The organism is Psychromonas sp. SR45-3, assembly GCF_014163575.1.
Lineage (GTDB): Bacteria > Pseudomonadota > Gammaproteobacteria > Enterobacterales > Psychromonadaceae > Psychromonas > Psychromonas arctica.
In genome coordinates, this window is record NZ_JACJDP010000030.1 from 1 (window position 1) to 48,642 (window position 48,642).

37 protein-coding genes and 2 tRNA genes are annotated in these 48,642 nt (G+C 37.6%); 28 read left to right on the plus strand and 11 right to left on the minus strand.

The window, feature by feature from the left end; genetic code table 11:
* The 7 genes from H5084_RS14350 to H5084_RS14380 form a co-directional block, all read left to right on the plus strand.
* A partial coding sequence (locus H5084_RS14350; RefSeq protein WP_182691016.1) for an Ig-like domain-containing protein occupies positions 1-3,318 on the plus strand: 3,318 nt, incomplete at its 5' end.
* Between the two features lie 206 nt (positions 3,319-3,524).
* Positions 3,525-5,732 carry a type I secretion system permease/ATPase gene (locus H5084_RS14355; protein ID WP_259396817.1) on the plus strand — a complete coding sequence of 736 codons (2,208 nt, stop codon included), beginning with the start codon at positions 3,525-3,527 and terminating at the stop codon, positions 5,730-5,732.
* Positions 5,729-7,102 carry an HlyD family type I secretion periplasmic adaptor subunit gene (locus H5084_RS14360; RefSeq protein WP_037071947.1) on the plus strand — a complete coding sequence of 458 codons (1,374 nt, stop codon included), beginning with the start codon at positions 5,729-5,731 and terminating at the stop codon, positions 7,100-7,102. Before H5084_RS14355 ends, H5084_RS14360 begins: the two co-directional genes overlap by 4 nt.
* 19 nt (positions 7,103-7,121) lie before the next feature.
* Positions 7,122-8,522, plus strand: coding sequence for a TolC family outer membrane protein (locus tag H5084_RS14365; protein ID WP_028869518.1), 1,401 nt, complete (start codon positions 7,122-7,124; stop codon positions 8,520-8,522).
* On the plus strand, positions 8,509-9,114 hold the full coding sequence (locus H5084_RS14370; protein ID WP_182691018.1) for an OmpA family protein: 606 nt from the start codon (positions 8,509-8,511) through the stop codon (positions 9,112-9,114). The genes H5084_RS14365 and H5084_RS14370 overlap by 14 nt, the downstream gene beginning before the upstream one ends.
* Before the next feature lie 11 nt (positions 9,115-9,125).
* Positions 9,126-9,818 (plus strand): transglutaminase-like cysteine peptidase, encoded by a 693-nt coding sequence (locus H5084_RS14375; RefSeq protein ID WP_028869520.1) that lies wholly within the window; start codon positions 9,126-9,128, stop codon positions 9,816-9,818.
* A 7-nt stretch (positions 9,819-9,825) separates the two neighbouring features.
* Positions 9,826-11,766, plus strand: coding sequence for an EAL domain-containing protein (locus H5084_RS14380; RefSeq protein WP_182691020.1), 1,941 nt, complete (start codon positions 9,826-9,828; stop codon positions 11,764-11,766).
* Positions 11,767-12,233: 467 nt separating this feature from the next.
* Here the strand turns inward: H5084_RS14380 and H5084_RS14385 are convergent, their stop codons facing one another.
* Positions 12,234-12,362 carry a peptide-methionine (S)-S-oxide reductase gene (locus tag H5084_RS14385; protein WP_182691022.1) on the minus strand — a complete coding sequence of 43 codons (129 nt, stop codon included), beginning with the start codon at positions 12,360-12,362 and terminating at the stop codon, positions 12,234-12,236.
* 318 nt (positions 12,363-12,680) lie between these two features.
* Between H5084_RS14385 and nrdR the strand changes: the two genes are divergently transcribed.
* From nrdR to H5084_RS14425, 8 genes are all read left to right on the plus strand, one after another.
* Positions 12,681-13,136 (plus strand): transcriptional regulator NrdR, encoded by a 456-nt coding sequence (gene nrdR, locus H5084_RS14390; RefSeq protein WP_028869523.1) that lies wholly within the window; start codon positions 12,681-12,683, stop codon positions 13,134-13,136.
* 135 nt (positions 13,137-13,271) lie between these two features.
* Positions 13,272-14,411 (plus strand): bifunctional diaminohydroxyphosphoribosylaminopyrimidine deaminase/5-amino-6-(5-phosphoribosylamino)uracil reductase RibD, encoded by a 1,140-nt coding sequence (gene ribD, locus H5084_RS14395; RefSeq protein WP_182691024.1) that lies wholly within the window; start codon positions 13,272-13,274, stop codon positions 14,409-14,411.
* Between the two features lies 1 nt (position 14,412).
* Positions 14,413-15,075, plus strand: a complete 663-nt coding sequence (locus tag H5084_RS14400; RefSeq protein ID WP_182691026.1) for a riboflavin synthase — start codon at positions 14,413-14,415, stop codon at positions 15,073-15,075.
* Between the two features lie 23 nt (positions 15,076-15,098).
* Complete coding sequence (ribBA, locus tag H5084_RS14405) at positions 15,099-16,205, plus strand: bifunctional 3,4-dihydroxy-2-butanone-4-phosphate synthase/GTP cyclohydrolase II (RefSeq protein ID WP_182691028.1); 1,107 nt, start codon at positions 15,099-15,101, stop codon at positions 16,203-16,205.
* A gap of 63 nt (positions 16,206-16,268) precedes the next feature.
* Positions 16,269-16,736 carry a 6,7-dimethyl-8-ribityllumazine synthase gene (gene ribE / locus H5084_RS14410; protein ID WP_028869527.1) on the plus strand — a complete coding sequence of 156 codons (468 nt, stop codon included), beginning with the start codon at positions 16,269-16,271 and terminating at the stop codon, positions 16,734-16,736.
* A 5-nt stretch (positions 16,737-16,741) separates the two neighbouring features.
* Positions 16,742-17,170, plus strand: a complete 429-nt coding sequence (nusB, locus tag H5084_RS14415; protein ID WP_028869528.1) for a transcription antitermination factor NusB — start codon at positions 16,742-16,744, stop codon at positions 17,168-17,170.
* Positions 17,171-17,528: 358 nt separating this feature from the next.
* Positions 17,529-18,248: a DUF445 family protein gene (locus H5084_RS14420; protein WP_028869529.1), complete on the plus strand. Its 720-nt coding sequence runs from the start codon at positions 17,529-17,531 to the stop codon at positions 18,246-18,248.
* A gap of 162 nt (positions 18,249-18,410) precedes the next feature.
* Positions 18,411-19,307 (plus strand): DMT family transporter, encoded by an 897-nt coding sequence (locus tag H5084_RS14425; RefSeq protein ID WP_182691030.1) that lies wholly within the window; start codon positions 18,411-18,413, stop codon positions 19,305-19,307.
* A gap of 40 nt (positions 19,308-19,347) precedes the next feature.
* Here the strand turns inward: H5084_RS14425 and H5084_RS14430 are convergent, their stop codons facing one another.
* The 6 genes from H5084_RS14430 to H5084_RS14455 form a co-directional block, all read right to left on the minus strand.
* Positions 19,348-19,557, minus strand: a complete 210-nt coding sequence (locus H5084_RS14430; RefSeq protein ID WP_182691032.1) for a DUF3565 domain-containing protein — start codon at positions 19,555-19,557, stop codon at positions 19,348-19,350.
* A 398-nt stretch (positions 19,558-19,955) separates the two neighbouring features.
* The gene (locus tag H5084_RS14435; protein WP_182691034.1) at positions 19,956-20,930 is read right to left on the minus strand and encodes a substrate-binding domain-containing protein; all 975 of its coding nucleotides are present in this window, start codon (positions 20,928-20,930) and stop codon (positions 19,956-19,958) included.
* 102 nt (positions 20,931-21,032) lie between these two features.
* Complete coding sequence (locus tag H5084_RS14440) at positions 21,033-22,061, minus strand: ABC transporter permease (protein ID WP_259396820.1); 1,029 nt, start codon at positions 22,059-22,061, stop codon at positions 21,033-21,035.
* Positions 22,058-23,584, minus strand: coding sequence for a sugar ABC transporter ATP-binding protein (locus H5084_RS14445; RefSeq protein ID WP_182691036.1), 1,527 nt, complete (start codon positions 23,582-23,584; stop codon positions 22,058-22,060). Before H5084_RS14445 ends, H5084_RS14440 begins: the two co-directional genes overlap by 4 nt.
* Positions 23,577-24,737 carry a Gfo/Idh/MocA family protein gene (locus tag H5084_RS14450; RefSeq protein WP_182691038.1) on the minus strand — a complete coding sequence of 387 codons (1,161 nt, stop codon included), beginning with the start codon at positions 24,735-24,737 and terminating at the stop codon, positions 23,577-23,579. The genes H5084_RS14445 and H5084_RS14450 overlap by 8 nt, the downstream gene beginning before the upstream one ends.
* 13 nt (positions 24,738-24,750) lie before the next feature.
* A complete protein-coding gene (locus H5084_RS14455) occupies positions 24,751-25,809 on the minus strand; it encodes a sugar phosphate isomerase/epimerase (protein ID WP_182691040.1) in 1,059 nt (352 codons plus the stop codon).
* 272 nt (positions 25,810-26,081) lie between these two features.
* Between H5084_RS14455 and H5084_RS14460 the strand changes: the two genes are divergently transcribed.
* The 4 genes from H5084_RS14460 (at position 26,082) to H5084_RS14475 (ending at position 31,448) form a co-directional block, all read left to right on the plus strand.
* Positions 26,082-27,074, plus strand: a complete 993-nt coding sequence (locus H5084_RS14460) for a LacI family DNA-binding transcriptional regulator (protein ID WP_182691042.1) — start codon at positions 26,082-26,084, stop codon at positions 27,072-27,074.
* Between the two features lie 632 nt (positions 27,075-27,706).
* A complete protein-coding gene (gene xylF / locus H5084_RS14465; RefSeq protein WP_182691043.1) occupies positions 27,707-28,699 on the plus strand; it encodes a D-xylose ABC transporter substrate-binding protein in 993 nt (330 codons plus the stop codon).
* 53 nt (positions 28,700-28,752) lie between these two features.
* Positions 28,753-30,276: a xylose ABC transporter ATP-binding protein gene (locus tag H5084_RS14470; RefSeq protein ID WP_166373060.1), complete on the plus strand. Its 1,524-nt coding sequence runs from the start codon at positions 28,753-28,755 to the stop codon at positions 30,274-30,276.
* Positions 30,273-31,448 carry a sugar ABC transporter permease gene (locus tag H5084_RS14475; RefSeq protein WP_182691045.1) on the plus strand — a complete coding sequence of 392 codons (1,176 nt, stop codon included), beginning with the start codon at positions 30,273-30,275 and terminating at the stop codon, positions 31,446-31,448. Before H5084_RS14470 ends, H5084_RS14475 begins: the two co-directional genes overlap by 4 nt.
* A 658-nt stretch (positions 31,449-32,106) precedes the next feature.
* On the opposite strand, the gene xylB is transcribed toward H5084_RS14475, so the two are convergent.
* Positions 32,107-33,558 (minus strand): xylulokinase, encoded by a 1,452-nt coding sequence (gene xylB, locus H5084_RS14480; protein ID WP_182691047.1) that lies wholly within the window; start codon positions 33,556-33,558, stop codon positions 32,107-32,109.
* Between the two features lie 375 nt (positions 33,559-33,933).
* On the opposite strand from xylB, the gene H5084_RS14485 reads away from it, so the two are divergent.
* Positions 33,934-35,151 (plus strand): DNA-binding transcriptional regulator, encoded by a 1,218-nt coding sequence (locus tag H5084_RS14485; RefSeq protein ID WP_182691049.1) that lies wholly within the window; start codon positions 33,934-33,936, stop codon positions 35,149-35,151.
* Between the two features lie 223 nt (positions 35,152-35,374).
* Positions 35,375-36,694, plus strand: a complete 1,320-nt coding sequence (xylA, locus tag H5084_RS14490; protein ID WP_182691051.1) for a xylose isomerase — start codon at positions 35,375-35,377, stop codon at positions 36,692-36,694.
* A gap of 277 nt (positions 36,695-36,971) precedes the next feature.
* On the opposite strand, the gene metG is transcribed toward xylA, so the two are convergent.
* On the minus strand, positions 36,972-39,032 hold the full coding sequence (gene metG / locus H5084_RS14495; protein ID WP_182691053.1) for a methionine--tRNA ligase: 2,061 nt from the start codon (positions 39,030-39,032) through the stop codon (positions 36,972-36,974).
* A gap of 196 nt (positions 39,033-39,228) precedes the next feature.
* Between metG and apbC the strand changes: the two genes are divergently transcribed.
* The 4 genes from apbC to H5084_RS14515 all read left to right on the plus strand — a co-directional run bounded on the left by apbC (position 39,229) and on the right by H5084_RS14515 (position 42,244).
* Positions 39,229-40,314, plus strand: a complete 1,086-nt coding sequence (gene apbC / locus H5084_RS14500; RefSeq protein WP_182691055.1) for an iron-sulfur cluster carrier protein ApbC — start codon at positions 39,229-39,231, stop codon at positions 40,312-40,314.
* 46 nt (positions 40,315-40,360) lie between these two features.
* Positions 40,361-40,612 (plus strand): DUF2164 domain-containing protein, encoded by a 252-nt coding sequence (locus H5084_RS14505; protein WP_028869534.1) that lies wholly within the window; start codon positions 40,361-40,363, stop codon positions 40,610-40,612.
* A 102-nt stretch (positions 40,613-40,714) separates the two neighbouring features.
* On the plus strand, positions 40,715-41,314 hold the full coding sequence (recR, locus tag H5084_RS14510; RefSeq protein WP_028869535.1) for a recombination mediator RecR: 600 nt from the start codon (positions 40,715-40,717) through the stop codon (positions 41,312-41,314).
* Positions 41,315-41,578: 264 nt separating this feature from the next.
* Positions 41,579-42,244: a hypothetical protein gene (locus tag H5084_RS14515; RefSeq protein WP_182691056.1), complete on the plus strand. Its 666-nt coding sequence runs from the start codon at positions 41,579-41,581 to the stop codon at positions 42,242-42,244.
* A gap of 197 nt (positions 42,245-42,441) precedes the next feature.
* Here the strand turns inward: H5084_RS14515 and H5084_RS14520 are convergent, their stop codons facing one another.
* Together H5084_RS14520 and H5084_RS14525 are read right to left on the minus strand one after the other, a co-directional pair.
* Entirely contained in the window at positions 42,442-44,643 is a 2,202-nt protein-coding gene (locus H5084_RS14520; RefSeq protein WP_259396824.1) for a YgiQ family radical SAM protein, read from the minus strand.
* A gap of 252 nt (positions 44,644-44,895) precedes the next feature.
* On the minus strand, positions 44,896-46,854 hold the full coding sequence (locus tag H5084_RS14525; protein ID WP_182691058.1) for an exoribonuclease II: 1,959 nt from the start codon (positions 46,852-46,854) through the stop codon (positions 44,896-44,898).
* A 250-nt stretch (positions 46,855-47,104) separates the two neighbouring features.
* Between H5084_RS14525 and H5084_RS14530 the strand changes: the two genes are divergently transcribed.
* The 3 genes from H5084_RS14530 (at position 47,105) to H5084_RS14540 (ending at position 48,244) form a co-directional block, all read left to right on the plus strand.
* Positions 47,105-47,195: transfer RNA gene (locus H5084_RS14530), tRNA-Ser, on the plus strand.
* 368 nt (positions 47,196-47,563) lie between these two features.
* Positions 47,564-47,654, plus strand: a tRNA-Ser gene (locus H5084_RS14535).
* Positions 47,655-47,992: 338 nt separating this feature from the next.
* A complete protein-coding gene (locus H5084_RS14540; RefSeq protein ID WP_182691060.1) occupies positions 47,993-48,244 on the plus strand; it encodes a hypothetical protein in 252 nt (83 codons plus the stop codon).
* Positions 48,245-48,642: the final 398 nt, after the last annotated feature.

Genomic DNA, 48,642 nt, shown 5'->3' on the forward strand with positions numbered 1-48,642 from the left:
TTTAACACCTCTGATGAAGATGGTAATGATGTCACGGTCACGGTGGATGACATCATCAACTACCAGGTCGTGGGCAATGAGGTTCTCTTAACAGCAGCGGGCGCGGCGCTGGTTAACAGCGGAGCCGCCTTACCTGAATTTACGTTAACACCGAACGACGGCACAATTAATGGTGAAACGGATTCGGCCACTCCGGTGGTGAATACGGTTAACGATGCGCCCACGGTTGAGATCACCTCCGTGATCAACGTGACCGAAGATGCCGCAGAAACCGTGGCAGGCTTGGTGGTCGCGACGTTTGAAACGAACGATGAAGACGGTGACACCGTAACGGTGGCGTTAAGCGACGCCGATAGTGAAAACTATGCCATTGTTGATGGCACGATCGTGTTAACCGCAGCGGGAGCTGACTTAGCCAACCGTGGTGAAGAGTTACCGGCATTTACGTTAACCCCGAGTGATCAGGATGTGAGCGGCGAGTCCGTCTCAGCAGATCCAAGTGTCATTTTAACTAATGACGATGAGACTGTAGTAAATAATGATAGCGCGGTAACCGATGAAGACATGTCTGTTGTGATAGATGTGTTAGCAAATGATACAGATAGCGATGTAGATGGAATCAAATCACCAATCGTTTCCGTTTCTGAGCCGAGTAATGGAACAGTTGTGTTCAACAATGATGGAGAAGTGATTTACACGCCGAATGCTAATTTTAATGGGACAGATAGCTTTACTTATACCAATGCTGAAGGGCAGGAAGGAACGGTTAATGTAACGATAACTCCACAAGATGATCCTACTATTATTCAAGTTGCAGGCTCTAATTCAGCTGAAGGGAGAGTTTTGGAAGATGGGGGAAGTCTTCAAAGCGCACAGGGGACTTTTATATTTAGCGATCCTGATTATTCAGAGTTAGATACATATCAACCAACTTCTGAATTCACGAGTTCTACTGGCGGAAGTAATGCTATAGGCAATTTCACTTTAACTCCTACTCCAACCGCTAGTAATCCTGGTCAATTTCAATGGGAATATGTTTTAAATAATGAAGCTGCACAATATTTAGATATAGGTCAAAATATTACTGAAATTTATACGGTTTCTATTAATGGGGTCACAACGGAAGTCCCAATAACAATATTTGGGGCTGAAGATCCAACTGAAATCATTGTAAATGCAGGTGCTGGAGATAGTGCCATTGGAGAGATCACTGAAGACAATGATATTAACGGTAAATTAACGACGTCGGGTAAATTAACCTTTAGTGACGTTGATACCATTGATAGTGAAAATTTTGACCCTCAGGTTAATCTTACTAATACAACTGGAACTGCTCAACTAGGTCTTTTAACCATTAATCCAGATGGTACTTGGAATTATGAAGTTGATAATACAAACAGCGAGATTCAAGCGTTAGATTCGAATGAAACAATCACTGAGACTCATACTGTTAATTTGAATGGTACAACACAGGATATTGTTATAACTATTAATGGGGTTGATGAACCTCTTTCTGTTAATGACAATGCCTTCAAAGTAGATGATTCGGGTATAATCATAAAAGGCCTTTCTGGTGAATACTGGGGCTATAACGAGCGTGCTGAAGGTGGACAGCTTAAAAATATTGCAACTGTTAATAATTATACCGCTGAGCAAGCTGCTGAGGTAACTTTTGTTTCTACTGAAATGAACTACCGCAAATTTAGCGGAGATTTAGCCGATGATGTTGATGCATCTGGCATACCGTCTCATTTAACTAACTTCTTAGGCAGTGATAGTTCATCTATAGTCGCTGTAGATGGTGGCTCAACAGAAGGGGCAAGTGCAGGTATCATAAAATTAAGTGGTAATTTAGATGTAGAAACTGCTGGCGTTTACCAGTTTACTGTAAGGCATGATGATGGTTTTCAAGTTATAGTCGATGGTAATGAGGCAATTGCTTTTGATGGAAATACTGGACCAAGAAATACCACTCAAGAGATTACATTAGCAGCTGGATTACACTCAGTGGATATTATTTACTGGGATCAAGGTGGTGATTATGTTCTTGAATTAGACTTAAGTCAGGTTATTAGTGGTAATGGAACCAACTCCATTTTTGGAGATAATATTTGGATTTCTGAAAATCTTTCTCATGCTATAGATGAGTCAAGTACGGAAATAAACACTTCAATTACACTGGATTTGTTATCAAATGATATCGGTGAAGGTATTACTATTCACTCAGTTGGGGCAGCTACGTATGGTTTGGTAGCCATTGAAAATGGCAATGTTATATATACACCTAACACTAATTATACTGGAGCAGATTCATTCACTTATACAATTATCGACGAAAATGGAATTGTTTCCAACGAAGCGACAGCTAATGTTAGTGTTGTGCATAATCAAGCTTCAGGTTTAATCGAAGGGTTAGTTTATGAAGCAGAAGCAGTTAGCGGGCAACCAGTTACAAGTGTTCAGGCTTCTTCAGTAGCCGTTGAGCCTGCAGATGACAACCAAACTCTTATCGGTGATTGGAAACAAAATACACTTATTGGCGGCAGTGGAGATGATCATATTTCTGGCCTAAGTAATCAAGATACACTACATGGTGAAGGTGGAGATGATTTCTTATTTGGTGGATCTGGGAGGGATCAACTTTTCGGTGGAACTGGCAACGATACCTTAGAGGGTAATGATGAAAATGATCAACTCAGCGGTGGAGCTGGTAATGATGAATTACTTGGTGGAACGGGTAATGATTTATTAGAAGGTGATACTGGTCATGACATTCTAAAAGGTGGTGACAACAATGACCAATTGTACGGAGGCGATGGAGACGATGTATTGTTCGGCGGAGACAATGGGCGTGATGAGCTTTATGGCGGAGCAGGTGGCGACCTCCTCATTGGTGGTACAGGCAATGATATATTAGCCGGTGGTGATGGTAATGATACGTTTGTTTGGACTGCTAGTGATACTTACGGCACTGATACGATAACAGACTTTAATATTAATGAAGATAAACTAGACCTAAGTGATCTGCTACAGGGGGAATCAGAAAATACCCTTGGAGATTATTTAGACTTCAGTTTTGACGGAAAAGATACAACAATTACAACATATAAAGAAGGTGGAGACTCTCCTACACAGAAAATTGTATTAGAAGATACACAATTGGAAGGTATTGATACTGGTGGTCTTGATTCTCTAGGTAACGTATCCGATACAGATAAAGAAATTGTTATTAATAATCTGTTAAACGATGGTGCTTTGATTATTGGAGACACGATTGTTGAAAATACATCCTCACCATTAGATGATGAAATTGTTTAAGTGGAATATGTATAATTAATTGTTTTTAAGTGATATTTTATTTAACGTTATCTTGTTTAAATTGTTATTAGGTTTTTTAATTAACTATTTAGATAACGTTTTTAAGGTCATGTTTTTAAATAGATAAATGCTTATAAAAACGTTAATATTCTTTCATACTATGCAAATATAAATAGTCATCATAATGCTCATAAAGGAGTGTTATTTTGACCATTTATAATAAAGGGTCAACATTGAAGCAAACAAAGCCTCAGTCAGGACAGTGGGAAATAAATAGCTCAACTCGTATTGGACACGATCCATTATTAGATTGCTTAGTTCTATTAAGTGAGCATTTTTCAACGCCCTGTTCAGCAGAATCATTAGCGGCAGGTTTACCGTTAACTCACCAACATCTTACTCCTGAGCTACTTCCTCAAGCAGCGAGCCGAGCTGGGTTGAGTGCAAAAATGGATCGTAGGAGTTTATCTGCTATTCCTGATATGTTGCTGCCTTGTATTTTGATGCTCAAAAATAAACAGGCCTGTATTTTACATGAAATTGATATCACCGCTGATAAAGCGCGTGTTTCATTTCCTGAAACGGGCGGCGAAGAACTGTTAACCATTGCAGCATTAGAAGCTGAATACGTAGGTTATCTCTTCTTAATTAAACAAAAATATCATGGCGATCGTCATTTTGATGTTCATATCCACGACACTAAAAAGCATTGGCTTTGGAATAGTATCCGTGAGTCTGCACCGATTTACCGAGATGTGATTGTTGCATCTATTTTAATTAATATATTTGCACTGTTGTCACCACTATTGGTGATGAATGTGTATGACAAAGTAGTGCCTAATCTTGCTTTTGAAACGTTATGGGTATTAGCCATCGGAGCAGGTGTCGCTTATATATTTGATCTTATATTAAAGCAAATTCGAGCCTACCTCATTGACGTAGCAGGTAAAAAAGTCGATGTAGAAATATCATCGAAACTGTTTGCTAAAGCAATTGGTATCCCTCTAGAAAAAAGATCTTCAAGTGTGGGTGGCATGGCTCGTCAACTGGGTGAGTTTGATAGTATTCGTGATTTTTTATCTTCAGCAACCATTACCGCATTAGTTGATTTACCTTTTTCTATTTTCTTTATCTTTATCATTTGGTTGGTTTCTGGAGACTTGGCTATTTTCGCAGTCATTGCGACTGTATTAATTATTAGTTATAGCCTGATTGTGCAAAGTAAATTAAAAGTAGCGATTGAAGAAAGTAATAAATTTTCAGGTCTACGACATGGTCATTTAGTAGAAAGTTTGTCTTCTATGGAGTCAATCAAAGCAAATGGTGCTGAAGGTATTATTCAACATACATGGCAACAAATGGTTGGCCATACTTCAAAGTGGCAATTAAAAGTAAAAGTGATTACTAATTCGGTGGCTAATGTATCAAGTTTCATTGTTCAAATTTCCGTCGTTGCGGTGATGGTATTAGGCGTTTATCGAGTATCTGAAGGTCTGATCTCTATGGGGGCAATTATTGCGGCGGTGATGTTGTCTAGCCGAGCGATCGGGCCGATGGCTAAAATTGCTTCGTTAATGACACGTTATAATCAAACGATGAGTTCTTTACGTCAAATCAATAGTGTTATGGAGCAAGAAGGGGAGTTTGAGAATAAAGGGCACTTAGTAAGCCGCAACAAGTTACAGGGGAATATTGAATGTGAGCAGGTATCATTCCATTATCCGAATAATGAAAAAACAGCCTTGTACCCTTTTTCTTTGCACATTAAGCCCGGTGAAAAAATTGCAATTATAGGCCGTAATGGTTCTGGTAAAACCACATTAGCTAAATTAATTTTAGGTCTTTATAAACCTGTCTTAGGTAGCATTCGCTACGATGGTTTACACCAAGGGCAAATTCATCCCAGTGATTTACGCAGCAATATAGGTTACTTGCCTCAAGATATAACCCTTTTCCATGGTTCTATTAAAGACAATATTCTGTTCGGTACTCGTCAAGTTACTGAGTATCAATTATTACGTGCTGCTCAATTATCGGGCGTGACACTATTTACGGATTTTGCTTCTGAAGGTTTGGATTTACAAGTTGGTGAAGGGGGGATAACGTTATCTAGAGGTCAGCGTCAGGCTGTTGCATTAGCACGGGCTATTTTGAATGATCCTCAAATTTTGTTACTTGATGAACCTACAGCAAGTTTAGATGCTCGTGCTGAAAAACAGTTCATTAGTTCAATGAAACAAACCATAAAAAATCGTAGCTTGCTGCTGATCACTCACAAGATGCATCTATTACAGTTGGTTGATCGGATTATTGTATTAGAGAATGGAAAAATAGTCGCGAATGATGCAAAAGATATTATTTTAGAGAAACTTGCTTCAGGTAACCTTAGCAGTACTGGAGGAGTTAAATCATGAAAATTTCCAAACATGATTTAGAAATGGCCGACGATGTTTATGGTGCGATGATAACTCAAACACCGACTGCACAGCGCTTAACTGTGTGGGCTTTAGCAGCTTTATTCGTGTGCTTTTTTGTGTGGGCTTATTATGCAAAATTAGATCGAGTGACTCGCGGGGAAGGTAAGGTTGTTCCTTCTTCACAAGTACAAATAATTCAAAGTTTAGATGGTGGTATTTTACAAGATTTATACGTAAAAGAAGGAATGTTAGTCACTAAAGGTCAGCCTTTAGCACGTATTGATGACACTAGATTCCGCTCAGATATGGCACAACAAACTCAAGAAGTTGATGCACTTAGAGCTGATATTATTCGTTTAAGATCGGAATTAAGCAGCATCTTGATAGCCAATGTAAAGGATTGGAAATTACAAATAAAAATAGAACAAAAAATATTACAGTTCCCTGAAGATCTTCAAACAACAGCGGCTACGCTAGTTGAACGGCAGCAAGATGAATATATTGGACGTTTAAACAGCTTAGAAAACCAAGTTGCAATCCAAGCCCAACAAATTAAACAACGTCAACAAGAAATTAAAGAAATAGAATCTAAGGTCAGTACATTAAGAAGTAGTTTACGATTAGCAAATAGAGAAATGCGTTTAACTCGGCCTTTAGCTGAAAAAAATATTGTACCTGAAGTCGAGTACTTAAAATTACAACGTACCGTTAATGATTTAAATGGTGAAATTAATTCATTACGAGCACAAATCCCAAGACAACAATCTGCCTTAGAAGAGTCTATCTTAAAAAGACGTGAACTAGTGTTTGCATTTCGTACAGATGCTCGAGCTCAATTAAATGAAAAACAAGGATTACTTTCTAGGATCACAGAAGCACAAGTAGGTGTAAAAGATAAAGTAACTAAGGCTCTGATCACTTCTCCCGTTGTTGGTACAGTAAAAACCTTGCATATCAATACACTAGGTGGTGTAGTTAAACCTGGCCAGGTACTCTTAGAAATAGTACCAACAGAAGATAAGTTACTAGTAGAAGCTAAAATAATTCCTAAAGATATTGCATTTATTCATGTTGGCTTACCTGCTCGCGTTAAAATTACAGCCTATGATTTTACCCGATACGGTGGTCTTGAAGGTGTTGTTGAACATATCAGTGCAGATACTACACAAGATGAAGAAGGCAATAGTTTTTATATTGTTAGGATCAGAACCAATGAATCAAGTATGAATCGTAAAGATAAGGACGATATGCCGATTATTCCCGGAATGCTAACAAGCGTCGACGTAATGGTAAGCAAACGTACTGTACTTGAATATATGTTAAACCCATTATTACGAGCAAAAGAGATGGCATTACGTGAATATTAAAAACGCTCATGGAGAGAGAATGAAACCATTAAAACGTAGAATAGCAAATAAAGCGGTATTAATCGCTTTTAGTTCTCTGGCATTGTCACCTTTGTCAGTACACAGTCAATCATTAGAGCAAGCAGTTGCTCATACTTTAGATACTCATCCTGAAATTAGAGCTGCGTTTACACGATTTAAAGCGGCAGAGAAACAAGTTGATCAAGCGGAAGCAGGTTATTTGCCGACTCTTGATCTAACTGGTGGGATTGGTTACGAGTATACCGATAGTCCAAGCACCAGAAATGACGCAAATGATGATCCAGAAAACTTAACTAGACGTGAATTGGGCTTGAGTTTAAAACAAAACTTGTTTACCGGTTTTCGTACCAGCAGTGAAGTAGAACGTACAAGTTATGCAACGAGTGCAGAACAATGGCGTTTGCATTCAATTGCTGAAGATATTGCATTAGAAATAGCTAAAGTCTACTTGGCGCTTATTCAGTCTGAAGAGTTGGTTTCTTTATCAGAAAAAAACTTACAGTCGCACGTTGAAATTTATGATCAAATTAAAGAGCGTACTGAATCTGGTTTTAGTAGTAAGGCCGATTTATCTCAGATTAATGGACGCTTAGCAAAAGCACAATCAAATTTGATTGCTGCTAAAAATAATTATTTAGACAGTAAAACCAAGTTCTATCGTCTCATTGATCAAACACCAGAAAATCTTGTTATTCCTTTTCCAGACCGCAGCATGTTACCAACTACTCGTGATGAAGGCCTCAAAATGGCGTTTAAAAATCATCCATCAGTATGGGCTGCAAGTAACGATATACAATCCGCTCATGCACAATACGATAGTGCTAAATCAACTTATTACCCTGAAGTTACATTTGAAATTGACGCTAATTTTAATGATAACGTTGATGGTGTTGATGGCAATTACACTAGCGGCGACGTGGGTGGTAATAATAATGATGTCACTGCGATGCTTCGTTTTAAATATAACTTGTTCTCAGGCGGTAAAGATCTCGCTTATACAAAAGAAACGGCATACAAAATTAATGAAGCTAAAGCGTTAAATATGACCGCGCATCGTGAAGTAAAAGAAGGTTTTATTTTATCTTGGGATGCATTTGAGCAATTAAATTTACAAAAGAAATACATCAAATTACATGTTATTGCTTCCAAAGACACACAGGCAGATTATAAAGAACAGTTTAAAATAGGCCAACGTAGTTTATTAGACTTATTAGATACCGAGAATGAATTATATCAAGCGAGACGTGACTTTTTAGAAGCCGAATTTTCTGAAATAACAGCACAATATCGTGTCTTACATTCAATGGGAAAATTATTAGACTCGTTGCGAGTGACTCGCCCTGCAACTTGGCAAGGAGAAGAGCAATTTGAAGGAGGTGTATACAATGAAAATAATTAGTCTATTTGCTGCCGCTATATTAGCGAGTGGCTGTTCATCTAATATTATTGAAATGACGCCTGAACCTACGGTACAAGTTTATGATTTATCGGATCTAGAAGGAGATGGCATAATATCTGCTCGAGATAAATGCCCTGCTACAGCACTCGGAGCTGAAATTAATAACGACGGATGTAGTACAGATAACCTTGAAAAAGTACGTATAAAATTGTTGGTAAATTTTGACAATGACTCTGCATTTGTTGATGGTAAATATTATGCAGAAATTAAAGCATTAGCAGATTTAATGAAAGAATATTCTTCGATTACAGTGATGATTGAAGGGCACACAAGTATTGTTGGTACTGAGCAATATAATAAGCAACTCTCTTTAAACCGTGCTGACGCAGTTAAACAAATATTAGTTAATCAATATGCCGTTGATGAAAATAGAATTGACACTATTGGCTTCGGATTTGAGCAGCTTCTTTTTGAAGGTAATGATGAATATGTGAATGCTCAAAATAGACGTATTGTTGCTGAAGTAGATGGTGCAGCAGATATAGTAGATATGAAATGGACTATCTATACCGTTGATCACCGTGAGCAATAATTACGAACTAAATGCATAGTAAACGTGCTTTATTAAAAAAAATATCCCTTATTGGCTTGTTTGTATATATGAGTAGTGCTTATCTATATGCAAGCATTCCAATAAATATTGATACCAAAAAATTGATCTCTGTATTGCAAAAAAACTATGGAGATCGTGCGGCAAAGCGTGGTTCTGCATGGTTAAAAGTCCTTAATAAGCAATATAAAAATGAACAACAAAAATTAATTAGTACTAACCGTTTTTTTAATCAACTGCAGTTTACAACAGATCAAAGATTGTGGGGTGAAAGTAATTATTGGGCAACACCTGTAGAGTTTATAGGGGCCAATGCGGGAGATTGTGAAGATTTTGCGTTAGCAAAGTATTTTAGTTTACTGGCTGTGGGTGTTGCAGACGATAAATTACGCATAGTGATGGTTAAATCCTTAACGCTTAACCAATACCATATGGTTGTGGCTTATTATAAACACCCAACAGCGGAACCACTAATTTTAGATAACATCGATGGACGTATAAAAAAAGCAAGTGAGCGACAAGATTTAATCCCTGTGTATAGCTTTAACGGTAAACAGTTATGGTTAAACAATGAAAAAAGACAAGGCCGCGTAGCAGGGAAACCCAGTAGACTCAAACGATGGAATGATTTAAATCATCGCATGGGACTTAATCAATTAAAGCAACCTGTTACATCAATGGAGTAACTTATTTATGACACTGTTTAATCAGATAAACTCATTATTACTAGGGCTGTTCTTACTAGTAGCAACGAGTTTGGCGTATTTTCAGTTTACCCAAACAAAAACATTTATGGATAGCCAAATAGCGTCGGACTTAAATAATACAACGAATGCGCTTACATTAATGTTGAAGCCGCACCTTGAAACAGGGGATGTTGCCTCTGCAGAAACTGTGATTAATGTTATTTTTGAAGGTGGATTTTATAAAAAAGTAAGCCTGACTTGGTTAGAAACAAGTAAAACACAAGTATGGGAAAACCCAATCAAAGTAGCCGGCGTACCACAGTGGTTTTTAGACTTACATTTATTTGAGTCACAAAGTACAGAGAGTGTTATTACTAATGGTTGGATCCAACTGGCAACATTAAATTTAGAAGCAAATCCAGCAATTGGTTACAGCCAATTATGGAAAGTAATGTGCGATACTTTAATCGCATTAGCTATTATATTTTTTGTCTCTTTAATTATTTTAAATCTTCGTTTAAAACGTATTCTTGCACCATTACATCGTGTCGCGGATCAAGCTAAACTGATTGCAAAACGAGAATTTCAGTCTAATTTAGCAATCCCGGAAACAACAGAGCTTAAAGAGGTTGTATTAGCTATTAATAGTATGTCTGGTCAATTACAAGCAGTGTTTTCACAGTTAGATAAAGAAGTGGTCTCTTTAAAGAAAGGAAAACTAACCGATACTGTTTCGCAATTACCAAATCGTTTATACCTTAATTCACAACTTGCAAGCTGGATCAAAGATCCTGGCTATGGTGGTTTATTAATCGCAAGGTTAGATTGGTTAGAAACGATTTACGATCAATTTGGGTATCAAGTTAGAGATAATACTATCCAAATTTTAGCCAAAGAAATGCAACAAACTTTACCTGCAGTATGTCCAAGCTTTATTGCTCGTATCTCCAATCGAGAGTTTGTATTTTTAGTCACTAAAGCATCGCAACCGCAACTGAACGTCTATTTACAAAAGGTATCTCGACTAATTAGTGAAGCAATGCAAAATGTAAATTATGATGGTGAGGGCCAATTTGCTATTGGTGGTGCGATTCGTACTGATGATATAACGGCTTCTGAATTATTAGCTAATGCAGATAATGCACTGCAACATGCTTTGAATGAATCAAAAGTGAGTCACTGGTACGAGAGTGTGGTTAAACAAGATATGACATTGACGCAATGGCATACTCATTTAAAAGAGGCAATTGCCAATAAGTCACTAAAATTTAAATGGCATCCTTCAATTTCATTTGCAAACGATAAAATTTTGCATCATGAAATTTACAGTATTATCACCATTGATAATAAACAGATCCGTGCCGCTAAATTTATGCCTTACATCGAGCAGTTAGAGTTAGGCAGTCAGTTCGATAAATCATTAATTGAAGCCATTGTAGAAAACCCAACCATGCAATCTAGCAATAAGAAAGTAGCCATTAACATTACTCATGACAGCGTGCTTGATTTGCAATTTCATAGTTGGTTGAAAGGGTTTTTGAAAGCACAACCTGATCAAAACCGCTTTTATTTTGAGATCCAAGAAGATGCTATTTTAAATCACCCTGAACAAAGTATTCATTTTGCTAACCTAATTAAAGAAGTGGGGGCTCAACTTGGCATTGATCATTATGGAAGAGAGATGGCGTCATTATCTTACTTACAAAATATCAAACCAAATTATGTAAAACTAGACCAATCTCTATCTTGTGATTTGAGCAATGAAATGGATGTTGGCGAGTTGACACAGCGACTTGTATTAACGCGAGCAGTAATTAACACTGCGCTCGGTTCAGGTGTGGATGTGATCATTACAGGAGTTGAAGATTACGAACAGCTAGATAGAGTCAGTGAATTACAAGCAACGGGTTATCAAGGATTCATTATTGCACCCAGTGATGTTAATTAACACCTAATCAACAGTTCTTTTCAAAATAAGAAAGCAAAAAAGGGTTAAATAGCGAGTAAACTATTTAACCCTTTTTTCTTGATAAAGTTAAATATATCAGACGTTTATGTCAACATTGTTAATGTGTTTAGTCAAATTTAATGCAGAAAAATACATCAATTCAACGCAAAAATTGGGTCAAATGATTATTTTCTTTGCAAAATTTCTAACACTGAAGGGATGCATTTTAACCAGCTAGATTGATCAGCTATTAGCTGAATTAATGGTATTAGTGGCGTTGGTTATGTGATTGTTTTTTGATTCCGCATGTTGCGCTTTAAATTTTGGAAACTTAGGTGCAACCACCACAATACAATAACCTTGCTCAGGATTTTTAAATAATATCTTTGATGATAATCCTATGCCGCATAAAAATATCAAGAGGTTCAACACTTGTTAATCTATCTTTATTAAATATCTGTTGTTGATTAATATGCGGTTTCTTTTCGGCCTCCGGTATGTCCTGAAATAGTACTTGTAACACCTTTTACTTGGTTAAAAGCTGTTTCAAGATACCTGAAACATCCCCCTCCGATGATCATATTTTTTTGTGTCATTGTGCTTCCTTATTGTTTGATAACTAAACGATGTAAATTATAGAGCTCGTTAACATTCGTATGAATAACTCATATAGAGTACAGTCTAAATGAACAATTTATGAGTACCTGCCATCATGTTGATCTCTGTCAGAACATATAGATATCACTTTTTAAGATAAAATAGTCTCTATAAACTGCCATCGTAGAGCATAAATATGTTAACTTAAGCACCTATTTAAAGCCTTAATGTGAGCGCTTGCTTAATGCACTCATCTTTACAGAGATCGAAATACGTTAAGTTATCATTTCGTCGTTTATTGAACAGAGAAAAACACTATGTTTTGTCCTTTTTGTAATGCCCAAGATACAAAAGTTATTGATTCACGTCTTGTTTCTGAAGGCTCTCAAGTTCGTCGCCGCCGTTTATGTAATGAGTGTAATGAACGATTCACTACCTTTGAATTAGCAGAACTTATCATGCCGCGTTTAATTAAATCAGATGGTAGTCGTGAACCCTTTAATGAAGAAAAACTGCTTGTAGGCATTAATATCGCACTAGAAAAACGCCCGGTTAGTATTGAAGCGGTAGAAAGTGCGGTGAATAAATTAAAATCAACATTGCGTGCAACTGGCGAGCGCGAAATCCCTTCCAAAATGGTGGGTGAATTGGTGATGGATTTACTTAAAAGCTTAGATAAAGTTGCTTACATTCGTTTTGCTTCTGTATATCGCGCTTTTGAAGACGTTAAAGAATTTGGTGAAGAGATTGCTAAATTAGATACCAATAAATGAATATAATAAATAGAAGCCTTAAATAAAATATAAATATTGCCAATAAAGTTTAAGGTTATTGACTGTTTATCGATCATACTGCACGTTAAATGTTTCAATGAATTAATTATTTAAATCAATAAAAGTACTAATAAAATGCTATTTACAGAGCTTGATGAAAAATACATGCAACGTGCCATCGTACTTGCTGAACGAGGCCGATTTACTACTTCTCCTAACCCAAATGTAGGGTGTGTAATTGTTAAGGAAGGCAATATTGTTGGTGAGGGCTTCCATCTTAAAGCGGGGGCTGGTCATGCAGAGGTGAATGCGCTAGCGATTGCCAAACAGCAATCTATTGGTGCTACATGTTATGTCACTCTGGAGCCTTGTTCGCATTTTGGTAGAACGCCTCCGTGCGCTTTAGCATTAGTTAAAGCGGGCGTTAAACGTGTTGTAGTCGCAATGGTTGATCCAAACCCTAAAGTGACAGGGCGAGGTATTACCTTATTACAAGAAGCGGGGATTAAAGTTGATGTGGGGTTGTTAACCAAACAAGCTGAGCAGTTAAATTTAGGTTTCATTACTCGAATGAAATATAAGCGCCCAAGAATAACGGTAAAAATGGCGTCAAGTTTAGACGGTAAAACGGCATTAAAAAATGGCCTTAGTCAATGGATAACAGGCCCAGACGCAAGAGTAGATGTCCAATATTATCGCGCACAGCAAAGCGCTATTTTAACAGGTATAAATACGGTGCTAGCCGATGACCCTAGTTTAAATGTGCGTTATAAAGAACTTTTAGCTAGCCCTGCTTTTGATAGTGAATTAGTGAGTGAAGCTAATCTGCGCCAACCAATACGTGTTATTTTAGATTCTAATAACCAATGTACATTACAAGAAAAATTATTTGATTTACCCGGTAAAGTTTTATTAGTGTCGTTACAAGCTCGAGATACAAGTGCATTCAAAAATTGTGTCGCGCAAGTCGATCAAATTATTTGTAGCGCAGACAATCATCAGCGTATCGACCTTAATGCGTTAATGATTTTGCTGAACGAATATGAAATTAACGACCTATGGGTGGAAGCTGGTGCAACTTTAGCTGGCGAATTGTTCAAAAATGAGTTGGTTGATGAATTTATTCTCTATCAAGCGACAAAATTAATGGGCGATCAAAGCAGAAACTTAGTAAACTTACCTAACTTTTCCACGATGAACGAAATTATTACCCTCAAATTACACTCTGTGATGCAGATAGGTAATGATATTCGTCTGATTAACCATCGAGAATAATATGTTTACAGGCATTATTGCAGCAGTGGGCAAAATCACTGCAATTAAAAATAATGAAAAAGATATGACCATCACAGTGCATGCTGGCGAGTTAGAGATGAACGATGTCAAACTCGGTGATAGTATTTCCAATAATGGTGTTTGTTTAACCGTAACACGTTTAGGTGAAAACTCATTTGATGCGGATGTCTCACATGAAACTATTCGATTAAGTGGCTTTGCAAATATTCAACCCGGATTTATGGTCAACCTCGAAAAAGCGATGCAAATGAATGACCGTTTTGGTGGTCATATTGTTAGCGGCCATGTTGATGGGGTTGGCGAAATAACGTCTATTTCTCCATTAGGTAATGCCGTTGAATATTGGATCAAAGCACCCGATGATTTAGCTAAATATATTGCTAAAAAAGGGTCGATTACCGTTGATGGGATCAGTCTTACAACGAATGATGTCGATGGCGCTAGTTTTAAATTAACCATCATTCCTCATACTATCAGTCAAACCACGATGCAACATTATGTTGTTGGTAGTCGTGTTAATTTAGAAGTGGATGTGATCGCTCGTTATCTAGAGCGTTTGGTATTAGGTAAACATGCCGCTGACACAAATAAAAAACAACAGTCGACAATGGATCTGCTAGCAAAAAGCGGTTTCATGGGGTAATTCACAAGGTTTAAGGAATAAAAATGAAGTTAAATACTACAGCAGAAATCATTGAAGATATTCGCTTAGGAAAAATGGTTATTTTAATGGATGACGAAGACCGTGAGAATGAAGGTGATTTGATCATGGCTGCGGACTTAGTAACGCCAGAAGCAATTAACTTCATGGCAAAGTATGGTCGAGGCTTGATTTGCTTAACACTGACAGAAGCTCGCTGTGAAAAATTAAAGTTACCATTAATGGTAGAAGATAATACGGCAGCATTTTCAACTAACTTTACTGTTTCCATTGAAGCTGCAGAGGGTGTTACAACGGGTATTTCAGCTGCAGATCGTGCAGTGACTGTATTAGCCGCGATTGGTAAAGATGCAAAACCGACAGATATCGTAATGCCAGGTCATATTTTTCCACTTAAAGCACAAGAAGGTGGTGTTCTAACTCGTGCGGGTCATACTGAAGCCGGTTGTGATTTAGCGCGTCTTGCTGGTCGTGAACCTGCTGGCGTTATTGTTGAAATCTTAAATGAAGATGGCAGCATGGCGCGTCGTGCTGACTTGGAAGTGTTTGCTAAGCAACATAATATTAAGCTAGGCACAGTTGCTGATTTAATTGAATACCGTAACAACAATGAAACCACGATTGAACGTGTTAGTGAGTGCAAGTTACCGACTGAGTTTGGTGAATTTGATTTAGTCGCTTATCAAGATACTATCGACAAACAAGTGCATTTTGCGCTGGTTAATGGTGAAGTAAAAAGCGATGCAATCACTAATGTGCGTGTTCATTTACAAAATACATTTGCTGATAACTTTTTTTCTGATCGTTTAAGTCCGCGCACTTGGCCACTGCATAGTGCTTTGGCACGTTTAGCCAAAGATGGCGGTGTATTAGTTATGTTAGGACACCAAGAAACGGCAGAATCATTGGTCGAACAAATCAAAAATATTCAGCAAGAAGATGCCGGTGAACGTATTGCTGCTAAAGCACAAGGTGCAAGCCGTCGTGTCGGTGTTGGTTCGCAAATTTTGCGTGATTTAGGCGTACAAAAAATGGCATTGTTTAGTTCACAGAAAAAGTACCATGCATTATCTGGTTTTGGGCTAGAAGTGGTTGAATACATCACCGAATAAACAGTGTCAGTATAGAAATAAACTGTGTTAGAATGCACAAAAATTTTGTAATAAGGGTAGAAAATGAAAATAATTGAAGGTGGCTTAGCCGCTCCACAAGCTAAAATTGCAATCGTAATCTCTCGCTTTAACAGCTTTATTAATGAGCAGTTACTTGCTGGTGCAGTTGATACCCTTAAACGTACAGGTCAAGTTGCTGATGAAAATATCACGGTGATTCGAGTACCGGGTGCTGTTGAGCTGCCATTAGTAGCTAAACGTGCAGCTACATCTAAAAAGTTTGATGCTATTGTTGCATTGGGTTGTGTTATCCGTGGTGGTACACCGCACTTTGAATTAGTGGTTAACGAATGTAATAAAGGCTTAGCAAGTGTATCGTTAGATAACGATATCCCTGTTGCATTTGGCGTTTTATCAACGGACTCAATTGATCAAGCAATTGAACGTGCTGGAACTAAAATGGGTAACAAAGGTAGTGAAGCTGCTTTAAGCGCATTAGAAATGGTTAACGTGATGGCGGAATTAGGATAATGAAAATGAAACCTGCTGAACGTCGTCGTGCTCGTCAGTTTGCTGTGCAAGCTATTTATCAATGGCAAATCACGCAAACAGGTGTGTCACAAATTATTGAACAATTCTCTGTTGACCAAGATATGTCAAAAGCTGACGTTCCTTACTTTAAAGAATTGTTAATCGGTGTAGTGCAGAGAGTTGAGTCATTAGATGAAAAACTTTCTCCGTACCTATCTCGTAAAATTGACGATGTTGATATGGTTGATATTGCCGTATTACGTTTAGCGATGTTTGAGTTAACTTACCGCACTGATGTACCGCCTAAAGTGGTACTAAATGAAGCGATTGAATTAGCAAAAGATTTTGCAACCGATGAGTCATATAAATTTGTTAACGGTGTGTTAGATAAAGCACTTCGTAGCTTAAAGTTACGTGAAGAAATCTCAAAATAATTACAGTTATTATGTGTAATGAGAATAAAATCCAGTTATTTATAACTGGATTTTTTTTCGATAAAAAATGGATAATTACCTTATTGCTTAAAAGAATGCCGGTTTAAATTAATCTTTAATCGATTTAATCGTGATAAAAGCAAATACAAAAACCTTAAAAATATCAATCATAAAAATAACTAATACCAATCTGGATAAATAAGTGGTCTTTAGACGTTAGGGGAAAAGGATGATAGCAAGGCGTTGATTGTAGTAACTAGTTGTTCTCATTACAGAATCAACAACGAAGCTAGGATTCATTTTAACAAGCATAAATGACTAGATGATTACTTAGATTGGTATAAAACAAGGAGTAAAGATGAACAAGAGTTTAGCCACTAACCTGATTGCAGCCTTAATCTTAGGCTTAGGGTTTGTAATGGGTGACACTGAAATTGCAGCTATATTAATTATGGTCGGACTGTTTGCACTATCGGGGGCCTTAACCAACTGGCTTGCTGTATTTATGTTGTTTGAAAAAGTCCCATTCCTATATGGCTCAGGTGTTGTGCCCGCTCACTTTGAAGAATTTAAGTCAGGTATTAGAAATTTAATGATGACGCAATTCTTTACTGCAGAAAATGTGGATCGTTTTTTATCTGCTGGTAGTTTTTCACCTGCACAATTAAATCTACAACCCGTGATCGAAAAAGTTGATTTAAATCCGACCTATGATGGTTTAATAAAAGTGATTATGAACTCCTCATTTGGTGCTATGTTAGATATGTTTGGTGGTGAAGACGCACTCACTCCACTCAGAGAACCTTTTATTAAACACATGAAAACATCCATTATTGATCTCACAAAAGATGATGCATTTATTGAGTTATTAAAAAGTGAAATTGAACAACCGGATATGATGCAGGATATTTTAGCTAAAATAGAAAAAATAATAGAACAGCGCCTAAATGAGCTGACACCACAATTAGTGAAAGAGATCATTCAAGCTATGATCAAAAAACACTTAGGTTGGTTAGTTGTGTGGGGTGGTGTATTCGGTGGTTTGATTGGTTTAGTGAGTGCACTTATCGTTGCTTAAAGCTGAGTGTTTGAGATTATTAAACGGCGTAAGTTAGCCATTAATCGTTAAATTAATTTAATCAATGAAATAGTATGAGTTAATCCAAAACGATTACAAAACTACTCTTAAAGCCTGTTTTACGCAGGCTTTATTTTTATATTGCATGGGAATAAGCTTGTTATGTTTAATAATACTTTTGTTTTAACCACGTTAGCATTATTAGCCTTTGCTGCTAATTCCGTTTTTTGTCGATTAGCACTAGGTGATAACCAAATCGATGCAGGTAGCTTTACTGTGATCCGATTGTTTTCTGGTTGTATTTTCTTAGCTATTTTTCTTGCTGTTAAGCATTTTTTTATTGATTTAAAAAAAGTGCCAGAGAAGGGAACTGCTACTAAAAAAAGTAAAGGTAGTTGGATCAATGCTATTTGGTTGTTTGTTTATGCCCTAACATTTTCATACGCCTATATTCAGTTAGATACCGCAACAGGGGCCTTAGTACTATTTGCTACAGTACAAGTTACCATGTTAGTAACGCGCCTATTTAAAGGGCATCTACTAAGTCGAGCGGAGTTATTGGGGTTAATGCTAGCTGTTGCTGGTTTTATTTATTTATTAGCACCACAAATGTCCAGCCCTTCTTTAATTGCATTTGTATTGATGTGTATATCAGGTATAAGTTGGGCCTTCTATACGTTAGCGGGTAAAAAAAGTACTGATCCCAGTGCTGATACCATTTTTAACTTTTTCCGTACTTTACCGTTTCTATTCATTTTTGCACTTGTTAATATTGAGACTACCCAGTTAACCATGGATGGTGTGTTATACGCCATTTTATCTGGTGTATTTGCTTCTGCATTAGGTTACTTATTGTGGTATCAAGCATTAACAACATTGCGTCATAACGTTGCAGCCGTTGTGCAATTACTAGTCCCTGTATTAGCCGCTGTTGCAGGCTTTATCTTCCTCGGTGAATCCGTGTCATTAGTGTTTGTTATATCAAGCATGATGATTTTGAGCGGCATTCTTTTAGTGATTAAAAATCCATCATTAAAAGCTTCTGTAGCGCTGAAATAACTGAGCATGTAAGGTAATCACTCTGTTTTAGTGAATGCGTTTATTCACGTTGATCTTTTTCAGCGCCATTGTCACATTTGACACAATTTAATTGGTGCCCGATCATCGATTTTCGGCCCTGTGTGGTGGTTACCCATAATCGAACCGTCCAGGGAGGATTATGCCTTACATGTTGAAAATGGCCACAGACTAACTGTGCAACCCAATGATCTTCATCGTCCTTATGATAACCCGTAATTTTTTGTTTCATGAAGCCAAGCCCATTTATTATATACAGCAGAAATTTTAACATAGCAGGGACTATTTTTATTATGTCATACATGTTTTCTATTGCTTAACTTTTAGGGCTTTTCTTACATTGGATTAGCGATATACAAGTTTGCTTAACCAAAATTTAATTATGCCAAGAACTAGCTACGCCAAGACCCAGTTATGCTAAAATCTAGTTACTTCAAAACTCAACAACGTCAAAACCTAGTTACGTCATAAATACTCGCTATCCCAAAAGTGCATATATCAGGGGTATATGTTTACATTTGTTGATACAAAAATGCCCCTTTCAATTCAAGTTGAATAGAAGGGGGCATCAGAGCTTAAGTAAATAATTTTTACTTAAGCTCGGTATATTTTACTTTTAGATCGGGTAGATTAATAAGCGGACTCTGGCGTATAAAATGCTTCTACGTTATGTTTATCAACGAGTTCAGCTGCAAGGATCACTCGAGATGGAGACGTATGATACATTTTCCCTACTTTTTCATTTTTCAAACCAGCTACCGCTAATGCAATACCTGAAGCAACCATGCTTGGAGGGTAAGTAACTGATGCACGAACAACAGGGTTATTGTCTTTAATCATTTTGTAGATATCTTTTGAACCAGCGCCACCTAATACTGTTTTGATATCAGTACGACCAGATTCTTTAATAGCTTGTAATACACCTTTTAACATATCGTCATCTTGACACCATACTGCATCAATTTTAGGATGTTTTTGTAGAAAATTTTCCATTACTGCTAATGCTTTTTGAGTTGACCAATCAGCTGTTTGGCTATCAAGTATTTTAATACCTTTGTGCTTAGCAATTTCTGCATCGAATGCATCTACACGTTGCTTGTTAATCGGAATAGGCATACCTTCAATCACCACAATGTTACCTTTTTCTTTTAACTCTTTAGCTAACCATTTACCACTCACTGTGCCTAGGCCTGCATTATCACCTGCAATAAATACATTTTGGCTCGGTGTTTCTAGTTCTCGGTCAACTACCACAGTATAGATATCACTGTCATAAGCTTCATTAATGACTGTTTGTAATGTTGCAGGGTTATGCGGCAATATAACTAAAGCATCAATACCGCGGATCATTAAATCTTCAACATCACCCACTTGTTTTGAACCAGAGCTTGCCGCAACGACATAGAATTCGACATCATCATCTGACTTTTTAAAGTCTGCAACCGCTTTATTTGCCCACCATAGTAGTCCTGCCGTCCATCCATGATCTGCTGATGGAACAGAAACACCTACCTTATATTTAGCTGCAATTGCTGATTGACTGGCAAAAGTGGTTAATAGAATGGCACCTAATGCTAATTTGCCCATTTTTTTAAATAAGTTCATTGTTAGCTCTCCTTGGTTTGTAGTATGTTGCTTTTTTAATTGCTTTTAAAAAAGATTTCTTAAAAGCGAACTATTAAAAAAACAGTGTTTTAAAATGTAAATTTATTGTGCTCGTTTGTATTGCATCAAAACGGCTATTAAGATCACAAAGCCTTTTACCGCACCTTGTAAGTAGGGGGAAACACCCGAAAGGTTAAGCATGTTATTGATTATCCCTAAAATAATCGCGCCGATAACCGTACCCCAAATAGTGCCTTTTCCGCCGGATAGTGCTGTACCACCGATAACGACCGCAGCAATCGCATCTAACTCGTAAAATAGGCCCGCATCACCGGGGCTGATAGAGTTGAGGCGAGATGACAACATCACTGCAGATATACCAACGGTAAAACCTAAAATAATAAAACTTAAAAAATAGACTTTTGATACATTAATGGCAGAATAACTGGCCACTTTTGGATTAGAACCGACGGCACAAAGGTGTCGTCCATAGGCGGTATGACGAAGTAATATATGGCCAATAATTGCTAGAATGAGGAATACCCATACTGGCACGGGTAAACCAAGAAAATATCCTGTTCCAACGTCTGAATAGAGATTGTTTCGCGATACCATTTCTCCGGCATCACTGATGTATAATGTAAAAGAACGGAAAATAGACATGGTTGCTAACGTGGCTACAAAGGCGGTTATTTTTCCTTTTGTAGTTAACCAACCATTAATTGCACCAAAAAATGCACCTAATGCCATTGCAGCACTAATTGCAATCATCACTGCCATCCACCCATCGCCAAGATGGTTTAGGATCATAATCACTAGCACCCCAACTAATGCCAACATTGAGCCAACAGAGAGGTCAATTCCTCCGGCAATGATCAAAAAGGTCATACCCAACGCAATGATGCCTGTATAGGATACTTGTCTTAACACATTGGTTAAGTTCCGCGGAATTAAAAAATGATCACTCACCATTGCGCTGAGAATCAATAAAACAATCAGTGCAATTAGAGGAGCCATACTGGTTAAACTAATTGACTTTATCCACCTAGATAAAGCAGATGGTTGTATTGCTGTTTCACTTACAATTTTATTGGTCATTTTATTTTTTCCTAATTCAGTTGTTTCGCTCATAATATTGGTTCCATTCGAGGTGTTTTGTCATTAACGCCCGCGGCTAAAAACATTATTTTTTGCTCTTCAATCTCTTTGCCTACTAACTCTCCGGCAATTTTTCCTTCTCGAATGACTAAAATACGATGTGACAGACCGATCAATTCCTCCATCTCAGATGAAATGATAATTACGGCTTTGCCTTGTTCGGTTAAGGAGTGGATAAAATGATAAATGTCTTTTTTGGTATTAATGTCTACCCCACGAGTGGGCTCATCTAAAATCAAAATTTCAGGATCTGTATCCATCCATTTTGCGAGGTAAACTTTTTGCTGATTGCCACCGCTTAAATATTGTAATTCGCTATCTAAAGAAGGGGCCTTAATGGCAAACTGTTCACTATATCGAGCGGCAGACTCTGTGGTTTTTTTATGTTGAATAAATCCTTTGATATATTTTTTCAAAGAAATCAAACTAATATTTTCTGGCAGGTTAAAATTCATAATTAAACCACTGCCTTGTCTATCTTCGCTGAGGTAAGCAAGTCCATGTTTTACAGCGTCTTTAGCGGCATGAATGGTGACATCTTGGTTAAATATTTTTACCTTACCACTATTTTTTTTACGCAAGCCCATAATCGCTTCCGCCATTTCAGTTCGACCACTTCCAATCAAACCTGCAAAACCTAAAATTTCACCACGATGTACTTTAAATTCAATATTATGAAGTAGGTTGTTAATACTAAGTTGTTCAACTTGCAACGCTATTTCGGTGCTGGCTTGTGAATGCTCAGGAAAAATTTGATTAAGCTCTCGCCCAACCATTTTAGAGGCCATTTCTTGCTCATTTAGGCCTGCTACCGGCTCAATTGAAACTAAATGCCCATCTCGTAAAATCATTAATCGGTCGCACAACAATTTCACTTCTTTTAGCTTATGAGAAATAAATACAATGGTGACACCTTGCGCTTTAAGCTTGTCAATTAGCCTAAATAATACCGCCACCTCTTGGTTGGTTAATACAGTGGTTGGTTCATCCATGATCAAAATACGCACGTCGTGTACCAAGGCTTTAGCTATTTCAACCATCTGCTTCTCAGCAACACTTAATGTCTCAATTAAAGCGTCGGGATCTAAATGGGTTTCAAGTTGATTAAGTAATGCTTGGGTACGTTCGCGCATTTTATTTTTATCAAGAAAACGGCCTTGTTTCAGTTCTTGTCCAAGAAATACATTTTCAAAAACATTGAGAGTGGAAACAAGGTTAAATTCTTGTGGGATCATCGCAATCCCATATTTTTTAGCAACAGCAGGATTTTTAATATGTATCTGTTTTTGATCAAGGTACACGCTACCCGATGTAGCTTGATGTAAACCACTAATCACTTTAAGTAACGTTGATTTACCCGCACCATTTTCACCAAGAATACCCAATACTTCGCCACTATTAATTGTCACGTCTATACCATGTAAAACTTGTACTCCTGAAAATGACTTACGGATATTTTCTAGGCGTAAGATGGGTTCATTCAGCGTTTTATTCATTTACTGGCTCCATTGCAATCCATTTGCCATCTTGCTCAGATGATGTAATAACCGCTTCAATGAAACGCAAACCTTCCACACCTTCCTGAGTACCAGGCAGTAAACTCGCTTGTTGTAATTGCATGGTATTTTCACCAGCAAGCTGAGCGAGAATGAGGTCTGCAGCTTCATAATAAATATTAGCAAAACCCTCAAGATAACCTTCTGGATGGCCACCTGGCGTACGTACTAAATGAGGAGCACCAGTATAGGCGGCTCCTGCTCTGGTAATTATTTGTTTAGCACCGCCAAGTGGGCTAAATAACAATTGGTTTGGATTTTCCTGTGCCCATTCAATGCCAGCTTTTTCGCCATAAATACGAATTCTGAGTCCATTTTCATTACCAGGTGCAACCTGTGAAGACCACAACATACCTTTTACATTTTTTTCAAAACGCAGCATTGCATTTACGTTATCGTCTAGTTTTCTACCCTCAACAAAGGTATTTAAATCCGCGCTTACTTGATTCAGTTTTAAACCACTAATAAAGGAGGCTAAATTAAAAGCATGGGTCGCAATATCGCCTAAACAACCACCAGGGCCATTACGTTTAGGGTCGCTTCTCCACTCTGCTTGTTTATTTCCTTCTAATTCAGTCGCTGTTGATAACCAGTCTTGGACGTATTCAACCTGTACTAAGCGTAACGGACCAAGCGCTCCATCAGTCACTAACTGTTTAGCTTGACGCACCAATGGGTAAGCACTGTAGTTATGAGTTAATACAAATATGCAGCCACTTTGTTGTGCAATTTCGTGTAAACTCAGTGCTTCTTCTAATGTGCAGGTCATTGGTTTATCACAAATGACATTTATGCCTGCGGCTAAAAAACTTTTTGCGATAGGGTAGTGCAAAAAATTGGGAGTCACGATGGCGACTGCATTGATACCATCTTCTCTTTGGCTTTCTTGCTCGACCATCTGTGTGTATGACGTGTAAGCTCTGTCTTCTTTAATATTTAATTCTTTGGCTGATTGTTTGGCCGTTTCTGGATTTGAACTTAATGCACCAGCAACTAATTCAAAGCGATCATCTATTCTTGCTGCAATACGATGCACTGCACCAATAAATGCACCTGTGCCGCCACCGACCATACCTAATTTTAAGCGTTTCATGTTGACCTCTTCTTTATTGCGTTAAACCAAGAATGCGTGAATTCATTTCTGTATCAGGCTCACTACCTGCAAAGTCATCAAAAGCTTTATCGGTAACAGTGATCATTTTACTTTTCACAAACTCAACGCCTTGCTGTGCACCTACCTCTGGATGTTTTAAGCAACACTCCCATTCAACAACTGCCCATCCTGAGAAGTTATATTGCGCTAACTTTGAAAAAATGGCTGAGAAATCAACTTGCCCATCTCCTAAAGAGCGAAAACGTCCAGCACGTTCAACCCAACTTTGGAAACCACCGTAAACTCCCTGTTGTGCTGTAGGGTTAAACTCAGCATCTTTTACATGGAACATACGAATTCGTTCGTGGTATTTATCAATAAAGGAAAGGTAATCAAGTTGTTGCAGTACAAAATGGCTTGGGTCATACAAAATACTAGCGCGAGGATGTTGATCAACAACATTTAAGAACATCTCGAAACTGATACCGTCATGTAGGTCTTCACCCGGGTGTATTTCGTAACAAAGGTCAACACCAGCTTGATCAAACGCATCTAAAATAGGTAACCAGCGTTCTCCTAGCGCTTTAAAGCCAGTTTCAATTAACCCTTCTGGGCGTTGTGGCCAGGGGTATATATAAGGCCATAGCAATGATCCTGAAAAAGTGGCATGTGCTGTTAATCCCAAGTTTTTAGAGGCTTTTGCAGCAAGCATTAATTGCTCCACCGCCCATTTTTGACGAGCAACCGGATCGCCATGAAACTGGGTCGGTGCAAAGCTATCAAAAATTTCATCGTAAGCTGGATGTACAGCAACCAATTGACCTTGAACATGGGTCGATAATTCAGTTATTTGAAGTTCAAGCCCAGCTAATAAATCTTGTATTTGTTGGCAGTAAGCAAGATCATTTGCAGCTCTTTCAAGGTCAAATAAGCGTTTATCCCAAGTGGGTATTTGTAAACCCTTATAACCAATACCACTTGCCCAAGTCGCAATGTTTTCTAGGTTATTAAAAGGGGCTTGGTCTGATACAAATTGCGCTAAAAACAAAGCTGGGCCTTGGATTGTTTTCATGTTGTCACTCCTTGTTATTAATGTAATCGATTACATTTTTTGTTGAATTAATGTAACGAAAACTATATTGCTTGTACAAAAAACAGTCTGTAAAATTTGAGGTTGAATCGGTTTATTTAAAAAACATATTATTTATCAGTGGTTTATTTTTATTGTTTTTTGGTTTTAGCTTTGTGATAGTTTTTGAGGTAATATTTGTCCGTTACAATTAATGTAACAAAAGAATGTTTTTTGTTTTTTGTACCTTTAAAAAATTCTACCTAAGGGCTTTTATGGCAAATGTAAAAGATGTCGCTAAACTTGCTGGAGTATCAACCGCAACGGTTTCCCGTGCGATGACACATCCTGAAAAAGTATCAGAAAAAACAAGAAAAAAAGTACAATCAGCAATGCTTGAATGTGGATTCTCACCCAATGTTAGTGCTAGAAATTTAAGGCGTTGTGAATCTAAAACAGTGATCGTGATCCTGCCTGATATTGCTAACCAGTTTTTTGCTGACATTGTTCGAGGCATTCAAATTATTGCCAAAAAGAATGACTATAAAGTATTACTTGGGGATTCAGTGCATGCCGTAGAGCAAGCAAATGCGTATATCGATTTAGTTAAAACCAAACAAGCTGATGGCATTATTTCGTTAACGTCTGAACTACCTGAAGAAGTAAAAGAAGGGATTAACATTCCTATTGTTATGGCCTGTGAATATTTTGATAATTTTCCGGTCCCCACCGTTAGAGTAGACAATTACACTGCATCAAAAAATGCAATAGATTATTTATTGGATATTGGGCATAAACGCATTGCTTGCATAACAGGGCCAATGGACAATCCGATTTGTGTTGCCCGTAAAAATGGCTACCGACAAAGTTTAGAAAATGCTTCACTTGAACTCGACGAATTAGCCATTGATAGTGGGGATTTTAGTTTTCACTCGGGTTACAGCGCATTTCATCGTTTATATAAACAATATAAAATGACCGCTTTATTTTGTTTTAATGACATGATGGCATTGGGCGCAATGCGTGCTGCTTTTGAAGTCGGATTGAACGTACCGGAAAAACTGTCGATTATCGGTTTTGATGATCTGCCTTTTGCCCAATATACAACGCCTCAATTAACGACGATACAGCAACCACAGTTGCAAATAGGAAAAACAGCAATGCAAACCCTATTGCATGTGCTATTTGATGAGAAAGCAGCCCAAGATACAATATTACCAACACAACTGTTAGTACGAAGTAGTACTGCATCCTATAGCGAAAAATAATACTTTCGACTTATCTATTATTAAAAAGTAACGCCTAAAGCTTTACTTTTTGAGCCTTCTTTTAAAACTTCTTTCTCGTTTATTTTTTTGCTCTGCGTTGACATCATTCTGTTTCATATACTCAGCTTTCTTATCAATTAATATTAGTTTAGAGGCGAAAGCATTAACTTTGTGATGTGTCTCTCAGCGCTTTAATTGATTGAAAAATGCCTTGCATGCTTACGATCACAGTTAATTGAAAAAACAAAAAATGACAAAGAGATTATGAAATTACTGAAAAGATTTCCTTTAATTCTAACGTTAATGTCTAACCATTCACTGAATGTGAATATACCCGTTACTAATCGAGATGCTTTATTCAGTCGTTAGTTCGGACAGCAAGGCAAGACGCAACATGATGACAATGGCTAGTCCTTATCGAATGTTGCAACGCTGAATTGCTTTTCGAACTAACGACCCGTAGGGCAAGTTGTGAGGCAAGTATCTTCGTTGTTAGAAAGTATTGATTGAACTAGTTAGATCTTCAACTTTCTGCCTAGAAGCTACTCACCTCACAACCTGCTGAACTTTGCATCTTGATTGGTAACGGGTATACACCTTAACAAAAAATTACATTATTAAAGGACATTATAATGAAAAAATTCATAACCCTACTATGCGTAGTTTTGATGACAATTAGCACTCCTATTTTTGCTAAATCTTTAAAAATAGGGATGGTAATTGATGACCTTAGATTGGAACGTTGGCAGAAAGATAGAGATATCTTTGTTGCAGCTGCAGAAAAACAAGGCGCTAAAGTTTATGTTCAATCTGCTAACGGAAACGAACAAACTCAAATATCTCAAATCGAAAATATGATTTCACGAGGCGTTGATGTACTAGTGATTATTCCTACAAACGGTGAGGTGCTTTCTAACGTAATCAAAGAAGCTAAAATTGATGGGATCAAAGTACTTGCTTATGATCGCTTGATTAGCAATGCGGATATCGATTTTTACTTGTCATTTGATAATGAAATTGTAGGTGAAATGCAAGCAACAGCGATGGTTGCAGCGAAACCTTCAGGTCGTTATTTCTTAATGGGTGGCGCGCCAACCGATAGTAATGCGAAACTGTTCCGTAAAGGACAAATGAACATTCTTCAACCTAAAATCGATGCTGGTGATATCGAAGTTGTTGGTGATCAATGGGTTAATTATTGGTTAGCAGAAAACGCATTAAAAATAATGGAAAATGCATTAACTGCGAACAACAACAACATCGATGTAGTGGTTGCATCAAACGACGCAACAGCAGGCGGTGCAATTCAAGCACTTGAAGCACAAGGTCTTGCAGGCAAAGTTGCAATTTCAGGTCAAGATGCCGATCTAGCTGCTATACGTCGTATTATCGCTGGTACACAGACGATGACTGTTTATAAACCTATCGTAGCATTAGCAACACATGCGGCTGAGATTGCTGTTGTTTTAGGTAACGGGAAAGAACCTGAAAAAAATGCAGAGTTAAATAATGGCATGAAAGATGTCCCTTCATGGTTATTAAGTCCAATTGCGGTTGATGCTAAAAACATTAAAGAAACTATCGTTGCAGATGGCTTCCATTCTGAAAAAGACGTTTACCAATAAGAATTTGTCAGCGCTAAGCATCAGTTTAGCGCTACTTATAAGGAGTGATTTTTATGCATCCATTATTGGAAATGAACAATATCGTTAAATGTTTTGGTCCTGTTAAAGCGTTAGATGGCGTCAGTATCAGCTTAAATAAAGGCGAAGTTTTATCTTTATGCGGAGAGAATGGTTCTGGCAAGTCTACATTAATGAAAGTACTTTGTGGTATTTACCCTCATGGCTCATATGAAGGTGAAATTATTTATAAAGGTAAAAAATTAGAACCTAGAAATATCTCTGACACTGAACAATTAGGTATTGGCATTATTCATCAGGAACTCACTTTAGTTAAAGAATTAAGTATTCTTGAAAACCTATTTCTTGGCTCTGAATTATGTAAATTTGGCATTATGGATTTTGAGTTAATGCATTATGAAGCCGAAATATTACTTAAAAAAGTAAGACTCTCTGTTTCCCCAGAAACCAAAGTGGGTGACTTAGGTGTTGGTCAACAACAATTAGTAGAAATAGCAAAGGCATTGTCTAAAAATGCCAAATTATTAGTGTTAGACGAGCCTACTGCTCCTTTAACTGAATCTGAAACAGAAATTTTATTAAATCTGGTCACCGAGTTACGAGACTCTGGCGTGAGCTGTATTTATATCTCTCATAAGCTAAGTGAAGTGAAGAATATTTCAGACAAAATATGTGTCATTCGAGACGGTGTTCCTATTGGTACACGGGAAGCGGCGGATATGACAACCGACGATATTGTGACAATGATGGTTGGTCGAGAAATGAAGCAACTATTCCCACGTGAAGAGCATGATATTGGAGAGGTTATTCTCGAAGTTAAAAATGTTAATGCATGGGATAAAGCTAATTCAGCGATACCAAAAGTAAGAAATGCCAGTTTTGAACTACGTAAAGGAGAAATCCTCGGGGTTTCAGGTTTAGTTGGTGCCGGCCGTACAGAGTTAATGGAATGTTTGTATGGTTGTTATCAAGGTAAACACGAAGGGAAATATTTTTTAAATGGCCAAGAAATTAAAACAGCAAGTAGTCGAGATGCTTTAGTTGCTGGCATTGCAATGGTACCGGAAGATCGCAAACGCAACGGTATTGTACCTATTATGTCTGTTGGTAAAAATATGTCACTTGCTGCTCTTGATCAGTTTACATCAGCAGGAATAGTAAATGATACGTTGGAAGCAAATAAGGTTGCAGATAGCGCAAAAAGACTAACGGTAAAAACACCCAATACAGAAATACCGATTAGTAGTTTATCCGGTGGTAACCAACAAAAAGCCATTTTGGCTAGATTTTTAATGGTTACCCCAAGTATTTTAATATTAGATGAACCAACACGTGGTATCGACGTGGGCGCCAAATATGAAATTTATAAACTCATGTTTGAACTAGTAAAAACCGGTTTGAGTATCATTATGGTTTCATCAGAACTGCCAGAAGTACTTGGTATCAGTGACCGTGTTTTAGTGATGCATGAAGGCATCATTAAAGGGAACTTAGTCAATGAGAACTTATCCCAAGAAATAATCATGAATTGTGCGTTATCCGAAGGAGTTGTAGCATGATAAAGCAAGCAAATGACACTAAAAACACTGCAGGTGTAAGTATTAAAGATAGGTTTAAAAATGTAAATATACAGCTAGTTGTGATGGCCGCAGCGATTGTCTTTATTATGCTATTTTTTAGTATTATGACTGAGTGGAGTTATTTAACGCCAAGAAATATCTCTAACCTGTTAAGACAAACTGCAATTACAGGTATCTTAGCGATTGGAATGGTCTTTATTATTATTAGTGGTGAGATTGATTTATCTGTTGGTTCTCTCATGGGGTTATTAGGAGGGATTGCCGCCATTTTAGATGTATGGTTTGGTTTGCCATTGCCACTAACTATTATTATTACGTTATTTGCTGGTGTTGTATTAGGCGCGTGGAATGGCTGGTGGGTTGCGTACAGAAAAGTACCTTCCTTCATTGTTACACTAGCAGGTTACTTAGCGTTTCGTGGTATTTTGATTGGCATCACAGACGGTACAACCGTTGCGCCTATATCGGATGATATGAGTGTAATTGGTCAGAGTTACTTACCAGATATGGTCAGTTTAATGATCGGTGTAGGTTGTTTAGCTGGATATTTTGGATGGCAGAAAAAACGTAATGGTTTACGCAAAAAATATCAATTATCTGTACCTAGCACTCAAAGCGCATTAACAAAAAACACCTTAATTGCAGTGGCAGTATTAGTCGCAATTGTTTTACTTAATGATTATCGTGGTGTGCCTACACCAGTTTTATTACTTATATTTTTTGCTTTGGTGGGTACTTTTATCGCGGCTAAATCTCGGTTTGGACGCAGAATCTATGCGATTGGTGGCAATATTGAGGCGAGTCGTTTATCCGGTATTAATGTAGAAAAAACTAAATTATCTGTTTATGCAATGAATGGGTTTTTAGTGGCGATATCTGCTTTGATTCTGAGTTCTCGTTTAGGTGCTGGTTCTCCATCTGCAGGTAATATAGCTGAGCTAGATGCAATTGCTGCTTGTGTTATTGGTGGTGCAAGTATGGCTGGTGGCGTAGGTACTGTTATCGGTGCGGTGATTGGCGCCTTTATCATGGCATCGCTGGATAATGGGATGAGTATGATGGATGTCCCTACTTTTTGGCAATACATAGTAAAAGGTGGGGTATTGTTATTAGCTGTTTGGATGGATAGTGCAAGTAAGCATAGAGGTTAGGATTTAACCAAAGCACTATTTTTTTTCAAGCCCAAGGTAGTAATCACTTTGGGCTTTTTTGTATCAATCATTTATTGGAGCGCAATGATTAACTATAGTGATTAATTGCAGTGTCTAACTACAAGATTTAACTAAAGTATTTAAGTACAGTGATTAATAAGGCTTGAAATGTTTAGTTGTTGTGGATCTTTGCTGTTTAGAATGAATTCTCCCTAATAAATTTTGACTTATTATGCGAATATAGATTTTTAATCAATATGTTACAATGAAAAAAAGATGAGCTTAACCTTCCCTAAACAGTCATTAATTCAGCGAAAATAACATTCAAAGGGCAGCTGATCCTAGACTATTAATACCATAATTATGCCACTCAAATCATTGCTTAGATTCAAATCATAAATGTATTACTCAAGATGTTAAAAAAATTTAGTTCAGCCGTGACCCTATTCTGGAGATGTAGAATAAGCTATTGTGAAACTAACCAGTGTCATCACTTGAGAGATTGTTGGTATTGGCTCGTATTTATTGTACTGCGCGACAATTCACTACAAAGAACTACAAATACGGGGATTAAAAAGGAACATTCAGATGCAACAATACCAGTAAGCTATTACTGGCATTGTTGATAAGGTGGGTATTGGTTTATGGTTATTCTAATTTAAAAAAGATCTTTTAATTGCACATACAGCTTTTGAAATTTTTCACGTTTACCGCCATAGGCGAGGTGTTTGTTACTATCAGGTAAGTGCATTTGAACTAATGATGGTACAGGACATATTTCTGATACTGTTTTATCTTTTGTTACCCCTAAATGAGCAAGGCGTGCAGCACCTAAAGCGGGACCCACTTCTCCACCAGAACGATAAGCTAATTTTCTATTAAATATATCAGCTAACATTTGACGCCAATAAGCACTTTGAGCGCCACCGCCGATAAGTGATATTTCCTCAGGATCAACACCTGTGGCATGTAAAGCATCAAGACCGTCTGCTAAAGCAAAAGCAACGCCCTCTAGCACTGCTTTACCTAACTCCGCTCTTTTAGTTTCATGTGTCATGCCAAAGAACACACCTTTAGCATTCGCATTATTATGTGGCGTCCGCTCACCGGATAAATAAGGTAAAAATATCACTTCTGATGTTGGATTTGCGGAGTTTTCGACTTCTGTTAATAGGCTTGCAACATCGGCTGCTCCTGTTAATTCAGCAACCCAGTTTAAGCAAGATGCCGCACTTAAAATAACTGACATAGAGTGCCAAGTAGAAGGCAATGCATGACAAAAACTATGTAATGCAGACTCTGGGTTGGGTGTAAAACCATTTGTAACAGCGAAATAAACGCCAGAAGTTCCTAATGACAACATAGCTTGTCCAGGTTTGATGATACCAACACCTATTGCACCTGCTGCATTATCGCCTGCACCAGCTACAACAGGAACGTTGCCCATTCCCCATCGCTGAGCAATCGCTGCTGACAAATGACCGGTCACTTGGTTTCCTTCAAATAAGGTGGGCATGTTGTCACGAGATAGCCCTGTTGCCGCAAGCAATTGATCATCCCAATCTCTTTTACCTACATTTAACCACATGGTACCGGCAGCGTCTGACATGTCAGAGACAAAATCACCGGTTAATCGGAAGTTTAAGTAATCTTTAGGTAATAATACTTTAGCAATCTTTAAAAAACAGTCTGGTTCATGCTTTTTAACCCATTTTAGTTTTGGAGCCGTGAAACCTGGCATCATAATATTGCCTGTAATGTCGCGACTGTTGGGCACCAGTTGTTCGAGTTCAATACATTCTTTTTCAGAGCGTCCATCATTCCATAAAATAGCAGGTCTTAGGATGTTTGAATCTTTGTCTAATAATGTTGCACCGTGCATTTGTCCGGCAATCCCCATACTTTGCACCTTTGATAAATCATTATCTTGCCCTAGCGCTTTCATTGCTTGGTCTGTTGCCGTCCACCAAGATTCTGGATCTTGTTCTGACCACAAAGGAAAGGGACGTAAAACTGAAATAGCGACTGATTTTGTATCTAAAATAACACCATCTACATCGAGTAAAATGACTTTTACACCTGATGTTCCAAGATCTATACCAATGAACATGTAATATTCCTTTTATGAATAAAGAATGAGGGTTAATTCGATTTATTTGACCGCTTATTTAAGTCTACGACAATCAATGGGGTTATTTTGACGCTTATTATTTACGTCAACAATTATGATTTTTAATAGTGCCCTTCACTGATTTGGTGATTGAGTGATAGCTCACAAATTACAGCGCTAATGATACTGTTTAAAGAGAGGTATGGTAAAACTCTACGTTAGAGTAAAAAAAACACGACTGTATAAGTCATTGTCTTTATTGGCTTTAATTTTACTTAAAATGGTGAAAGCCCCTTAATATGTAATTAATAGGCAGCACTTTATTGTTATAAATACATGTTTTTATTGTGATACCCATTGATAGAGCTGAGTTTTATGAAAAAAAATTATCGAATTGCACTTTTATTTAATGCTAACAAAGCTTACGACCGTCAGGTTATTAAGGGGGTTGGCGAATACCTACAAGCGACGCAATGTGATTGGGATATTTTCTTTGAAGAAAATTTTTGTACAAATTTAGCTAAAATCAAAGATTGGGTTGGAGACGGCATTATTGCAGACTTGGATGATCCTGAAATTAAGTTACTTGTTTCTACTCTAAACATTCCGGTCGTAGGGGTAGGTGGTTCCTATGAAAATGAAAAAGACTACCCTAATGTGCCATATATCGGGACCGATAATAAAAATTTAGTTGAAACTGCCTTTTTACACTTAATGGATAAAGGGTTAGAAAATTTTGCCTTTTATAGTTTACCCGATGGGCCAACAAACCGTTGGGCTAGTGAAAGAGAAAAAGCCTTTAATGCTATGCTAACGAGAGAACATTATTCCGGCTCGATCTATAAAGGCAATAGAACAACAGCGGAAAACTGGCAATATGATATGAACCGTTTAGCGGATTGGTTACAACGTTTGCCAACACCTATCGGTATCATTGCGGTCACAGATGCACGAGCGAGACATTTATTACAGGTTTGTGAGCACTTGGAATTAATGGTGCCTGATAAGATTGCCATTATCGGAATTGATAATGAAGAGTTAACACGATACCTCACGAGAGTGTCGTTGAGTTCTGTTGGCCAAGGCTGCAAAGCCATGGGATATGCTGCTGCCAAAATGCTGCATCAAAAGTTATTAAAGCCGGTTGATGAAGCTTTATCAGCAAATAATCAAGCTGCTTCTACTGCGCAAGCTGTTCAACATCCAAGAATAATTATACCCGCGTCGAAAGTATTTGAACGCCAAAGCAGTGACTTTCAGGCGATCAATGATCCTTTGGTTATTAGAGCAATGCATTATATTCGTAATAATGCTTATAACGGCATTAAAGTTGATCAAGTATTAGATCACTTAAGAGTTTCTCGTTCAAATTTAGAATCTCGCTTTAAAGACGAAAGAGGGCACTCAGTACATCAAGAAATTCATAATGCTAAGCTGAAACGTGCTTGCCAATTACTCAACTCAACAACCATCGCCATTGCCGAGATCCCAGATTTATGCGGTTATCCATCGTTACAATATATGTATACCGTTTTCAAAAAAGATATCGAGATGACGCCTAAAGAATACCGTATGATAAATCTACTTGAGTAAAATGTTTAAGCAATACGCCTTATTGTTAACCTGTAATATTGATAATAGTTGGTTGTATTCACATAAATCAGCAAAAAATAAAAAAATAAGTGTGAGGTTTGCCACGTTAGTTAAATCAGTGAATAGAGCTAACAAATATCATAATTGAATGAATTGCAGAAAAAGAAAAAGATGAGGAGAGTTTAAATAACATCTTTCTTAATCAACCAATGGAATCATTATTATGACTGAATTTTTTAAAAGTGTCTCTCCAATCAAGTTTGAAGGTACAACCTCAACAAATCCACTCGCATTCCGCCACTACGATGCAGAAAAAATTATTCTTGGAAAACCAATGAAAGACCATTTACGTTTTGCCGCGTGTTACTGGCATAACTTTTGTTGGCCTGGTTCAGATGTTTTTGGTGCCGGTACCTTTGACAGACCTTGGCACAAACCAGGTAATGCAATGGACATGGCAAAAATGAAAGCAGATGCTGCTTTTGAATTCTTTAAAAAATTAAACGTACCCTATTACTGTTTCCACGATACTGATATTGCACCAGAGGGCAATTCGCTAAAAGAATATCAAAATAACTTTGCTGAAATGGTTGATGTACTAGAAGCGAAACAAGCTGAGACGGGGCTAAAACTTCTTTGGGGCACTGCAAATGCGTTCTCTAACCCACGTTATATGAACGGTGCTGCAACCAATCCAAACCCTGAAGTGTTTGCTTATGCCGCTACTCAAATATTTAATGCAATGGGAGCAACACAACGCCTAGGTGGTGATAACTATGTATTATGGGGAGGTAGAGAAGGTTACGAAACACTATTAAATACTGATTTGCGTCAAGAGCGTGAGCAGTTAGGCCGAATGATGCAAATGGTTGTTGAGCATAAACACAAAATAGGTTTTAAAGGTGCTATTTTAATCGAGCCAAAACCTCAAGAGCCAACTAAACATCAGTATGATTATGATACGGCAACTGTTTATGGTTTCTTAAAACAGTACGGGCTTGAAAATGAGATTAAAGTAAACATCGAAGCTAATCATGCCACGTTAGCAGGTCATAGCTTCCAACATGAAATTGCAACTGCGACATCATTAGGTTTATTTGGCTCAGTTGATGCTAACCGAGGTGACCCTCAACTAGGCTGGGATACTGACCAATTCCCAAATAGTGTTGAAGAAAATACGTTAGTTATGTACGAAATCCTTAAAGCGGGTGGTTTTACAACGGGTGGTTTCAACTTTGACTCTCGTGTACGTCGTCCATCAATTGACGGTGCTGACCTTTTCCATGGCCATATTGGTGGAATGGATGTAATGGCTGCATCATTAGAGCGCGCAGCGGGTATGATCGAAAATGATATTTTAGGTAAGAATATCGCTAATCGTTATGCTGGTTGGAATGACCAAATGGGCAAAGATATTTTAAGTGGTAAACTTTCACTTGCAGCATTAGCTGAGCATGCTGCTAAAAGTGATTTTCAACCAACACCGGTGTCTGGTGCTCAAGAATACTTAGAAAATGTGGTAAACGGTTTTGTTTTTAAATAATGAAGTTTGAAACCTTTTATTTAGTAAGAATGAATTAGCAATACTGGGTATTAGAAATACAGGTCTAGAAATGGTGAAGCTATAGCACTGAACTCAGAGGTGGTGAGTATAGACACAATGAACTTAACTCAGGAAATTGACGGGTAAAATATCACTTATAAAAAAGGCGCTACATCAGTTGCATAAACTGAATGTAGCGCCTTTTTATTTCCTAATGAATAAACTAATAAACTAATAAACTTAAATTGTTAATTTATTCAAAGGTTAGCAGTTTAAATTACATAATACGTTGGCCAGGTTTTGCACCTGAATCTGGGTTTAAAATATGAATATCTTCACCGCCAGGTCCTGCTGCTAATACCATACCTTCAGACAAACCAAACTTCATTTGACGTGGAGCAAGGTTAGCCACCATCACCGTTAATTTTCCTTCTAAATCTTCAGGGTTATAAGCTGATTTAATGCCAGCAAATACGGTACGTGTTTCACCGCCTAAGTCTAAGGTTAGTTTTAACAGTTTATTGGCTTTAGGCACATGTTCAGCTTTAGCAATTAAAGCAACACGTAAGTCCGTTTTAGCAAAAGTATCAAAATCAATCTCAGCGGCAATCGGCTCTTTATCTAGCTCACTTTGACTTGCGGCCTGTGTGGATTCTGCAGCTTTTTCTTTAGCAGCTGCATCGGCAGCAGCGCTTGCTTTAGATGATTCAACCATTGCTTCAACATGTTTAGGATCAATGCGTTGGAATAAGGCTTTAAACTTATTAATTTTATGGCCAGCTAATGGTGTTTGAATGCTGTCCCAAGTTAACGTTTCATCTAAAAATGCTTCACTACGCTCGGTTAGTTTTGGCATGATTGGTTTCAAATATGTCATTAACACACGGAATAAGTTAATACCCATTGAACAGATATCTTGCACTTCAACTTCTTTGCCTTCAACTTTAGCCAATGCCCACGGTGCTTTGTCATCAATGTATTTATTGGCAATATCAGCCAGTGCCATGATTTCACGAATAGCGCGAGCGAATTCACGGTTTTCAAATTGCGTTGCAATGGACTCACCGGCATCAACAAACTGTTGGTATAACTCTGGTTCAGACACTTCTTTAGAAAGTTGACCGTCGTATTTTTTAGCAATAAAGCCAGCTGTACGAGAAGCTAAGTTAACTAACTTATTCACCACGTCAGAGTTAACTCGTTGCGCAAAGTCTTCTAAATTAAAGTCTAAATCATCAACACGAGATGTTAGTTTTGCGGCGTAATAATAACGTAAACACTCAGGATCTAAGTTTTCAAGATAAGTACTTGCTTTGATGAAGGTGCCTTTTGATTTAGACATTTTCTCACCATTAACACTCACATAACCATGTACATTAACACCAGTTGGTTTACGGAAACCTGCACCTTCTAACATCGCTGGCCAGAATAAACCGTGGAAGTTGATGATGTCCTTACCAATGAAATGGTAAAGCTCAGCTGTGCTGTCTTTTTTCCAGTAATCGTCAAAGTTAAGACCATCGGTACGATCACACAAATTTTTAAAGCTACCCATGTAGCCGATAGGTGCATCTAGCCAAACATAAAAGAATTTACCCGGTGCATCTGGGATTTCAAAGCCAAAGTAAGGTGCATCACGTGTGATATCCCATGCTTTCAAGCCGCTCTCAAACCATTCACTTAATTTATTAGCCACTTCCGTTTGAAGCGCTCCCGATTTAGTCCATTCCACTAACATCTCTTGGAACTGTGGCGCATCAAAGAATAAATTTTCTGTATCTTTCATCACGGGTGTCGCATTAGAAACCACTGATTTTGGATTAATCATTTCAGCTGGGCTATACGTTGCACCACAAACATCACAGTTATCGCCGTACTGATCTTCTGCTTTACATTTTGGGCAAGTACCTTTTACAAAGCGGTCTGGTAAAAACATCTCTTTTTCAGGATCGTATAATTGCGAAACCACTTTTTTAGTGATGTAACCATTATCACGTAAAGCGAGGTACATCTGAGATGATAATGCTTTATTTTCTTCTGAATGTGTTGAATGGTAGTTATCAAAGCTGATGTTAAACCCTTCAAAATCTTTCTCATGATCAGCTTGTACTTGTGCAATTAATTGTTCAGGAGTGATACCCATTTCTTGCGCTTTCAGCATGATAGCCGTGCCGTGTGCATCATCAGCACAAACAAAATGAATATTATTACCGCGTAAGCGCTGGAAACGAACCCAGATGTCAGCTTGTACATGCTCAAGCATATGCCCTAAATGGATTGGACCATTAGCGTAGGGAAGGGCGCAAGTAACAAGGATATTACGATCTTGATTAGCCATTATATTTGATATTCCTTAAGTCTAAGCGGATTTTTTAAGCCAGTAATTCTACCCAAAAAACATTATAAATCCCACTCTTATCTAGGTTTCTTGTTTGCAATAGATATCAGTATGTATTAATGCCTATTTTTAATAAGGATGATTTATCTAATGATTTTGATAAACTCACCCATCAATTCAGTTTTAAGGGCTTATCATGCTGTTTAAAAAGAAAACTATCGAACAAAAAGTTTTAAAATGTTTAGAAAAAGCAATTGAAGAAACAATATTCAAAAAGTTTATTGAACAACGCTTATTAGTTATTAAAGAAGACTCAGCTGAAATCAATTTACGTTTACCTTTTTATGCACCTAAATGGTTAGCTTCTTTACAACAACAAACAGCTGATTCATTACAAACCTTATTCAAACAGCCAGCAGTGTGGAATATTAGCTACAAAGTACCCACCTTTGAACACAAAAAAGTAGCTAAAACCAACCCTAATATAAACAATATTATTGCCGTTTCATCAGGTAAAGGCGGAGTTGGGAAATCTACGGTCAGTGTTAACCTTGCTATTTCATTGGCCAAGAATGGTGCAAAAGTAGGGTTATTAGATGCAGATATTTATGGCCCATCGCTGCCTACTATGATCGGTGAAAAACAAACTAAATCTACTTCGGCAGATGGAAAGCTATTAATGCCAATCAGCGCTCATGGCATTGTGGGTAATAGCATTGGCTTCTTAATCGATGATAAGGATGCCATGGTATGGCGAGGGCCGATGGCGAGTAAAGCTTTGCAGCAAGTATTAAATGAAACGGACTGGCCTGAATTAGATTATTTGATTGTGGATATGCCACCGGGTACCGGAGATATTCAATTAACGATGTCTCAAAATGTACCTGTGACCAGTGCAATCATAGTAACAACTCCGCAGGACGTTGCATTAATTGATGCTCAAAAAGGGGTTATTATGTTTAATAAAGTAGACGTACATGTCGCTGGCTTAATTGAGAACATGAGTGTTTATTCCTGTGTAAAATGTGGCCATCAAGAAGCTATTTTTGGAACCGGTGGTGGACGAAAATTGGCAGAACAATTTAACTTACCTTATTTAGGCGAATTACCATTACATATTCGATACCGTGAAGATACCGATGCAGGCATGCCAACGGTGGCTAAAGGTGATCTTCCTGAACTAGTGGATCCGTATTTACACTTAGCTGAGCAGGTGGCGATTAATCTATACAAAGACTTGCAGCCGACCATTGAGCAAATAAAAATTACTGAGCTGAAATAAAATACAGTGAATAATAAATTATCTACCCGTTTATAGAGGAATGAAAATGGCCGAAATTAAATTTTCTAATGCACAAAAAGTCGCAATAGTGGATCAAATACAAAAGTATTTTGAAAAAGAGCTGGATCAAGAGCTTGGGCAATTTGATGCTGAATTTTTGTTAGATTTCTTTACCGAAAAAGTGGGTAGTTATTATTACAATCAAGGACTAAATGACGCTAGAGCACTATTAGATGATAAACTAGATACCATTACTGAATCATTTTATGAACTGGAAAAAGTCACTGAATTTAACTAACAAGATTGCAGTCAGATGTTGATATCAATAGTAGAATGACTTTAATAAAATGTACTTTATAAACAGTACCTTAAATAATGCTTAAAAATAGAAGAAGAGATAATGTCAAGTAGACCTTTAATAGATGAATTAATGCAAGCCTTGCAATGTTTACCCAGTGTTGGCCCAAAATCGGCGCAACGTATGGTGTATCATTTATTAGATAAAAATCGTAATGGTGCGCTTAAGTTAAGCGACATGTTAGCAAGAGCAGTGGCTGAAATTGGCCATTGCCAACAGTGCCGCACATTTACCGAAGAAGATTTATGCTCTATTTGTAATAATCAAAAACGTAACGACAACGGCACTATTTGTATTGTAGAAATGCCCGTTGATGTGGTGGCTATTGAACAAACAGCGCTTTTCTCTGGTACGTATTTTGTATTAATGGGGCATTTATCCCCACTCGATGGCATAGGTCCTGACCAACTAGGTTTGAATCTATTAGAAAAACAGATGCAAGCGGGTAAAACTAATGAAGTTATTTTGGCCACTAACCCAACCGTAGAAGGTGAAGCAACAGCTTATTACATTGCAGAAATGGCCAGAAAACATGGAATTCAGGTAAGTCGTATTGCACACGGAGTGCCAGTAGGTGGAGAGCTAGAGTTCGTAGATAGCACCACCTTATCGCATTCGTTTACTGGCCGATCAAAGTTATAGTGCTTGTTGGCCTTACTTTACACTTTAAAGTTAGTGAGGCCGCTTCAAAATAAAAACTATATTTTCAACGCTAGACCTTCAAAATTTTACCTTTAAAACTATATTTTCAACCCTAGACCTTTAAAACTTTACCTTTAAAATTATATTTCAAGGTAGGGTTGTTAAAGCGTATTAAGTATAGCTTGAAAGGGTAGATAAAAGGTTACATCGCTTGTTGGCTAACATTATCAACAAAATAGATTTGTATTCACTAAAAGGAATAAAATGTCTGCAAATAACAATATGCCTTTTGAAGGCACAGAAAAAGCACATAAAGCATTAAAGGAAACACTCACCAGAACAACATTAAATGCTTTGTTGGCTAATCGCATTCCTGTGTCCATTGCAGACAAACTATCTCGACAGGTTGCAGATAAGGTCGATTTATTAACCCTTTATAAAATTGTTGCCGATGATATGAAACATCAGCGAGTACCAAAACAGCGTATTTTAGACAGAACCATTGTGCATATGTTTGAAATTTTATTTCGTATCATTAATGCTAATAAAGGTAATGAAAGCGCGGTTAAACAAAAAGAGTTTTTTACTCTGGTACCACGTGGTGAGTGTTTAGATCTGTTTCTACAGTTAGTAAAAGAATACTGCATGGGAGATACTGAAATTCAACGCTATACTTTTCAGTTAGAGCAGTTGATAGAAGGGGTGAGTAATGAATATATTATCAATTGGGATAAATTGTATCAAAGCCAGGAATTTAAGCGTTACCTTTCAGCCTTATTATCCTTAATATTAAAGCATCTACGTGACGATCGAGCACCTATTCCTGCGTTGGAAAATAAAATGCCTACTCATTTTCAACCCTATCGTATTAATTCATTTTTAAACCAAATATGTAAGTTGAAGCAAACAGGTGCGCTGCAATTAGATTAATCTAGTTATGTAAAAGACTTCAATATTTAAATTTTTAGTGAAAATAGCATAAAATCATGGTTTAAATTCAAATAAAAAGCGCTAACTTAGTCAAAAGTTAACGCTTTTCTCGAAGATAATTCATCGCAGATAGTGAGGGTATTTATAAGATTTACTTGAACACTATTTTTTAACTACGTCATACCAAAATCAAAAACTTACTTTTGAAATTGGTTAGTACTAAAGCGCGTTAAACCTTGTTTACCATTTGCTGGTTTACTACCAAATTTTGCTTTAGGCGCACGTTTATTATTAGCCACTTTACCTTTATTATTTGCAGCAACTTTATTGCCTTTTAAAGGTGACTTTCCTTTTTTAGTATTTCTATTAAGGATTTCAGCTCGTGTTTCTTTTGGTACTAAACACGTTGCTTTGCTACCAATCAAGGTTTTATCTAATCCCATTTTGATTAACGCTTCACGAATAATTGGCCAATTATCTGGATCATGATAACGCAGTATCGCTTTATGTAATCGACGTTGAACGGTTCCTTTTGGAATGGACACTGTTTCACTGTTTCTTTTTACATTACGTAATGAGTTAATTTCTGTGTGATACAAAGTCGTCGCATTCGCTAAAGGTGAAGGATAAAAGTTTTGTACTTGATCTAACTTAAAATCATTTTCTTTTAGCCACATTGCTAGATTGATCATATCCATATCTGTTGTGCCAGGGTGAGCTGAAATAAAGTATGGGATCAGGTATTGTTTTTTACCGGCTAATTTTGAGTAATGATCAAATAGCTCTTTAAATTTATCGTAGCTACCCATACCCGGTTTCATCATTTTATTTAATGGACCTTCCTCGGTATGTTCTGGTGCTATTTTCAAATATCCACCCACGTGATGCGTCGCGAGTTCTTTGACATATTCAGGATCTTGGATTGCCAAGTCATAACGAACGCCTGATGCAATCAATACTTTTTTAATGCCTGGCACTCTACGTGCCGCGCGATATAGCTCAATTGTTGGCGTATGGTCAGTATCGAGATGGCCACAAATAGTTGGCCATACACATGAGGGTTTACGGCATGTTGCTTCGGCTTTTTCACTCTTACAACGTAATTTATACATATTAGCTGTCGGACCACCAAGGTCTGAAATCACGCCAGTAAACCCAGGCACTTTGAGTTTAATGTCTTCAATTTCATTGATGATTGATTCTTGCGAACGACTTTGTATTATACGGCCTTCATGCTCTGTAATACTACAGAAAGTACAACCACCGAAACAACCTCGCATAATATTGATGGATGTTTTTATCATATCGTAAGCGGGAATTTTAGCATCGCCATAACTCGGATGCGGAACACGCGCATAAGGTAAACCAAATACACCATCCATTTCACTTTCTTCTAATGGGGTTGCAGGAGGATTTAACCATATAGCGCGACTACCATGCTTCTGCATTAATGCTTTTGCAGAGGTTGGGTTAACTTCTTGGTGAAAAATGCGCGATGCATGTGCATACAGCATTTTATTTTCTTTCACTTGCTCAAAAGTCGGTAAATTAATATAAGTCGTTGACCAAGCTTTTGCTTTCTCTTCCCATCTTTTTTCACGCTCTTCTTGCGGCGTGCCTTTATGAGGCGTCATTTGGATAACTTGCGCTGTTTTAGTAATATCTGATGCTTCATCAGCAGCATCGCTTTCATCTTTCGCAGTATCACATTTTTCACTTAAGTCTTGATACGGGCTATAGATAGGATCTATTTTGCCTGGCTTATCGACACTGCGAGAATCAATACCTGTCCATCCAGGAAGCGCTGAATTAGTTAGAAAAGCACTACCACGTACATCGGTAATGGTTTTGATATCATCACCTTGTGCAATACGGTGTGAAATTTCAATTAGCGGACGTTCCGCATTGCCATAAATTAACAGATCTGCTTTTGCATCGAACAAAACAGATTGACGTACTTTGTCAGACCAGTAGTCATAATGTGCTATACGACGTAAGCTCGCCTCAATACCACCAATGATAACGGGAACACCTTTGTAAGCTTCTTTACAACGTTGTGTATAAGCAGCAACAGCTCGATCTGGACGTTTACCACCTTCATCATTTGGCGTGTAAGCATCATCATGTCTTAATCTTCTTTCAGCCGTATAACGGTTGATCATTGAGTCCATGTTACCGGCAGTCACACCAAAGTATAAATTAGGCTTACCTAGTTCCATAAATGCATCTTTTGAATGCCAATCAGGTTGAGCAATAATACCGACTCTAAAACCTTGTACTTCAAGCATTCGACCAATGACAGCCATTCCGAAACTAGGGTGATCAACATAAGCATCACCTGTCACTATAATAATGTCGCAACTATCCCAGCCAAGCTGCTTCATCTCTTTACGTGACATAGGTAAAAAGGGGGCTGCCTTAGCAGAGTCGCCTCTGTATTTTGGATATGAAAATAAATTGCGGTCTTTGTGGGGAGTTATTGGCTTCAAGAAAAAATCTCTAGTATTGGAATGTTAAATTGAGGTTATTGTACCATAGAGTTTAACAAAGTCGCTTTTTGTCGTTAACAAACAAAGGCGTTAATCAGTTGATCTTAAAGATCAACTGATTAGAGGTATAAATAAGTCTATTTTGAGATGATCAAAAGGTGTTTAACCTAGTGGATCAGCAAGCTTAGCAATTAATTGACGAGATTCAGGTTTCACCGAAGTCAACATCACATCAATTACATCACCTAACTGCAATTCAATTTGATCGGCTACTTTAACCACGCCTTGTTCGCGGACACATTCTATTTTTTTAGCTTCAGAAGATTTACCTAACAAGCTACTTGGTACAAAGAAAGTCGCACCGTTTTCTTGAACACGAACGCGACAACCCGCTTTAACGATATCAAATATTTCTGCTTTATAGCGCCAATCTGAATTTTCTTGATCTTTCAAATAGCAGCAATATAATAAATTATTCACATCACGTTCAGCCATACGCTGTACTTTACGCGCTTCGTTAAGGTGTACACCAACATCAGCATCAATCTCAGTCGCTGTTTGTTGCATTAATACTGACTTAATTAAACGATGATTAATTAAATCCCCATATTTACGGATCGGTGATGTCCAAGTCGCGTAATGGCCGACCCCCATAGTGAAATGCGGAGCAGGGGAAGGCGCTGTGTCTGCATAAGATAATAAACGGCGTAAACGATGATCTAAGTAAGCATTATGTAATAACGCGACATCTTGGCGCATCTTTATATAACCCTCTAGCGTTGCTAATGTTGCTGCTTCAACGGTGATGCCATATTCAGCTAATAAAGTAGCGGCTTTTTCTAATCGGTCCGAGGCAAAACCAGAATGCACATTAAACACACCGGTTTGGCAATGCTTTGCAAGAAAGTCACCGGCACAAACATTCGCAGCAATCATTGACTCTTCAACTAAACGGTTAGCTGTGCGGCGGGGTTCACATAAAATTTCGTAAACTTCACCTTTATTATTTAGCTTCAAAGTGTAATCGGGCTGGCTTTTAATCACCACGGTATTTTCGCAACGCCATTGATGACGCACTTCAGTCGCTTGTTCAAGCACTTTTAATAATGGCCCTAATTCTTTATTAGGCTTCCATTGGCCTTCTGCTAGCGTTTCGTTTTCTAAATAAGTCGAAACATCATGGTAATTAAGACGATAATGAGATTTTATCCAAGCAGCAAAAAAAGTAGGTTCACCAAGGATTTCACCACTTTTACCAATTTGCAGAGTACAACAGATAGTTGCACGTTTTTCACCTTCTTTCAGTGAACATAAGCTATCACTTAAATCACGCGGTAGCATTGGCACGTTAAAGTTAGGTAAGTATAAAGTAAACGAACGTTTTTTAGCTTCCGCATCCATTTCACTATTTTCAGGTACATAAGCAGAAGGGTCTGAGATAGCAACGGTTAATGCCCACCCTTGGTCGTTTTCTTCAATGTATAACGCATCATCCATATCCTGCGTGTTAACACCGTCAATAGTGAAAAAGGGCATTTTTGTTAAATCTTGTCGTTCAAGATCCACATCGATAACCTGCCAAGGATGATCAAATTCAGGTGCTTTATTAGGTAATTGATGCGTAGCCACTGCAATTAAGCGATACGCAAAAGGGTCATTATGCTCAGCGACTTTCTCAACTACTTCAACCAAGAAGCCATTACCATCAAGGGCGTGGGAAAGTAGTTTAACCTTTACCCAATCACCATCATGGTAACCTTTGTTGCTAAGCTGCATGGCACCTTTAATTTTAAAGAACCCCTGTAATAGCGGATTATTAGGTTTAATCGAGATGCGTTTATCTTTAATAGAAAGTTGAGCAACAAACTCTGTGGTGTTAGTTTGTTTTAATTGTAAAGGTTGTGCCGATGACTTATCGCCATTCTCTGTAATAGAGGCACTTATTTTGTCACCGTGTAATACTTTTTTCATTTCACTGGGCGCAATAAAAAAGCGTTTACCTTTATCGGTTTCTAAAAAACCAAACCCACGTTCAGAGGCTTTGACAATCCCTGTGCGTTTTGGGGTGTTTTCCTGCATGGTTTGTTTAAGTTGATTTAATAATGGGTTGTCTTGAAACATGCTGGAAACCTTAAGTGAATAGCGATAATAATGTTCGAGAAAGAGGCGTTTATAGAAAAACGAGGGTTGAAATAAAAGCGAATAATATAACTCGTTAAACTTCCTCAACTTAAGTGATGAATAGTAAAGGTGATCGCAGGGGAATTAAAGGTTGAAGTGCGCAAATGTTGAAAATTAAAACTAATTTTAAGAAATGTTAAAATAAAGCTTGGTTTTTTTTAAAATCTAGATATAGTACGCCTCGTTCTGCGGAGGGGTGGCAGAGCGGCTGAATGCACTGGTCTTGAAAACCAGCGAGGGTTAATAGCTCTCCGAGAGTTCAAATCTCTCCTCCTCCGCCACATTAAGAAAAAGGGCTCCTCAATTGAGAAGCCCTTTTTCGTTTCTACTACGTTATAAACTACTTTTCACCAATTCATCTTTCCATTGCTGTCACTCTTTTCAATAACCGCTTCCTTAGCAATTCAATCTGCTTTTTATTGTCATTAATTCTTATATGCTGTAAAGCAATGTTAACTATCTCAGTAAACCAGCGTTAATTATTTCAATAAACAATAACGTTTCAGTTACATGAATAACGATTGATTACTTTTTATAAAGTGATTGATTGCAACTTGCTCTTTTTGATTGGAAATTAAGCACTCGAACATTAATTGTAAAAAAGTACTTGGCTTTTATCTCAGGTTCTATAACATACGCCTCGTTCTGCGGAGGGGTGGCAGAGCGGCTGAATGCACTGGTCTTGAAAACCAGCGAGGGTTAATAGCTCTCCGAGAGTTCAAATCTCTCCTCCTCCGCCACATTTAAAAAGGCTCATTATCGAAAGATGATGAGCCTTTTTACTATCCAAAGCATTACAAAGTTTAAATAACTCCTACATCTTCCAACGTATTCAAAAGAAACTCACTGTTTATTGTCAGTACCTTTTTACTCTGTACTTTTATTGTTAATACGGACTTTTCCTATCTATCACATGATAGAGGTTTAACTCTGCTAGTTAACTTCTTGATTAGTTAATTATAATTGCTATTGTGACAGTCAATTTAAACAGATTAGATTACTTTTTTGATCCACTAAAAAATCGATAAATTCAGTCTAATGACCTGTTATCCGTTCGAGTCAATATGGGGTGTTGCTAGTGAAGATCTTTACAATTTCATTTGTTTTTTCAGTTATGACGTTATTTTTATTGATGGTTTTAGATGGTGAACTATCAAACTTATATTGTGTTTGGCCGCTTAATCTCATTGAAGCGACTGGTGTATTGGGCAACAACGCTCCAGCTTTTTATTATGATTGGTATGAGTTCTCTATGGCATTCTCTTTGCTCTTACAAAGTGCTTTCATATATGCGATCACATCAAGACTCATGCACAAAAAAAATATGTAAACGGAACTCCGCATTAACCTTTATTTTCAAATATTTTGCAGAGAGTAGCGGGGTAGGTTGGTTTTGCTTCGTTACTGGTTTTACTTATTATTTTGCTCCCTATTTTACTGCCGATCATTGGCTTTAAAAAGTTTATGGCTGTCTAATTCTCGTTAAATACTTAGTGATAACTAAAACCTCCTTTCAGTTAAAATTCACTATGCCTTACCTTAAGGTAGTACTTTTATATATTCAAACGATAAATTTACTATATTTCCTGATTTACATTCCAATCGGTGCACTATTTTCTTTCGAGTTTTTTAAATTTATTGCTGTCAAAAAATGCTTTTTATAATGATTAGATTAGTGAAGGTTACGGTTGCCTAAGATGGATGTTATAGCGTTATGGTGTCGAGTAA

Bases quoted from the DNA above. Each gene is read 5' to 3' on its own strand.
- ribE (WP_028869527.1), top strand. From the start codon at position 16,269: ATGAAAATAATTGAAGGTGGCTTAGCCGCTCCACAAGCTAAAATTGCA.
- H5084_RS14430 (WP_182691032.1), bottom strand. From the start codon at position 19,557: ATGAAACAAAAAATTACGGGTTATCATAAGGACGATGAAGATCATTGG.
- H5084_RS14365 (WP_028869518.1), top strand. From the start codon at position 7,122: ATGAAACCATTAAAACGTAGAATAGCAAATAAAGCGGTATTAATCGCT.
- H5084_RS14505 (WP_028869534.1), top strand. From the start codon at position 40,361: ATGGCCGAAATTAAATTTTCTAATGCACAAAAAGTCGCAATAGTGGAT.
- H5084_RS14485 (WP_182691049.1), top strand. From the start codon at position 33,934: ATGAAAAAAAATTATCGAATTGCACTTTTATTTAATGCTAACAAAGCT.
- H5084_RS14460 (WP_182691042.1), top strand. From the start codon at position 26,082: ATGGCAAATGTAAAAGATGTCGCTAAACTTGCTGGAGTATCAACCGCA.
- H5084_RS14420 (WP_028869529.1), top strand. From the start codon at position 17,529: ATGAACAAGAGTTTAGCCACTAACCTGATTGCAGCCTTAATCTTAGGC.
- H5084_RS14520 (WP_259396824.1), bottom strand. From the start codon at position 44,643: ATGTCACGTAAAGAGATGAAGCAGCTTGGCTGGGATAGTTGCGACATT.
- apbC (WP_182691055.1), top strand. From the start codon at position 39,229: ATGCTGTTTAAAAAGAAAACTATCGAACAAAAAGTTTTAAAATGTTTA.
- recR (WP_028869535.1), top strand. From the start codon at position 40,715: ATGTCAAGTAGACCTTTAATAGATGAATTAATGCAAGCCTTGCAATGT.
- H5084_RS14525 (WP_182691058.1), bottom strand. From the start codon at position 46,854: ATGTTTCAAGACAACCCATTATTAAATCAACTTAAACAAACCATGCAG.
- H5084_RS14435 (WP_182691034.1), bottom strand. From the start codon at position 20,930: ATGAACTTATTTAAAAAAATGGGCAAATTAGCATTAGGTGCCATTCTA.
- H5084_RS14375 (WP_028869520.1), top strand. From the start codon at position 9,126: ATGCATAGTAAACGTGCTTTATTAAAAAAAATATCCCTTATTGGCTTG.
- H5084_RS14370 (WP_182691018.1), top strand. From the start codon at position 8,509: ATGAAAATAATTAGTCTATTTGCTGCCGCTATATTAGCGAGTGGCTGT.
- ribBA (WP_182691028.1), top strand. From the start codon at position 15,099: ATGAAGTTAAATACTACAGCAGAAATCATTGAAGATATTCGCTTAGGA.
- H5084_RS14440 (WP_259396820.1), bottom strand. From the start codon at position 22,061: ATGAGCGAAACAACTGAATTAGGAAAAAATAAAATGACCAATAAAATT.
- xylF (WP_182691043.1), top strand. From the start codon at position 27,707: ATGAAAAAATTCATAACCCTACTATGCGTAGTTTTGATGACAATTAGC.
- H5084_RS14450 (WP_182691038.1), bottom strand. From the start codon at position 24,737: ATGAAACGCTTAAAATTAGGTATGGTCGGTGGCGGCACAGGTGCATTT.
- nrdR (WP_028869523.1), top strand. From the start codon at position 12,681: ATGTTTTGTCCTTTTTGTAATGCCCAAGATACAAAAGTTATTGATTCA.
- H5084_RS14455 (WP_182691040.1), bottom strand. From the start codon at position 25,809: ATGAAAACAATCCAAGGCCCAGCTTTGTTTTTAGCGCAATTTGTATCA.
- H5084_RS14445 (WP_182691036.1), bottom strand. From the start codon at position 23,584: ATGAATAAAACGCTGAATGAACCCATCTTACGCCTAGAAAATATCCGT.
- ribD (WP_182691024.1), top strand. From the start codon at position 13,272: ATGCTATTTACAGAGCTTGATGAAAAATACATGCAACGTGCCATCGTA.
- H5084_RS14360 (WP_037071947.1), top strand. From the start codon at position 5,729: ATGAAAATTTCCAAACATGATTTAGAAATGGCCGACGATGTTTATGGT.
- H5084_RS14380 (WP_182691020.1), top strand. From the start codon at position 9,826: ATGACACTGTTTAATCAGATAAACTCATTATTACTAGGGCTGTTCTTA.
- metG (WP_182691053.1), bottom strand. From the start codon at position 39,032: ATGGCTAATCAAGATCGTAATATCCTTGTTACTTGCGCCCTTCCCTAC.
- nusB (WP_028869528.1), top strand. From the start codon at position 16,742: ATGAAACCTGCTGAACGTCGTCGTGCTCGTCAGTTTGCTGTGCAAGCT.
- H5084_RS14385 (WP_182691022.1), bottom strand. From the start codon at position 12,362: ATGACACAAAAAAATATGATCATCGGAGGGGGATGTTTCAGGTATCTT.
- xylA (WP_182691051.1), top strand. From the start codon at position 35,375: ATGACTGAATTTTTTAAAAGTGTCTCTCCAATCAAGTTTGAAGGTACA.
- xylB (WP_182691047.1), bottom strand. From the start codon at position 33,558: ATGTTCATTGGTATAGATCTTGGAACATCAGGTGTAAAAGTCATTTTA.
- H5084_RS14515 (WP_182691056.1), top strand. From the start codon at position 41,579: ATGTCTGCAAATAACAATATGCCTTTTGAAGGCACAGAAAAAGCACAT.
- H5084_RS14425 (WP_182691030.1), top strand. From the start codon at position 18,411: ATGTTTAATAATACTTTTGTTTTAACCACGTTAGCATTATTAGCCTTT.
- H5084_RS14400 (WP_182691026.1), top strand. From the start codon at position 14,413: ATGTTTACAGGCATTATTGCAGCAGTGGGCAAAATCACTGCAATTAAA.
- H5084_RS14470 (WP_166373060.1), top strand. From the start codon at position 28,753: ATGCATCCATTATTGGAAATGAACAATATCGTTAAATGTTTTGGTCCT.
- H5084_RS14475 (WP_182691045.1), top strand. From the start codon at position 30,273: ATGATAAAGCAAGCAAATGACACTAAAAACACTGCAGGTGTAAGTATT.